52 protein-coding genes and 1 pseudogene (2 of these 53 only partly in view) are annotated in these 57,671 nt (G+C 63.2%); 35 read left to right on the top strand and 18 right to left on the bottom strand.

Annotation, left to right across the window (positions count from 1 at the left end; translation table 11 throughout):
- Positions 1-223, bottom strand: the 5' portion of a protein-coding gene (locus AB5K84_RS28885) for an ABC transporter permease (RefSeq protein WP_011086433.1). The gene continues 626 nt to the left of window position 1, outside the view; 223 of the gene's 849 nt are visible here — the first part of the coding sequence; the start codon lies at positions 221-223; its stop codon lies off the left edge, out of view.
- Between the two features lie 120 nt (positions 224-343).
- Positions 344-517, bottom strand: a pseudogene (locus AB5K84_RS28880) (NAD-dependent protein deacetylase); the annotation flags it as partial.
- A 536-nt stretch (positions 518-1,053) separates the two neighbouring features.
- Between AB5K84_RS28880 and AB5K84_RS28875 the strand changes: the two are divergent.
- Positions 1,054-2,358, top strand: a complete 1,305-nt coding sequence (locus AB5K84_RS28875; RefSeq protein WP_051000298.1) for an O-antigen ligase family protein — start codon at positions 1,054-1,056, stop codon at positions 2,356-2,358.
- 598 nt (positions 2,359-2,956) lie between these two features.
- Here the strand turns inward: AB5K84_RS28875 and AB5K84_RS28870 are convergent.
- From AB5K84_RS28870 to AB5K84_RS28825, 10 genes are all read right to left on the bottom strand, one after another.
- Positions 2,957-3,664: an SDR family oxidoreductase gene (locus tag AB5K84_RS28870; RefSeq protein WP_011086436.1), complete on the bottom strand. Its 708-nt coding sequence runs from the start codon at positions 3,662-3,664 to the stop codon at positions 2,957-2,959.
- Positions 3,661-4,491 carry a sugar phosphate isomerase/epimerase family protein gene (locus AB5K84_RS28865; protein WP_011086437.1) on the bottom strand — a complete coding sequence of 277 codons (831 nt, stop codon included), beginning with the start codon at positions 4,489-4,491 and terminating at the stop codon, positions 3,661-3,663. Before AB5K84_RS28865 ends, AB5K84_RS28870 begins: the two co-directional genes overlap by 4 nt.
- A 10-nt stretch (positions 4,492-4,501) precedes the next feature.
- Positions 4,502-5,116: an NIPSNAP family protein gene (locus AB5K84_RS28860; RefSeq protein ID WP_011086438.1), complete on the bottom strand. Its 615-nt coding sequence runs from the start codon at positions 5,114-5,116 to the stop codon at positions 4,502-4,504.
- A gap of 17 nt (positions 5,117-5,133) precedes the next feature.
- On the bottom strand, positions 5,134-6,861 hold the full coding sequence (locus AB5K84_RS28855) for an FAD-dependent oxidoreductase (protein WP_011086439.1): 1,728 nt from the start codon (positions 6,859-6,861) through the stop codon (positions 5,134-5,136).
- Between the two features lie 13 nt (positions 6,862-6,874).
- Positions 6,875-8,599, bottom strand: a complete 1,725-nt coding sequence (locus tag AB5K84_RS28850) for an FAD-dependent oxidoreductase (RefSeq protein WP_038966193.1) — start codon at positions 8,597-8,599, stop codon at positions 6,875-6,877.
- Positions 8,600-8,604: 5 nt separating this feature from the next.
- On the bottom strand, positions 8,605-9,414 hold the full coding sequence (locus AB5K84_RS28845; protein WP_011086441.1) for a shikimate dehydrogenase family protein: 810 nt from the start codon (positions 9,412-9,414) through the stop codon (positions 8,605-8,607).
- Positions 9,415-9,431: 17 nt separating this feature from the next.
- The gene (locus AB5K84_RS28840) at positions 9,432-11,105 is read right to left on the bottom strand and encodes an ATP-binding cassette domain-containing protein (RefSeq protein ID WP_441232701.1); all 1,674 of its coding nucleotides are present in this window, start codon (positions 11,103-11,105) and stop codon (positions 9,432-9,434) included.
- Positions 11,106-11,126: 21 nt separating this feature from the next.
- Positions 11,127-11,963, bottom strand: a complete 837-nt coding sequence (locus AB5K84_RS28835) for a branched-chain amino acid ABC transporter permease (protein ID WP_441232700.1) — start codon at positions 11,961-11,963, stop codon at positions 11,127-11,129.
- A complete protein-coding gene (locus AB5K84_RS28830; protein ID WP_028170747.1) occupies positions 11,960-12,829 on the bottom strand; it encodes a branched-chain amino acid ABC transporter permease in 870 nt (289 codons plus the stop codon). The genes AB5K84_RS28835 and AB5K84_RS28830 overlap by 4 nt, the downstream gene beginning before the upstream one ends.
- An 83-nt stretch (positions 12,830-12,912) precedes the next feature.
- Positions 12,913-14,175 (bottom strand): ABC transporter substrate-binding protein, encoded by a 1,263-nt coding sequence (locus AB5K84_RS28825; RefSeq protein WP_011086444.1) that lies wholly within the window; start codon positions 14,173-14,175, stop codon positions 12,913-12,915.
- A 192-nt stretch (positions 14,176-14,367) separates the two neighbouring features.
- Between AB5K84_RS28825 and AB5K84_RS28820 the strand changes: the two genes are divergently transcribed.
- Genes AB5K84_RS28820 through AB5K84_RS28805 form a run of 4 tightly spaced genes read left to right on the top strand, consistent with a single transcriptional unit; the run spans position 14,368 to position 18,034 of the window.
- Positions 14,368-15,423: a Gfo/Idh/MocA family protein gene (locus AB5K84_RS28820; RefSeq protein ID WP_063921442.1), complete on the top strand. Its 1,056-nt coding sequence runs from the start codon at positions 14,368-14,370 to the stop codon at positions 15,421-15,423.
- Positions 15,420-16,292, top strand: coding sequence for an IclR family transcriptional regulator (locus AB5K84_RS28815; protein WP_011086446.1), 873 nt, complete (start codon positions 15,420-15,422; stop codon positions 16,290-16,292). Before AB5K84_RS28820 ends, AB5K84_RS28815 begins: the two co-directional genes overlap by 4 nt.
- A gap of 21 nt (positions 16,293-16,313) precedes the next feature.
- Positions 16,314-17,207: an NAD-dependent epimerase/dehydratase family protein gene (locus AB5K84_RS28810; RefSeq protein ID WP_011086447.1), complete on the top strand. Its 894-nt coding sequence runs from the start codon at positions 16,314-16,316 to the stop codon at positions 17,205-17,207.
- On the top strand, positions 17,204-18,034 hold the full coding sequence (locus tag AB5K84_RS28805; protein ID WP_011086448.1) for a sugar phosphate isomerase/epimerase family protein: 831 nt from the start codon (positions 17,204-17,206) through the stop codon (positions 18,032-18,034). Before AB5K84_RS28810 ends, AB5K84_RS28805 begins: the two co-directional genes overlap by 4 nt.
- Before the next feature lie 15 nt (positions 18,035-18,049).
- On the opposite strand, the gene AB5K84_RS28800 is transcribed toward AB5K84_RS28805, so the two are convergent.
- Positions 18,050-18,937 (bottom strand): helix-turn-helix domain-containing protein, encoded by an 888-nt coding sequence (locus AB5K84_RS28800; RefSeq protein ID WP_038966201.1) that lies wholly within the window; start codon positions 18,935-18,937, stop codon positions 18,050-18,052.
- Positions 18,938-19,119: 182 nt separating this feature from the next.
- Here AB5K84_RS28800 and AB5K84_RS28795 point away from each other — a divergent pair, with 182 nt between their 5' ends.
- From AB5K84_RS28795 to AB5K84_RS28705, 19 genes are all read left to right on the top strand, one after another.
- Positions 19,120-20,823, top strand: coding sequence for an FAD-dependent oxidoreductase (locus AB5K84_RS28795; protein ID WP_011086450.1), 1,704 nt, complete (start codon positions 19,120-19,122; stop codon positions 20,821-20,823).
- 68 nt (positions 20,824-20,891) lie between these two features.
- Positions 20,892-22,124 (top strand): ABC transporter substrate-binding protein, encoded by a 1,233-nt coding sequence (locus tag AB5K84_RS28790; protein ID WP_011086451.1) that lies wholly within the window; start codon positions 20,892-20,894, stop codon positions 22,122-22,124.
- Positions 22,125-22,148: 24 nt separating this feature from the next.
- A complete protein-coding gene (locus AB5K84_RS28785) occupies positions 22,149-22,487 on the top strand; it encodes an NIPSNAP family protein (protein ID WP_011086452.1) in 339 nt (112 codons plus the stop codon).
- A 35-nt stretch (positions 22,488-22,522) separates the two neighbouring features.
- Positions 22,523-23,317 (top strand): SDR family NAD(P)-dependent oxidoreductase, encoded by a 795-nt coding sequence (locus AB5K84_RS28780; RefSeq protein WP_011086453.1) that lies wholly within the window; start codon positions 22,523-22,525, stop codon positions 23,315-23,317.
- A 32-nt stretch (positions 23,318-23,349) separates the two neighbouring features.
- Complete coding sequence (locus AB5K84_RS28775) at positions 23,350-24,093, top strand: SDR family NAD(P)-dependent oxidoreductase (protein WP_038966228.1); 744 nt, start codon at positions 23,350-23,352, stop codon at positions 24,091-24,093.
- A gap of 1,165 nt (positions 24,094-25,258) precedes the next feature.
- Entirely contained in the window at positions 25,259-26,311 is a 1,053-nt protein-coding gene (locus AB5K84_RS28770; protein ID WP_038966229.1) for an NAD(P)-dependent alcohol dehydrogenase, read from the top strand.
- 1,150 nt (positions 26,312-27,461) lie between these two features.
- Positions 27,462-29,132 carry an aromatic/alkene/methane monooxygenase hydroxylase/oxygenase subunit alpha gene (locus AB5K84_RS28765; protein WP_038966206.1) on the top strand — a complete coding sequence of 557 codons (1,671 nt, stop codon included), beginning with the start codon at positions 27,462-27,464 and terminating at the stop codon, positions 29,130-29,132.
- An 84-nt stretch (positions 29,133-29,216) separates the two neighbouring features.
- Positions 29,217-30,257, top strand: coding sequence for a 2Fe-2S iron-sulfur cluster-binding protein (locus tag AB5K84_RS28760; RefSeq protein ID WP_011086459.1), 1,041 nt, complete (start codon positions 29,217-29,219; stop codon positions 30,255-30,257).
- A 55-nt stretch (positions 30,258-30,312) separates the two neighbouring features.
- Positions 30,313-31,383, top strand: a complete 1,071-nt coding sequence (locus tag AB5K84_RS28755) for an aromatic/alkene monooxygenase hydroxylase subunit beta (RefSeq protein WP_038966207.1) — start codon at positions 30,313-30,315, stop codon at positions 31,381-31,383.
- A 6-nt stretch (positions 31,384-31,389) separates the two neighbouring features.
- Positions 31,390-31,761 (top strand): MmoB/DmpM family protein, encoded by a 372-nt coding sequence (locus AB5K84_RS28750; protein WP_011086461.1) that lies wholly within the window; start codon positions 31,390-31,392, stop codon positions 31,759-31,761.
- A gap of 135 nt (positions 31,762-31,896) precedes the next feature.
- Positions 31,897-32,919, top strand: coding sequence for an amidohydrolase family protein (locus AB5K84_RS28745; RefSeq protein ID WP_011086462.1), 1,023 nt, complete (start codon positions 31,897-31,899; stop codon positions 32,917-32,919).
- A 5-nt stretch (positions 32,920-32,924) separates the two neighbouring features.
- Positions 32,925-33,758: an iron-sulfur cluster assembly protein gene (locus AB5K84_RS28740; protein ID WP_011086463.1), complete on the top strand. Its 834-nt coding sequence runs from the start codon at positions 32,925-32,927 to the stop codon at positions 33,756-33,758.
- Between the two features lie 105 nt (positions 33,759-33,863).
- On the top strand, positions 33,864-35,495 hold the full coding sequence (locus AB5K84_RS28735; RefSeq protein WP_011086464.1) for a molecular chaperone GroEL: 1,632 nt from the start codon (positions 33,864-33,866) through the stop codon (positions 35,493-35,495).
- A 212-nt stretch (positions 35,496-35,707) separates the two neighbouring features.
- Complete coding sequence (locus tag AB5K84_RS28730; RefSeq protein ID WP_011086465.1) at positions 35,708-36,202, top strand: hypothetical protein; 495 nt, start codon at positions 35,708-35,710, stop codon at positions 36,200-36,202.
- A gap of 100 nt (positions 36,203-36,302) precedes the next feature.
- Positions 36,303-38,369, top strand: coding sequence for a sigma-54-dependent Fis family transcriptional regulator (locus tag AB5K84_RS28725; RefSeq protein ID WP_011086466.1), 2,067 nt, complete (start codon positions 36,303-36,305; stop codon positions 38,367-38,369).
- A 15-nt stretch (positions 38,370-38,384) separates the two neighbouring features.
- Positions 38,385-38,834: a hypothetical protein gene (locus AB5K84_RS28720; protein WP_011086467.1), complete on the top strand. Its 450-nt coding sequence runs from the start codon at positions 38,385-38,387 to the stop codon at positions 38,832-38,834.
- Positions 38,831-39,139 carry a hypothetical protein gene (locus tag AB5K84_RS28715; protein ID WP_063921443.1) on the top strand — a complete coding sequence of 103 codons (309 nt, stop codon included), beginning with the start codon at positions 38,831-38,833 and terminating at the stop codon, positions 39,137-39,139. Before AB5K84_RS28720 ends, AB5K84_RS28715 begins: the two co-directional genes overlap by 4 nt.
- 8 nt (positions 39,140-39,147) lie before the next feature.
- A complete protein-coding gene (locus tag AB5K84_RS28710; RefSeq protein ID WP_038966209.1) occupies positions 39,148-40,263 on the top strand; it encodes a WD40 repeat domain-containing protein in 1,116 nt (371 codons plus the stop codon).
- A 45-nt stretch (positions 40,264-40,308) separates the two neighbouring features.
- Positions 40,309-40,491, top strand: a complete 183-nt coding sequence (locus AB5K84_RS28705) for a hypothetical protein (RefSeq protein WP_028170767.1) — start codon at positions 40,309-40,311, stop codon at positions 40,489-40,491.
- Positions 40,492-40,500: 9 nt separating this feature from the next.
- Here the strand turns inward: AB5K84_RS28705 and AB5K84_RS28700 are convergent, their stop codons facing one another.
- The 4 genes from AB5K84_RS28700 to AB5K84_RS28685 all read right to left on the bottom strand — a co-directional run bounded on the left by AB5K84_RS28700 (position 40,501) and on the right by AB5K84_RS28685 (position 45,903).
- Positions 40,501-40,707: an exonuclease domain-containing protein gene (locus tag AB5K84_RS28700; protein ID WP_011086470.1), complete on the bottom strand. Its 207-nt coding sequence runs from the start codon at positions 40,705-40,707 to the stop codon at positions 40,501-40,503.
- 837 nt (positions 40,708-41,544) lie between these two features.
- Positions 41,545-42,072 carry a hypothetical protein gene (locus AB5K84_RS28695; RefSeq protein ID WP_011086471.1) on the bottom strand — a complete coding sequence of 176 codons (528 nt, stop codon included), beginning with the start codon at positions 42,070-42,072 and terminating at the stop codon, positions 41,545-41,547.
- Between the two features lie 14 nt (positions 42,073-42,086).
- Positions 42,087-43,415 carry a hypothetical protein gene (locus AB5K84_RS28690; RefSeq protein ID WP_038966210.1) on the bottom strand — a complete coding sequence of 443 codons (1,329 nt, stop codon included), beginning with the start codon at positions 43,413-43,415 and terminating at the stop codon, positions 42,087-42,089.
- Between the two features lie 67 nt (positions 43,416-43,482).
- Positions 43,483-45,903, bottom strand: coding sequence for a hypothetical protein (locus AB5K84_RS28685; RefSeq protein ID WP_011086473.1), 2,421 nt, complete (start codon positions 45,901-45,903; stop codon positions 43,483-43,485).
- Positions 45,904-46,412: 509 nt separating this feature from the next.
- On the opposite strand from AB5K84_RS28685, the gene AB5K84_RS28680 reads away from it, so the two are divergent.
- The 11 genes from AB5K84_RS28680 to AB5K84_RS28630 all read left to right on the top strand — a co-directional run bounded on the left by AB5K84_RS28680 (position 46,413) and on the right by AB5K84_RS28630 (position 56,337).
- On the top strand, positions 46,413-47,111 hold the full coding sequence (locus AB5K84_RS28680) for an RNA polymerase sigma factor (protein ID WP_011086475.1): 699 nt from the start codon (positions 46,413-46,415) through the stop codon (positions 47,109-47,111).
- A 141-nt stretch (positions 47,112-47,252) separates the two neighbouring features.
- Positions 47,253-48,077: a flagellin gene (locus AB5K84_RS28675; RefSeq protein ID WP_011086476.1), complete on the top strand. Its 825-nt coding sequence runs from the start codon at positions 47,253-47,255 to the stop codon at positions 48,075-48,077.
- Between the two features lie 73 nt (positions 48,078-48,150).
- The gene (gene fliD / locus AB5K84_RS28670; protein WP_038966212.1) at positions 48,151-49,839 is read left to right on the top strand and encodes a flagellar filament capping protein FliD; all 1,689 of its coding nucleotides are present in this window, start codon (positions 48,151-48,153) and stop codon (positions 49,837-49,839) included.
- A gap of 21 nt (positions 49,840-49,860) precedes the next feature.
- The gene (locus AB5K84_RS28665; RefSeq protein ID WP_038966213.1) at positions 49,861-50,280 is read left to right on the top strand and encodes a flagellar export chaperone FliS; all 420 of its coding nucleotides are present in this window, start codon (positions 49,861-49,863) and stop codon (positions 50,278-50,280) included.
- A gap of 175 nt (positions 50,281-50,455) precedes the next feature.
- On the top strand, positions 50,456-50,728 hold the full coding sequence (locus AB5K84_RS28660) for a hypothetical protein (RefSeq protein WP_028170776.1): 273 nt from the start codon (positions 50,456-50,458) through the stop codon (positions 50,726-50,728).
- Between the two features lie 214 nt (positions 50,729-50,942).
- Complete coding sequence (locus AB5K84_RS28655) at positions 50,943-51,611, top strand: flagellar hook assembly protein FlgD (RefSeq protein WP_028170777.1); 669 nt, start codon at positions 50,943-50,945, stop codon at positions 51,609-51,611.
- A gap of 19 nt (positions 51,612-51,630) precedes the next feature.
- Positions 51,631-52,896 carry a flagellar hook protein FlgE gene (gene flgE / locus AB5K84_RS28650; RefSeq protein ID WP_011086481.1) on the top strand — a complete coding sequence of 422 codons (1,266 nt, stop codon included), beginning with the start codon at positions 51,631-51,633 and terminating at the stop codon, positions 52,894-52,896.
- Between the two features lie 3 nt (positions 52,897-52,899).
- Positions 52,900-53,160 (top strand): hypothetical protein, encoded by a 261-nt coding sequence (locus AB5K84_RS28645; protein ID WP_038966214.1) that lies wholly within the window; start codon positions 52,900-52,902, stop codon positions 53,158-53,160.
- A 24-nt stretch (positions 53,161-53,184) separates the two neighbouring features.
- Positions 53,185-53,643 (top strand): hypothetical protein, encoded by a 459-nt coding sequence (locus AB5K84_RS28640; protein WP_038966231.1) that lies wholly within the window; start codon positions 53,185-53,187, stop codon positions 53,641-53,643.
- 21 nt (positions 53,644-53,664) lie between these two features.
- Positions 53,665-55,413 (top strand): flagellar hook-associated protein FlgK, encoded by a 1,749-nt coding sequence (gene flgK / locus AB5K84_RS28635; RefSeq protein WP_011086484.1) that lies wholly within the window; start codon positions 53,665-53,667, stop codon positions 55,411-55,413.
- 15 nt (positions 55,414-55,428) lie between these two features.
- Positions 55,429-56,337 (top strand): flagellin, encoded by a 909-nt coding sequence (locus tag AB5K84_RS28630; protein WP_011086485.1) that lies wholly within the window; start codon positions 55,429-55,431, stop codon positions 56,335-56,337.
- A gap of 253 nt (positions 56,338-56,590) precedes the next feature.
- On the opposite strand, the gene AB5K84_RS28625 is transcribed toward AB5K84_RS28630, so the two are convergent.
- Positions 56,591-57,671 carry the 3' portion of an ATP-binding protein gene (locus tag AB5K84_RS28625; protein ID WP_011086486.1) on the bottom strand. 239 nt of this gene lie beyond the right edge of the window, so only the last 1,081 of its 1,320 coding nucleotides appear in the window; its start codon lies off the right edge, out of view; it ends in the stop codon at positions 56,591-56,593.

The following is a 57,671-nucleotide window of genomic DNA, read 5'->3' as shown; positions in this document are numbered from 1 at the left end:
CCAGGGAGCCGATCAGGATGCCCATGCTGACCGTGAGCCAGAGCGGCCCCAAGATCGAACGCTGATAGCGTTGCCGGATGTCGTTCCAGCCGAGACGGCCCCACAGCCGCCAGAGTAACAGCCCGCATACGATATCAGCGCGCGCGGCGGCCAAGGCGGAGCGATCGGTGCTTCGCACGACCGAACCGCTTCGCAGTGCCCCCTGGATGGTGCCGCGGGCCATGCCCGATATCTCCAAAATGATGCGCGGCCGCGATTAAGCAGGTTCATGCGGCCAAATCAAAGCTTTCGAGAGGAACGGCAGTAGACCCCGGCTATGGCCGATGGCAAGGCCGTGGTGCCGGTGATCGGCAGCGGCCGCTACGGTAACCTGTCGGCTGAAGAACTCGACGTCGGGCTTGAGGATGCCGTCGCAGGACGAGCAGGACGGCACGTTGAATGACGAGAAGTCCGCGGCCTCGAGATCGGCATCGCCGTCGGGCGCGTCTAGGGCGTCAAGGTCGAGCCAATCGGCGTTCATGCACTCGCCTGAAATGCGGCGCGCTGCGTTTTCGCTGTCAATCGGCTTGCGAATTTTGCAAGCCGATTGACGGACGGGGCCACGTGGCACCCGATGTTTCTAAAGTCGAGGCCCGACGGTATCGGCCGCACTCAGCGCGGCACAAGGCACCGGGCGGAGCGGTCTGATTATCGTGATCTGACTGTCTGGCCTCATCGGGAAACAGTGCGCCTTGGTAACCAAGCTAGTGAGAGGGCACGTCCTGTTCCTGGCAAATAAACGATCCTCAATGGTCGGCAGTGAACGTTGGTGCATGGCCGGTGGCAGCCTTGGCATACGCTGGCCAGCTGCAGACTTGAGCTCGCCCCCTGTTGGCGATGGCTATGACCTTTCGATCAGATCGCGCGAGCGCTCCATCGTTGCCAGCAGCCCGACCCGCGTCGTATATGCCCATAAACCGATACAGTACATGCGAGATGGCGCGCGCTAGATCCTGAAGACAAATGGTGACTTCTGCGGCAAAGCACCTGAATACGCTCGACCCTGTGGGCCCAATGGATACACTTGAAACAACGTCGACAAACTCGCAGTCGAGCTGGTGGTCATATCCAGTCCGCACGCAATTTACCAATGATCTCCTCGGAACGGCAACTTTTACGATGCTGCCTTGGTCGACCACAGGCTTCCAGATCATCTTGCTCATCTGGCTGACCGGGATCTTGGGGGTCTCATTGCGAGAGGATGGCGTTGCGATCCTGCTGCACTTGCGTCGCCCTCACTGCATGTTTCCACTGCTGATATTCGTGCTTGCCCTCGCCGGCACCGCTTGGAGCGAAGCACCCTGGCTGACGGCGCTCTACACCATCAAATCGACCGCCAAGTTTATCGCCGTGCCTTTGATCGCCTACCATTTCGAGCGATCGCAACGGGCGACTTGGGCACTTGCTGCTTTCTTCATCTCCTGTTCTCTGTTGATGGCGCTTTCGTGGATGTCGTATGTCGAGCCGTCGATCAGACTTGAGGCGTCAAAGAATGCCGGCGTACCAGTCAAGAACTACATCGACCAAAGTCAGGAATTTGCGCTTTGCATGATCGCAGCGGCGCCGCTCGCGATGGAGTTATTCAAACAAGGGCGGATCGCCATATTCGGCGGGCTTGTGACCTTGATAGCCGCCTTCTTCACCAATATGATTTTTGTCGTCTCGGCTCGCACAGCGCTAATCTATATCCCTGCTATGTTGGGCGTTCTCGCACTTAAATTTCTAACCCGCCGACAATCGATGACGCTGCTGCTTGCCGCCCTTACGGCCGCCGCGGCCTTATGGACAACCCCATCGTTCTTGCGAACAAGAATCGCGGATGTTTCGCGTGAATATCAGCTTTATCTTGAGAATGTCCCGCGCTCGACAGGGCAGCGCCTCTACTACTGGCAGGAATCACTGACGTTCTTTGCGGCAGCGCCGATCATTGGGCACGGTACCGGATCCACGGAGATTTTGTTTAGCCAGAAGGCACAGGGAAAAATGGGCCTGGAGGCCGAAGTGACGCGCAATCCTCACAATCAAACGCTGAACATGGCGGTTCAGTGGGGCGTGCTGGGCATTGCCGTGCTATATGCAACCTGGATTTGTCACCTGCTCCTCTTTCGTGGGAGGGGCTTTGCAAGCTGGCTCGGGTTTCTTGTTGTTACACAGAATATCTTCAGCTCACTGCTCAATTCCCACTTGTTCGACTTTCAAGAGGGATGGATGTACGTCCTAGGCGTGGGCTTGGGTGCTGGCGTCCTCACTAAAGAGGGTCGGGATGGCGAGGTACACGTGATTGCCACGCACCCACGAACAGTAGCAGACGGCAGATGATGAGATCTCGCCTCGGATCGCGACTTTTCGCTCGATATCAAGTCACGTGCGCCGATGGGGCCCTCGGCATGCGAGATCTGCAGCTGCCGCGAAATGGCAGCGGGCGACGTATGCGGCCCTTCCTCGGACGGCGTCACGCGATTGTCAATGAGCGAAGCGACAGAGAATCAAGTCAATGTTCAAGTCTTTCAGTCGGTTAGAAGGCGGCGTGTGCACGACGTGTGCACCGGGAGATCAAGAAAAATCTAGTGATAGCGAGTTTGAGCAGTCGAGCTTCGACGCAAGCCAGCAGTGCAGGTGGCTTCGACCGAGAAGCGGATCTTGTTCGCCGGCATGGTGAGCAGGCCAGTGTTGGGTCGCTGGGTGGGGCAGGGGCTGCTGGTCAGGGCGTAATAATGAAAAATGCTGATGTCGGGGGGCGAGTCGCTCCCCGACTACCAGGGGCCACGATTTTGTGCACCAATCTATGATTTTACACGATTTCACACGTCGACAGACGCGGTTTGCCGCGCGTAATTATTTCACCGGCTTGCCAAGCTGTGACAGCTTGCCCCTCATCAAATGGCGATGAGTTCGAGAGGGAACTTCGGCAGGTGGCTCAGTACGTCGCTCGCCCACCAGACAGGTCGAAAACCGCGCCAGTCGAAAATGAGCATTCGTCGGAGGCGAGCCAGGTGACCAGCGCCGCTACCTCGTCCGGTCGTCCCGCACGTCCGAGCGGTATCTTTGCCAGCACGTTTCGATAGGCTTCGTCCGACATCTGCTTGACGAGATCGGTGGCGATCACGGCGGGTGCGATGGCGTTGACCCGGATATCGGTGCCGGCCAGCTCCTTGCCGAGAGATTTCGTCAGCGCGATCACGCCCGCCTTGGCAGCGGAATAGCCGGTCATGCCGGCATTGCCTTCCTTGCCGGCGATCGAGGCCAGGTTGACGATGCGTCCGGCGTTCTTCCGTCGCATCGGTGCGACGGCCGCCTTGCAGCAGAGGAACGTGCTGGTGAGGTTCACATCGAGCACGCGCCGCCATTCAGCAAGGCTGTACTGCTCGATGTTGACCGTAGGGCCCGTGATTCCCGCGGCATTGACGAGGATGTCGATGCGGCCGAAGCGCGCGAGGTGGCCCGTCATCACGTCATTGACGGCGGCCTCGTCGGTGAGATCGATCCGCTGGTCGGCGCCATCTGCGACGTCCCAGACGACGACTTTCGCGCCCGAGGCGGCAAGCCGCTCGCGAACGGCCTGGCCGATGCCGCCGCAGCCGCCGGAAATGACGGCGATGCGCCCGGAGAGATCGAGGCCGCTCATGTCGTCGCTCGTCTATCTGCGGCGCGCGCGACGATGCTGCGTGCCGCCGCCAGCGCGCGTCGTCCCCATTCCTCGGCGCCGAGCTTGGGCAGCCACTCATCGTTCGGAATCTCGAGGCTCAGCGGAAGGTCGTCCGGCAAGGCGCGGACGACCCCGGCGAGATCGATGCCGCCGTCGCCCGGGAGAAGCCGGGCGCACCGTGCCGTGTGGATCAGTTCGTCGTTGCTGGCGGGGATCCCTGCGGGCGCGTCACAGAGCTGGGCGTAGCTCAGCAATTCCCGCGGCAGGCCTACGATATCGTCAAGGGTGGTAGCCGAGCGCGCGGCATGCAGCGCGTCGACCAGCACGCGGCCGTTCGGCTCGCCGGCGTTGGTCACGATACGAAGGGCGGCCCTGGCGTTCTTCACCGCGGTCCACGGCATGAATTCGATATCCGCGGTGAGGTCGTAGGGTGCCGCGGCGCGACAGAATGCGGCGAATGACTCCGTCAGTCGGGCTTCGTCCGGATCGTCACCGGCGACGAGGATCGCGCGCGCCTTCAGCCTGCCCGCGGTTTCGAGGAAGGCTGCGAAGTGGTCCGCTTTGAAATCCGCGCCAAGCCGTGCGATTTCGACGTCGAACACCGGCACGCCGGTGTCCTCGATGCACCGGATGGTTTCGCGCAACAGGGCGGGATCCGTGGCGAGCGGCGAGAAGTCGCCGCCGGGGGCGGCGGGCGCGATGCGGACCCCTATCGCCTGGTAGCCGAGCTTTTCGGCCAGGACCAGCGCGTCCGGAGGCGCCATCGGCGCCGAGGTGAGATAGGCGAGCGAATAGATGTGCGTCATGGCGATCGCCTCACGCCAGCGGAGAGATGGCGGTCGGCAGCGCGATGATCGAGCGCATCTCGCCGGTCAGCCAATCCGGCCCGCCCTTCGGCGGCCACACGCCCCTGGCGACGGATTCCGCGCGCACAGCGGCGCGGGCATCGAGGCTCGCGAAGGGCCAGATATGGGTGAAGCGCGGCGGCCCGTCCAGCGCATACATCGCAATCGAGAGCGGCGACAGCTTGCCGCGCTCGGGCATCGCGGCTTCCCACGCGGCGATCGTGGGAGGAACGCCGCCATGCTTGAGGCGATAGGTGCGGATCTCGTAGACGCTTCCGTACTTGCCCGGCACGACCGGCGGCAGGAATGGAAACGGCACATAGGTGTCGAAGCTCATCTGCGCGATGGCCTCGCCGGCATTGAAGGGATTGGCGGTGCGGAGCGCGCGCTCGCGCTCGCCGCGGTATGCCTCGTGATCGCCAAACGAGCGCAGCACCAGGAGCTGGTTGAGCTCGCCGATCTCGTTTGCCCAGCAGCCGAGCAGCGTGCCCTTGGCCTCCGGCGCCCCGACATAATCGCCGATCCCGGCCACGGCCTTGGCGGCGGTACCGAGCTTCACCGTCAGCGTTGCGATCTCATAGAGCATATTTCTTCTCCTTGCGGTCAGGCGGCGGCCGACCGGTTGTTCTTGAGCGGAATTCCGCCAGCGTGGTGCGCGGCGATGTAGCCGAAGGTCATGGCTGGACCGAGCGTGATGCCGCCGGACGGATAGCGGCCGGCCATGATGCTCGACATGTCGTTTCCGACGGCGTAGAGGCCGTCGATGGGCCGCTCCTGCGCATCAAGCACGCGGGCATGTTCGTCGGTGTTGAGACCTGCGAAGGTGCCGAGGCTGCCGGCGACGATCTTCACCGCATAGAACGGGCCGGCATCGACCGGCGCGACGCAGGGGTTCGGCAGATGAGCCGTATCCCCCTGCACGCGATTATAGGGCGTGTCACCGCGTCCGAAGGCGGGATCCTCGCCGTGCGCGGCAAATCGGTTGTAGTGCCCGATCGTCGCCTTGAGCCCTTCGGCGGAGATGTCGCAGGCGCGCGCCAGCGCCTCGATGCTCGCGCCTCGTTTCAGGTAGCCGTTGCGAATCCATGGCGTGATTGGGAAGGGCGGCGGGCGGACGCGGCCAAGGCCGTAGCGCTTGAGGAATTTTGCGTCGCAGATCGCCCAGGCCTCGGCGGGCGCGCTCGCGGGCGTGGCGGCGAACAGCGCCTTCATCACGTCGTGATAGGAATTGGCCTCGTTGGCAAAGCGCGTGCCGTCGCTGCGCACCATGATCAGCCCCGGCTTGGCGCGCTCGATCAGATGCGGAAAGTGGCCAACCGAGCCGTCGCGATGCGGGACCAGTGAGACCGGCGCCCAGGCTCCCGGGTCGGAGAGATCCGTCCGCAGCTCTCCGCCGACACTCTCTCCGAGGCGGATGCCGTCGCCGGTGTTGCCGGCCGGCGCCGCCGACCAATGCTCGTGGCCGCTTGGAGCGTGGGCAAAGAGCGCTGCCTTCCGCGCCGTATCGTGCGGGAAGCCGCCGCAGGCGAGCACGACACCGCGGCGGGCGCGAATCTCAAGCGTCGCGCCGTCATGAACGACGCGCGCGCCCGTGATGCGGGCTCCTTCGCTCAGGAGCGATCGGGCCGGCGCCGCCGGCATGATGCGAACGCCAAGCGCGTCGGCGGATTTCAACAGCCGGGCCACAAGCGCGTTGCCGTTGACGAGATGCATGCCGCGGCCGAAGCGCAGCATGTCGACCAGATGCCGCGCGAGCCGGCGCGCGACATGCCGGAAGGAGGCCAGCGAGGAACGGGCGTTGAGAAAGTACCGGAGATCCGCGCCCGACGCGATGGCCATCCCGAACGGGGCGACTTCATCCAGCGGCGGCTTGAGATCGCGGAGGCGTGGACCGAGCTCACGGCCATCGATCGCCGCCGCGCAGAGCGAGCGGCCGCCCGTGACCGCGCCCGGGCTCTTGCCGTGAAAATCCGGGATCTGGTTGCCGTCGATGAAAGCAAGATGGGTCTCGCGCTGGAAGAACTCGACCATGCGCGGGCCTTGCTCGAGGAACATGTCGATGCGGGCTGCGTCGTAACCATCGGCGAGCTCATGCCGCAGATAGAGCCTGGGCTGCTCGGGGGCCTCGACGATGCCGGCCGCTTTCGCCAGCGGATTGCGCGGGATCCACATCCAGCCGCCGGACCACGCTGTGGTGCCGCCAAGTTGAGCCTCCTTCTCGACCACGATGACGTCGAGACCGAGCGAGGCGCCCGTAACCGCAGCAGCCAAGCCGCCTGCGCCCGAGCCGATCACGAGCAGATCGCAATCGAGATGTTCGTCGCTTCTCACGTCAGCCTCCGGTTCACGCGGCGCGACGCGCCTGGGTCACCCCAAGCGCATGTCGCGCCGCGCGATAGGCAAACGTGATGGCCGGACCGATGGTGATGCCCGGGCCCGGATAGGTGCCGCCCATGATCGAATTCGCCTCGTTGCCGCAGGCATAGAGTCCCGCGATCGCGCTGCCATCGGCGCGCATGACCTGTGCCCATTCGTTGACGACGAGACCGGTGGCCGCGCCGATGTCGCCGGGATAGAGACGCACGGCATAATAGGGCGCGGTCGAAATCGGACCGAGCGTCGGGTTGGGTTCGATCGACGCATCGCCGTTGACGCGGTGATAGGGCGTGGTGCCGCGCCCGAAGTCCGGATCGATGCCATCAGCGGCATAGCGGTTCATCGCCGCGATCGTGCCTTCGAGGTTGGTCGCGGGCACGCCGATCTTGCCGGCGAGTTCACTGATGGTCGCGCCCTCGGTCAGATAGCTGTCGGCGAGGTAGGGAGCGAGGTTGCGCGTGCCCATCCGTACCATGCCGAGGCCGTATTTCTTGAGGCCTGTGGCGTCGGTGATGATGAAGCAGGGAATGCAGGGCACCTGCTTGTCGTGCTCGAACATCGCGCGACCGAACAGGTGATAGGAGACGGATTCGTTGACGAAACGACGGCCGGTCTGATCAACGCAAACCGTGCCCGGCTTGCTGCGGTCCATGACGAAATGGGGGAAGCTCGCGGTGCTGCCGTCGGCGCGCCGTCGGATCGAGACCGGCGCCCAGAACGCATTGTCGAGATTGCCTTCGCCGAGGCGCGCGCCGAGCCGCAAGGCGATGTCCTGCATGGTGCCGGTGTGCCCGGGAGCGGAAGGGCTGTATGTCTCGCCCTTGGGCAGCAGCTCGCCGCGGCGTTGCGGATGCCGATTGAAGCCGCCGGCGGCGAGCACGACGCCGTGCGTGGCCGCTACGCGGCGGCTCGTTGTGCCGGACTTGAGCACCGCACCGGTCACAGTGCCGTTCTCGGTGACGAGATCCTGCACCTCGGTGCGGATCAGGATATCGACGCCGCGCGCATTGAGCGAGGCCAGGAAGCGGCCGATCAGCGCATTGCCCATCACCAGGCGGGACCCGCGTCGGCCCTTAAGCCGATCGCCGGCGTAATGAGCGAGGATCTTGATGGCATGGGCAAACGAGCGCGCGGACTTCTTGAGGGCGAGCAGGTGGCCGATATCGGTGCGGTCGACCATCATGCCGCCAAAAATCGTGAACTCCGGGATCGGCGGACGGATATTGCCGAGATCGGCGCCAAGGTCGCGGCCGTCGAACGGCACAGGTTCGAGAGCGCGGCCGCGCATCGTAGCGCCCTCGAACTGCTGTTCGTAATCTGGATGGGTCGCATAGGGGCGGAACTTGACGATGCTGTTGGCTTCGAGCGTTGCGACCGCGTCCGGCGCGCTGTCGAGAAAGGCCTCGCGCATCGACGGGGCAGAATGATTGCCGACCACGCCGTCGAGGAACGTGCGGACCTTCTCCCGGCTGTCATCGGGATTGACGCTCTTCGAATGGTGCGAGTTGGGGATCCAGGTGGTCGCCGCCGAAAGCGCGCTGGTGCCTCCGACATATTCGGTGCGCTCGACCAGCAGGACCTTGCGGCCCTCGATCGCTGCGAACAGCGCAGCCGCCATGCCGGCCGCACCCGAGCCGATCGCGATAAGATCGTAGCGGGCATCGTCGGAAATCGCTTCGATGTTCTTGAACATGGCCGTCACCTCGATCCGTCGTGCGCGAGCAGGAAGTCGACCATCGAGCTCTGCAGTGCGTTGTACATTTCAGTGCCCGTCGACGTCTTGCAGCCGAGGCGCCGCGCCGCCTCGACGAGCGGCGAGACCGCCGGGCTGGTGATGACGCAGCCGACGAACGTGCTGGCTTTGAGCTTCGATGCGTCGAGCGGAAGCGGGTCTCCGGCCTTCATGCCGAGCGGCGTTGCGTTGGCGACGAGTTCGAAGCCGGACGGATCGGCCGAGCCTGGCCCGATCCCAGCCTTGCCGAGTGTGGCCAGCTTCGCGATCAGCTGGTCCCGGCGGGCAGCTTCATTGTCGTGAATGGCCAGCGAGCGAACGCCGGCTTCGACCAGCGCCATGGCGATCGCCGATCCGGCGCCACCCGCGCCGACCAGCAGCGCGCACTTACCGGTCGGGTCGTAGCCGTTGGCGCGTACAGCTCCGACAAAGCCGAGCCCGTCGACGTGGTCGCCATGCCAGCCGCCTTCGCGGCGTCGGCGCATGATATTGACCGAGCCGAGTAGACGGGCGCGGTCGGTCGAGGTTGCGCAGAATTCGTAGCAGGCAAATTTGTGCGGGACCGTGACGATGATGCCGTCGAGATTGCGGACATCGGTCGCGGCCGCCAGGAACGTCTTGAGACGGGCGCCGTTGATCTGCACCGGCACCAGGATGCCGTCATAGCCGCGGTCGATGAAGGCCTGCGTGACGCCGGCCGGCGATTTCACCTGGGCGATGGGGTCGCCGACGATGATGTTGAGGCGCGTGGCGCCGGTCAGGTTGAGGTTGATCATTCTTCTTCTCTTCTTGGCTAGGCCGCCCCGCGGGCCTGCGCCGCTTCGGCCTGGACCACGCCGAGCAGGCGGGCCTGCAGGTCATGGTCGCGTTCGAGGATCGCTGCATCGCCGGCAAAGGCAATTTGGCCGTTCACCAGCACATAGGCGCGGTCGACGATCGGCAGCACGGTCTCGGCGTGATGCTCGACGATCACCATGGCGACCTTGCCGCGCAGCTTGACGAGGGCGTCCATGACTTCCTTGACGACGGCCGGCGCGAGGCCCTCGAACGGCTCGTCGAGCAGGATCAGCTTGCTCGGCACCACGAGGGCGCGCGCGATCGCGACCATCTGCCGCTCGCCGCCGGACAGACTCTCGGCCTTGGCGGCACGACGCTCGCGCAGGCGCGGGAACAGTTCGAACACCTCGTCCAGGGCGATACCGCCGGGACGCGTGGCGAGCTGCAGGTTCTCGACGACGGTGAGGTTGGGGAAGAGCCGGCGTCCTTCGGGAACGAGCGAGATGCCGAGGCGGTTGATTTCGTAGGGCTTGAGGCGCGCGAGTGGCTTGTCCTCGAACGCGATGCTGCCGTTACTTATGGCAAGCGTGCCGCTGAGACCGCGCAGCAACGTCGTCTTGCCGACGCCGTTGCGGCCGAGCAGGGCGACGGCTTCGCCGGCGTGAACCGCAAGATCAACCGCTTCAAGGACCGTGCTGCCGCCGTAGCCTGCCGACACGGCGTTGGCCGCAAGCAGTACCGGCGCTTTCGCATGGGCCATCCGCTCGACCGACGACGGCGGCGACTGCGTGCCGTCCTTGGCGGCCCCGAGATAGGCCGCGACCACGTCGGGATTGGCGGCTACGTCGGCCGGCTTGCCGTCGGCGATTATCCGGCCCTGGTGCAGGACCGAGATGCGGTCGGAGATCGCAAGGACGCGATCGATGTCGTGCTCGATCAGGAGGACGCCGTGGGTCTGCGCGAGCTTCCCGATGAGATCGGCCACGACGACGCGGTCGGCCTCGGCGAGCCCGGCCAGCGGCTCGTCGAGCAGCAGCAGCTTGGAATCGATCGCGAGCGTAATGCCGATCTCGAGGAGACGCTTGGCGCCGTGGGGTAGATTGATGCATGGTTCGGCCGCGACGTCGGCAAGGCCGACGGCATCGAGGATCGACCAGGTCTTGGCGTTGACCTCCTCCATCGCATAGGCATCGGCGAGCATCTTGGCCGATCCCGTGCGCTGAGCCTGCACGGCCACGCGGACATTCTCAAACACGGTCAGGTTCTGGAATATCGACAGGATCTGGAACGAGCGCCCGATGCCGAGCCGGGCCCGAACATGCATCGGCGTCCGGGTGACGTCGCTGCCGTCGAACAGAATGCGCCCGCCGCTAGGCTTCAGTGCGCCGGACAGCATGTTGAAGAACGTGGTCTTGCCGGCGCCGTTCGGCCCGATGATGCTGTGAAGCACGCCGCTGTGGACCTCGATGTCGATGCTTTTCGCCGTCACCAGGCTGCCAAAGTTCTTGCTCAAGCCGATAGTCTGCAGCAGCGGCTTGCCGCGGTCGACCTTGGCGGCGCTGCTTGCGAATGGAACGATGGCGGCAGGTCGGGGCGGGATGTCGAGACGCACGAGCGTCCAGCGCTGCCGGCCGAAGAGCCGCTGCCACAGGCCCTGCATTCCTTCCGGAGAGGTCAGCGCGAACAGCATCAGGATGGGTGCGAAAACCAGTCACCAGTTCTCCGTGATGGCTGACAGGCGGTCTTCCAGCAGAATGAAGGCGATGGCGCCCCATAGCGGCCCGAGCACGTGATGCACGCCGCCGAGCACGGTCATCAGCAGGGAGTCGCCGGCGTGCTGCCAGCTCAGATTGTTGGCATAGACGCCCTCGAGCATAAGGGTGAGCAGGCCGCCGCCGAAACCGACGAAGGTGCCGGTAAGGATCAGCGCGCCATGCCGGAAACGATGGACGTTGTAGCCGAGGCTGCTCGCCCGCTGCTCGTTGTCGCGCACCGCCTGGAGAACGCGGCCGAACGGGGAGTGGGCGATCCGCCACATCAGCCAGATGCAGATCACGGTGACAGCGACCACGAAGACGTGGAACGACCACGGTCCGGCAAAGCTCGTGCGATAGACGCCCTGCAGCCCGTTCTCGCCGCCGGTGACGCCGGTCCATTTGAAGGCGATCTCGAAGGCAATCTGCGAGAACGCGAGCGTCAACAGCGAGAAGTACAGTCCCCTGCGGCGCAGGATGATGGCGCCGACCACGAGCGCCAGCAGCGCGGAGAACACCGTCGCCAGCAGCAGCGAGACGAGATCGTTGCCGTAGCGGCCGAGGATGAAGAAGGCGGCCGCATAGCTCGCGCAGCCGAAGAACACCGAGGCGCCGAAGGGGACGAGCCCGGTGTAGCCGACGAGAAGATTCACGCCGGCGCCATAGAGCGTGTAGATCGCGATCTGCGTGATCAGCGAGATGGGCGCGCCGAGCAGCGCCCAGGCTGCGGTGAGCGCGGTGAGAACGAGCGCGGCGACAAACGCCGGATGGCGCAACAGAGCGAGACTTTTCACTCGAATCTCTCCCAGCGTTCGCCGAACAGTCCGCGCGGGCGGACGAGGAGAATGGCGGCCATCAGGATGTACATGGCTGCGCCCGACCATTCCGGCTGGAACTGGATGGTCATCGCCGTGGTGATGCCGACCAGGAGGCCGGCCACGACGGCACCCAGGAAGGAGCCGAGGCCGCCGATGGTGACGATCACGAAAGCCGGCATGATGGCGCCCGCCGCCATCGACGGCGTGATGGTCCAGAGCGGTGCCGCCAAGAGCCCGCCGAGGCCGGCGAGCAGGCAACCCATGCCGAACACGCCGCTAAAGACGATCGGCAGGTTGATGCCGAGTAGGCCGACCATCTCCGGATCACGCGACCCGGCGCGGATGATCCGGCCGTAAGGCGTGTAGGCGAGAAAGGCCCAGAACGCGACCAGCGTCAGCGCGGTCGTGAGCAGCACGAACATCCTGTATTTGGTGATCAGGATCGGGCCGTATTCGACGAAGCCGGCCAGGAATTTCGGCGCAGCGAAGGGCACGGGCGCGCCGCCGAAGATCAGCCGCAACACCGCCTCCGCCAGCAGTGCGAGCGCGAAGGTCAAGATCAGCCCGAGCAGCGGTTCCTTGCCATAGAGGTGCCGGATCAGGACCATCTCGACGACGACGCCGATCGCGCCGGTCAACAGCGGCGCGGCAAGCGCCCCCCACCAGCCGAACTCCTTGGCCAGGGCATAAGCGAGATAGGCGCCGACGGCGAAGAAGGCGCCATGCGCGAAATTGACGATGCCGAGCATGCCGAAGATGATCGACAGGCCGATCGCGATCAGAACGTAGAGAAAGCCGAGCACAAGGCCATTGACGGCCTGCGACAGGATCATGTCGAGCATGGCGTCATCCGTTTTCGGATTTGGGCCGCGCGATGGCGCAAGCGGATTTGCCCGCGTCATCGCGTTTCACCCGGGGTCAAACCTCAGAGCGTGTCCATCTTGCAGGCGCTGTCGCCCGCCGAACCGAAGGCCTTGGCGATGTCGTCCGGCGTCTTCGGCAATTCGGCCTTGACGTCGAAATAGTCCCACTTGTCTGATATCTTGGGCTGAATGCCGGCAACCAGGAGGCGGCTCGTCATCTGGTGATCGAAGTCGCGATAGCCGATATCCAGGTTGCCGCGGCGATACTTCCAGTTCTCCAGCGCCCGCACGATCGCGCCGGGCTCGGTCGACTTCGCCATCTCGATTGAATCGAGCAGGCTCTTCATGCCCAGCCAGCCCATCCAGGCCTTGTCCGCCGCTGGCCTGTGGTATTTCTTCTCATAGGCTGCGGCCATCGCCTGTTCTTCAGGCGAGTTGTTCGGATTCTTGTACCACCAGGTGATGGTGTAGAGCCCATCGGCGGCTTCGGGGCCGACGCCCCACAGGTCGGTGTTGCCGACAGAGATCTCGGCGAATGGAATCTTGCCCTTCATGCCGAGCTCGTTCCACTGCTTCAGGAAAGTAGTGAGGTCGCTGGCAGCAATGCCGCCGATCACGACGTCGGGCTTGGCGGCGCGAATCTTCAGGATGAAAGACGAATAGTCCGGTGTGCCGACCGGCACCTCGTCGGCGCCGACCACGGTGCCGCCATTGGCCGTGATGTAGTCGGTGAAGGCGCGCTTGATGTCTTGACCGAAAGCGTAGGACGCGGTCAGGAGGTACCACTTCTTGCCGATCGCAGCGCAGTAGGGGGCGAGAACGCGGGCATGAACATCGACCGGCGGCTGCAGGCGGAAGGTGTACTTGTTGCAGGACTTGCCAGTGAGGTCGCCGGTGGCGGCATTGGCCGCGACGTAAGGGATCTTGGCCTTCTTGGCGACCGATGAGATCGCGAGCGCGAAGGAGGAGAGCGCACCGCCGACCATGCCGACGACCTTCTGCTCGCCGACGAGGCGCTCCGCGCTCTGCTGAGCACCCTGCGGATTGGGCTCGTCGAGCCAGACGATCTCCGCGGGCCGCCCCAGGAGCGTGTTGTTGCGCTGTTCCAATGCGAGCATGCCGCCCTGGGCGAGATATTCCGCCTGATCGACGATCGAGCCCGTCTTGGCCCAGATCATTCCGATCTTGATCGGCTCGGCGGCTGCCGCGTTGCCGATATACGGCATACCGAGGCGCGATGCCGCGAGCGACGTTGCGCCCAAGAGCAGGCCGCGCCGGCCGATGCGCAGGCCGGTTGCCGCTCGTGTCTTCTTCAGGTCCGTCATTGTCTCACCTCCCCTTCTGACATTGCGCCGGTCATTGCCGGCGGGCCGTGCATGCGGCTCTTGGGGCTTGCCCTACCATGACTGGAATTGGATTCCAATATCAAAAATCGAAAAATGGAATCCAATTCCAATTCTGATCAGCTCGTGCTAGAAGCCTCGCCGGGCGCAACGCAAATCAAAAGAGGATGCGGAATGAGCAGGGTCGCCGTGGCGGTGATTGGGGCCGGCGCAATCGGACGGGCCCATTGCGAGACGATCCGCCGATCGGAGAGCTGCAGGCTCGCGGCGATCGCCGAACCTGCCGCAGCGGGAAAGACTTACGCGGAGAGCCTCGGCGTGCCCTGGTATGCGGATGCGCGCGATCTGCTGGGTATAATGAAGCCGGATGCGGCGATCATCGCCACGCCGAATGCGACCCATCGCGAGTTCGCGATCGCCTGCATCGAGCGCGGCATTGTGGCACTGGTCGAAAAGCCGATCGCGAGCACGCTCGCTGATGCGGCGGCGATCGCGGCTGCCTCGGAGCGCGCGGGCGTGGCCGTTCTGGTCGGGCACCATCGGCGGCACAATCCGATCACGCGGCGAGCCCGTTCCTTGATCGCCGAAGGCGCGCTCGGCCGCCTGACCAGCGCGACCGTGCTTGCGACCTTCTATAAGCCCGCCGATTATTTCGAGGTGGCATGGCGACGAGAGCCCGGCGGCGGGCCGGTGCTGATCAACCTCATTCACGAGATCGATCTGGTGCGCCACCTCTGCGGCGAGATCGCCTCCGTGCAGGCTGTCGTCTCCAACGCGGTGCGAGGCTTCGACGTCGAGGACAGTGCGGCGATCCTGCTCCGGCTCGCTGGTGGTGCGCTGGTGACGCTGAGCCTCAGCGACACCGCGGCAAGCCCCTGGAGCTGGGATCTCGCCAGCGGCGAGAGCCTGAACTATCCGCCGCAGCCGGCCGCGGTGCAGACGCATTTCCTCAGCGGCACCGAAGGCGCGCTGGCGCTGCCGACGCTCGACTATTGGCACTATTCGTCGGCGAAGAGCTGGTTTGCCCCGATCTCGCGCGACTCGGTTGGCGTCGAACGCGGCGATCCCTACCTTGCGCAGATCGATCATCTGGCGCGGGTGGTCCGTGGCAGCGAGGCGCCACTGATTACCGCCCGCGACGGCATGCTGACCCTGCGAGCCACGATGGCAGTTCACAAAGCGGCCAAAACCGGTCAGATAGTGCGGCCTGATCAGGAGATGGAATTGTGAATCAGGATGCTGCCTTGATGCTGAAGAACCCGGATCCCGTCGATGCGCCCAGCGGCCTTTTGGAGCGCACGCTCGGCGTGCTCGAGCTGCTCGCGACGAATGCCCGTGGCATGCAGTTATTCGAGATCGCCGACTCGCTGCACATTCCGCGCAGTGCCACGCACCGCGTGCTGACGAGCCTGATCGAGCATGGCTATGTCAAGCAGGAACGCGAGCAGGGCGCCTACCAGCTCACCGCCAAGATCGCCTCGCTTGCCTTCACCTTCCTCGCCGGCAGCGGCATCACCGATTTCGCCCAGCCGCTGCTGGATCACCTGGCGCGCGAGAGCGGCGAGCTGGTACGTCTCGCCATGATCGATGGTCGCGAGCTCGTATGGGTGGCTAAGGCGCAGGGCTCGCCCGCCGGCCTGCGCTACGATCCGGACATGGGCCAAGTGGGACGGCTGTCCTGCTCGGCGAGCGGTCACGCCTGGCTGTCGTGCCTGTCGGACGAGGACGCGCGCGCGCTGGTCGAGAAGCAGGGCTATGGGCTGCGCAAGGATTATGGCCCGCGCGCGCCCGAGAGTTGGCCGGCGCTGCTGAAATATCTGCGCCAGTCCCGCAAGCGCGGCGTCAGCATCTGCGTGCAGACCTATACGCCCTGGATGAGCGCGTCCGCGGCCCCCATCCGTCATCCCAAGTCCAAGGAGGTGACCGGGGCCGTGGTAATCGCCGGTCCCCATATCCGGCTGACCGAGGAGCGCATGCTCGAGTTGGCGCCGGCGCTGCTGCAGACGGCGCAGGAGCTGTCGATGGCGACGCTCGCCTCGCCCGGTCTCTACGGCCGTGCCGCGCGGCCGGGCGAAAGCTTCTTCGGCGCTGGCAGCTGATCGGCGCGGAGACCTGACATTATGCAGATTCTGATCACAGGCGGCGGCGGTTTCATCGGAGCGTGGCTGGCGCGACGGCTCGCGGGCGATGGTCATCGGCTGCGCGTGTTCGAGTCGGTCGAGCGCTCGGCGCAGTTCAACGGGATTGTCGGAGCTGCCGCCGCGTCCGTGGAGTGGCGCATCGGCGATATCGCGGATGGGCAGGCGGTGCGTGCCGCAGCCGAAGGCTGCGACGGAATTGTCCATCTCGCCGGCGTGCTGACGCCGGCCTGCAAGGCCGATCCCGTGCGCGGCGCGATGATCAACCTCGTCGGCACGTTGAACGTCTTCAACGCCGCGCAAGCGCTCGGTATCCGCCGCATCGTCTATACGAGCAGCGCCGGCGTCTACGGCCCTGACGACGAGACGACGCCGCGGCCCATTACCCATTACGGGGCATTCAAGCTCGCCTGCGAAGGCAGCGCGCGGGCCTATTGGGAGGACCATGGCATCGCCAGCATCGGCTTCCGGCCCTATATCGTCTATGGCTATGGCCGCGAAACCGGGTTGACTGCGGGCCCATCGCTGGCCTGCCGCGCGGCCGCGCGTGGCGAGACCTATATCATTCCCTATATCGGCACGGCCGGCCTCGTGTTCGTCGACGATGTCGTCGCGGCCTATTACGCCGCGCTTCGCCGCGAGCCTCATGGGGCGCACGTCTTCAACTTGCCGGGCGAGGTGGTTTCGAACGACGACGTCGTCGCGGCCGTGCGTGACGTCGTCCCCGATGCGAAGATTGGGATCGATGGTCCCGTGCTTCCATTCGCGGAGGACGTCGGCGAGGGCGACTTGCGGCGCGCGCTTCCCGGCTTGCCCTTGACCTCGTTGCGCGACGGCATTCGTCGCACCATCGAGCTTTACCGGGCGGCCCCATGACGCTTCCGGTGCTCGGCGCCCACACTTTCGGCTTCGCGTGGGACTGCGTCGCGGAGGACGCCATCGAGCGGCTCGCCGCTGCGGGCTATCGCACCATCCAGTTGATGGCGACGCCGCCGCACTTCGATCCCTGGGTACAGGACGCCGCGCGCACGCGGCGAATTCGCGCGCTGATCGAGCGGCATTGCCTGTCGCTCCTGGCGCTCGACCTCGCCAGCAGCGACATCAATCTCGCAAGCCCGTCGCAACACGTGGTCGATTTTGCGGTTTCGTCTTATGTGGCCACGATCGACCGCGCCGCCGAGCTCGGCGCGCGCTGGATCTGCGTCGGCTCCGGCCGCCGGCACGCGCTGCTTGCCAAGGCCAACGACCGATTGATGGTGAGTTTTCGCGACGCCTTCGCCCGCATTTACGACAAGGCGGAGCGCGCCGGCGTGCCGGTCATCCTCGAAAACCATCCGCAGGGGCTGCTCGCCAGCGCCGCGGACATCACTCGCTTTCTCGATGCCGAAGGCTATGCCGGGATGCCGGTGATCTACGATGTCGCCAATGCCGTTGCGATTGGCGAGGATCCGGTCGAGGGTCTTAGGGCGCTGTGGCCCCGTCTCGGCATCGTTCATCTATCGGACAGTCCGAAGGGGCAGTGGCGACACGATCCGATCGGCTCGGGCGAGATCGATTTTGCGGCCATCGCTGCGCTGCTGAGGCAGCGAGCCTATGAGGGCAGGATCGTGCTCGAGATCCTGTCGGACCAGCCGCTCAAGGACATCGACGAAGGCGCCGCGATACTCAAGCGGCAGGGCCTGGCCTTTTCTCTCGCCGGCTGATCGCGCAATGCCGCTTCAGCTGGCAGCCGCGCGGGTCTCGTCGGAGAACAGCCGCTCGCGGAAGCGGCCCGGCGACAGGCCGACATTGCGGGAGAAGAAGCGGTTGAAATAGGCCGGATCGGCGTAGCCGAGTGCTGCGCCGATCTCGTTCACGGTCATGTCGGAGTAGAGCAGGTTGCGCTTGGCCTCCGTGAGCAGCCGATCATTGATCAGCGCCAGCGAGGACTTGCCTGTCGTCATCCGGCAGCAGGCGTTGAGGCGCGCGGCCGTGACGCCGAGCTTGCGCGCGTAGACATCGAGCGAGGGGTGATCGCGATAGTGCTTCTCGACCAGCTCGCGAAAGTGCATCACGGTCTCCGCCTCCCGTGCGCTGGAGATCGGACGGACACGCTCCTGCTCGAGCAGCCGGCGAACCGTTACTGCGAGCAGTTGCAGATAGGCCTTGATGGCGGTGCGGCGGCTAGGTGCCGACCAGACGAATTCGTGCTCGAGCGAGGCGAACAGGCCGACGAGGTCGATGTCGCGGCCGATCTGTTGCGACAGGAAGCGGACCGGTACGCGAAAGCCGTCGATGAGGTTGGCATCGTCATCGAGCGCGGATTGCAGGAAGGGCAGCGCCACGGTGATGACATAGCCGTCGGTGCCGGGTCTGAAGCGGATGGCATGGATCGTTAGCGCCGGGATGATGACCAGCGCCGGCGGCGAGACCTCCCAGCTCACGCCCTCGACCTCGATGGCGCCGCCGCCCTTGCTGATCACCAGGACCTGGTGATGGTCGGGATGCGTGTGCGTCCGGATTGTCCAATTGTGCCTGCCGCTGCGCACCGGGATCGGCTCGATATGGAGGAACGACGGTTCGACCTTCGAAGCCGCTTCCTCGTACAAAAAATAGTGCGGAATCATGCTTGCGGTTCCCTCCGCGGCAGTGGCGGTTAGTTCCGGTCGCTGCACTGCACTTATGAAAAGTACAATACAAAAAGAGTTTCGTCCATTGGCGGCGCCCGCGGTCGCGCCTATCGAGAATACGAGCCGTCGTCAGACCCAAACAAAGCAACGGCGCGGCGAGACCACGGGAGGAAACGGCAATGTCAGGACAAGCGCGTGATTTGTCGTGCGACGTGCTGGTCGTGGGCTCGGGCGCCGGCGGATTGTCCGCCGCGATCACGGCCCGGAAGTGCGGGCTCGACGTGATCATCGTCGAGAAGGACGAGTACTTCGGCGGCACCACGGCTTTTTCCGGCGGCGTGCTGTGGATTCCCGGAAATCGCCATGCGCGCGATGCGGGCGTCACGGACAGCCGCGACGCGGCGCGCACCTATCTCAAGCACGAGACCGGCCATCATTTCGACGATGCGGCGATCGATGCCTTTCTCGATGTCGGCCCGCGCATGCTCGATTTCTTCGAGAAGGAGACCGAAGCGAAATTCGTGCTGTCGGCCTATCCCGACTATCATCCGGACGTCGAGGGCGGCACCAAGCTCGGCCGCTCGGTGACCGCGGCGCCCTACGACGCCAGCGGGCTCGGCACGGAGATCCGCCGGCTGCGGCCGCCGCTCGAGACCATCACCTTCATCGGCATGATGTTCAACTCGTCCAATGACGAGCTGAAGCATTTCTTCCGCGTCACGAGTTCGCTCGCTTCGGCAATCTACGTGGCCCGGCGGCTTGCCAGCCACCTCTGGGATCTCGCCCGCTATCGCCGCGGGGTCAAGATCACCAGCGGCAATGCGCTGGCGGCGCGGCTTGCGAGGACCGTCTTCGATCTCGGGATTCCGCTGCTCACGGCAACGCCCGCGCAACGGCTGATCAGCCGGAACGGCGCCATCGCGGGCGCGATCGTCGGCGATACGCAGGGCGAGTACGCGATCACGGCGCGCCGCGCAGTGGTGCTGGCGAGCGGCGGTTTTCCGCACGATCAGGCGCGCATTGCGCGCGCCTATCCGCATCTTGCCCGAGGTGGCGAACATTTGTCGCCGACACCTGCGGCCAACACCGGCGACGGCATCCGCATGGCAGAGGTGGCCGGCGGCAGCTGCGACATCCGCTTTCCGAGTGCGGCGGCGTGGATGCCGGTGTCGCGCGTGCCGCTCGGCAATCGCACCGGCGTGTTTCCGCATCTCGTGGACCGCTACAAGCCCGGTGTGATCGCGGTGAACAGGCAAGGGCGGCGCTTCACCAACGAGTCCGAGTCCTACCACGACGTCGGCGCCGCGATGATCGCCAATGGCGCCGGCGGTAGGGAGACCGCGGCCTGGCTGATCTGCGATCACGCCACGATCCGCAAGTACGGCCTCGGCTATGCCAAGCCTGCACCAGTGCCGCTCGGACCCTTCGTGCGCAACGGCTATCTGAGCCGCGGCGCGACGCTGCGCGAGCTGGCCGCTGCGACGGGCATCGAGGCCGACGGTCTGGAAGCAACGGTGCGCGAGTACAATGAAGGCGCGGTCCATGGCATTGACCGCGCGTTCAAGCGCGGCTCGACGGCCTTCAACCGCTATCTCGGCGACGCCGAGCACAAGCCAAACCCGAACGTGGCCCCGATCGGCACCGGGCCGTACTACGCGCTGAAGCTCATCATGGGCGATCTCGGCACATTCGACGGTCTGACTACCGACCTGGTCGGTCGCGTGGTGCGCCACGACGGTACGGCGATCGCCGGACTCTATGCCGTCGGCAATGATCGTGCCTCGATCATGGGCGGCAACTATCCTGGTGCCGGCATCACGCTCGGGCCGATCATGACCTTCGGTTACATCACCGGCCGTCATCTGGCTGGCCAGCAAGCCTGATCGACACCATCCAAACGGGATCAACAACGGTCCATGCCGGAAGGCAGGGCAGGTGAGGAAGAAACGACATGACCATGACACGCCGCAGTTTCGTCGGTGCCGGCCTCGCCACGGCGTTGGCGCCGCGCCTCGCCCGGGCGCAGTCCGACAACACGATCCGCATCGGCGTGATCACCGACATGTCCGGCATCTATCGCGACGTGTCGGGGCCCACGACAGTCGCCTGCGCACAGCAGGCGGCTGCCGAATTCATGGCGGCCAACCCTTCCATCAAGGTCGAGATCCTGGTCGCCGACCATCAGAACAAGGCCGACGTCGGCCTTGCGATCATCCGCAAATGGTTCGATCAGGATGGCGTCGACGTGATCGAGAATGTCGGCAACTCCTCGATCGCGCTCGGCGCCAAATACTTGATCGAGGACAAGAACAAGGTTGCCTTGATCACCACCGCCGGATCGTCGGACCTGACCGGCAAGAGCTGCAGCGCCAACCTCGTGCACTGGTCCTGGGATTCCTGGTGCCTCGCCCATTCGACGGCGACCTCGCTCGTGCGCACCGGCGGCTCGAAATGGTTTTTCCTCACCGCCGACTATGCGTTCGGCCATGCTGCCGAGGCGGACGCGGCGAAATTCGTTAAGGCGGCCGGCGGCACCGTGCTCGGCTCGGTCCGCTATCCCTTCGGGTCGACCTCGGACTTCTCGTCCTTCCTGCTGCAGGCTCAGTCGAGCGGCGCGAATGTGATCGCCTTTGCCAATTCCGGCAATGAGCTGATCAACTGTCTGAAGCAGGCCCAGGAGTTCGGTCTGGACCAGGGCGGCGCGCGCATGGCGGCGCTGGTCGGCTATGTTACCGACGTCATCGGCATGGGCCTGTCGACGGCCAAGGGCCTGTCGCTCACCGAGACCTTCTACTGGGATCTCAACGAGCGAACGCGCGCCTTCATGAACCGGGTGAAGCCGCGCCTGGCAGCAAACGTCTATCCCAACATGAGCCAGGCCGGCGACTACGCTTGCGTGCTGCACTACCTCAAGGCGGTGAAGGAGCTCGGCGCCGAGCAGGCCAAGCGCAACGGGCGCGAGGTCGTCGAGCTGATGAAGAAGATGCCGACCGACGACGACTGCTTCGGTCAGGGCATGATCCGCGCCGACGGGCGCAAGATCCATCCGGCCTATCTCTTCGAGGTGAAGAAGCCCGCGGAGAGCACGTCGACCGGCGACGTCTACAAGCTGGTCTCGACGCTGAGCGCAACCGAGGCGTTCCGGCCCCTCGACGAGGGTAGTTGCGCGCTCGTGCGCAGCTGAGAGAGCCAACCGGGAGATCCTCCGATGACCGAGCAAGCCATTGTCGACCTGCGTGTCTACACCATCCGCCTGCGGAAGATGGCGGAGTTCATCGAGGTGTTCGACCGGCTCGCGATACCGGTCCAGCTCAAATATCTGGGGCGTCCGCTTGGCATGTTCACGAGCGCGGTCGGGCCGCTCAACCAGATCGTTCATCTCTGGGGTTTCCCCGACATGGGAGAGTTCGAGCGCCGGCACGCCGAGCGCGACAAGGATCCCGACTGGCCGGCTTACTTGCAAGCCTCAGAGCATCTCATCGTCGCGCAGGAGAACCGGCTGATCCGCAGGATCGAGCTGCTGTCCTTGTCCGGCCTCGCCACCTGAGGCGCCAATCGCCTTTCCAACCTTGGAAGCCCCGCATGGCATGGATCAATCTTTCCGCGAAAGTTGCCGTCGTCACGGGCGGTGGTGCGGGCATCGGGCGCGGCATTGCGCTCGGCCTTTCGGCGGTTGGCGCGACCGTCGTCGTGCTCGACCGCGACGAGGCCGGCGCGGCTGTCGCGGCGGAGATTAGCGCAAGCGGTGGCCGCGCGGAGTTCCTAGCCTGCGATGTCACCCGCGATGACAGCGTCGCGCGCGCCGCCGGCGAGGTGGCGGCGAAAGTCGGCGAAGCCACAATCCTCGTCAACAATGCTGGCACGATGTTGCCGGGCGGGCTCGACACCACGAGCATGGCGGATTGGGACCGCATTCTGTCATTGAACCTGACCGGTTACCTGCGCTGCGCGCGGGCCTTCGGAGAGCCGATGCTGGCGCGCGGCGCAGGCGCCATCGTCCATGTCGCATCGATCTCGGCCTCATTTCCGCAGAGCTACAGCGGCGCCTACAGCGTGAGCAAGGCCGGCGTGGCCGTGCTGTCCCGCCAGCTCGCGGTCGAATGGGGACCGCGCGGCGTACGCAGCAACGTCGTCAGCCCGGGCATGATCCGCACGCCGATGACCGAGGCCATCTATCAGACCCAGGGCGTGTACGAGGCGCGGCGGGCGTTGGTGCCGGCACGGCGCATCGGCCGCCCCGAGGACATCGCCGATGCGGTAGTCTTCCTCGCGAGCGAGCGCGCGAGCTACATCACCGGTGAGGAGATCGTCGTGGACGGTGGCTTCACCCGGACGCTGATGGGCACGATTCCGCGCCCGGGCTTCGAGAAGAGCTGAGCTCGGCAAATCGGGTCGAACGGGAGGGTGTGGTGCTGCTCGAGGGAAAGGTTGCCGTCATCACCGGCGCCGGCTCCGGGATTGGAGCCGCGATTGCGCGACTGTTTGCCGTCGAGGGGGCGAAAGTCTTGCTCGGTGATCTCGCCGAAGGCGGAGCCGCGCTTGCGGCCGGGCTTGCCGCCGATGGTCACGCGGCGGGCTTCCAGCATGTCGACGTCACCGATGAGGCCTCAGTTGCCGAGCTGATGCAGGCAGCCGTCACGCTGTTCGGCCGGCTCGACATCCTCGTCGCCAATGCCGGCATTCCCGAGCGCAAGTCGCCAATCCACGAGCTCGATCTCGTCGACTGGCGCCGCGTGATCGACGTCGATCTCACCGGGGTGGCGATCTGCAACAAGTTCGCCGCAGGCATCATGCGTGCGACCGGTGGTGGCGCGATCGTCAACATGGCGTCGATCCTTGCTCACGTCGGTCAGGAGAACAGCAACGCCTATTCGGCCGCGAAAGCCGCGGTGGTCAATCTCACGCGCTCAGTTGCGTTGACCTATGCGCTCCAGGGTATTCGCGCGAACTGCGTTTCTCCGGGCTATGTCGATACGCCGTTGCTGGCCAAGTTGCCGGAGGCGACCCGCCAGGCGATGCTGGTGCGGCAGCCGATCGGGCGCTTGGCGCGGCCTGGGGAGATTGCTGAGGTTGTGGCCTTTCTTGCGAGCGACAAGGCCTCGATCATCACGGGCGCGTGTGTCAATGCCGACGGCGGCTACACGGCAATCTAATTGATCGCGTCGCGCCGGCGTGGCTATGGCTCAGAGCTGACAATTTTGGATCAGCTTGGATCAGGCTAGCCTGCGTTAGCTCAACTTGGCCGATGATGGATTGGACAGAGAGTTCAAGTTCTTCAATAAGTTAGAAGGCGGCGTGTGCACGATGTGTGCACGGAGAGATCAACAAAAATCTACCGACACCCAATTTGGGGAGCCAACAGCGCTCCAATTTCTGGGCTGGTGACGACTGGTTTGTCTGCGGCAGTCCCGCAGACTGTCGCGTTCAAGACGTCTGGGTAGGTTCAAATCCTGTCCCGGCAACCAACGATCGATACTAAGTCGCCAAGAAGCCCGGCCTCCGGAAGGAGGTCGGGCTTCGTTTTGCCCGCAGCAAAGCTCAAGATCGCGGCCAGATCGCCGTTGAGCACGATTCCTAGCTCGTTCCCGTCGGGCAGAAGCGTCACCCGCTCAACCAAGGAAGCCCATACGCCAGATACGAATAAGCAATAATGCCGGCTTGCTGCGAATTGTAGATCTGCGCGCGAGAATACTAGGACTCAGTTCTGACCTTGCGTGAGATGGACAAAGCTGAAGTCAAGATTTGCCCCGTCTTTGGCATACTGCCGCTCTGCTTTGGTCAGGTTCACGACATCTCCTTTCGAGAACAGATCCAGTAAGAAGATCGGGACGTCGAGCGCATACGGCTCCTTGCGATGACCGTAAGCTCCAGCTCGAAAGGTGAGGACGGAGACGCAAATAGATCAGGGCGAAATTGGCACACTCAGATGGTTGGGGATCTCGAGATCGAAGGCGCGCCGGTGGAAGTCGCCTCGTGGGCCACGCGGATCATCGAGTGGACCGGTTTGGCCATCCAGTTAACCTCCTTGCGCGGCAAGCAATGCGCAGCAAAGTCCAGCTGCTCTCCTTTTTGTCGTGCTTAGCTTGACCATCGATCCTCCCAATGGTGGAGGACTTTAGATAACGCTGATCCGTGCCTGGTAGTATCGGGCTGTTTCAGCACGGTGATCTATCATCTTCGCGCTGCGCCGCAGCAGGACTGTTGGCGCGTATCCAACAGTGGCTGTTGGCGCCGCGACACAAATCCGCTGGCACAAAAAATGCTGAGGCTGAAATCGCCGATGGCGCACCGAAGTTCGCCGGGGAGACGGAGGAAATGATGAGAGCCCAAGTATTGAGAGCCTACGACGAGAAACTTTCCAACGACCTTTGGGTCGGGGAAGAGAAGGTGCCTGATCCGAAGTTGACGAAATCAACCGACGTCATTGTCCGCATAGGTGGTGCGGGCGTATGCCGAACCGACCTTCACATCGTCGAAGGCGTGTGGAAGCCGCACATGGATCCGAGCGGTGACAAGCTGCTTCCCCTCATTATGGGGCACGAAAATGCAGGCTGGATCGAAGAAGTTGGCAAGGAAGTCGAGGGACTAAAGAAGGGCGATCCTGTCATCGTCCATCCGAAGATCAGCGGCGGGACGTGTCTCGCCTGTCGCCGAGGATTCGACATGCACGGTCCTGGAACGTTCCCAGGCCTCGATTGCAACGGCGGCTATGCAGAGTTCCTTTGCACCTCAGAACGCAACATCGTCCCGCTGCCACGGACTTTGGCGCCAAAGGATGTCGCGCCATACGCCGATGCAGGCCTCACCGCCTATCGCGCTGTCAAGAAGGCCACGCGTCACCTTTTGCCAGGCGAATCTTGCGTTGTTATCGGTGCGGGAGGATTGGGCCACATCGGAATCCAGTGCCTCAAAGCGATGTGTGCGGCCGACATTATTGTCGTCGACAAGTCCGAAGCATCGCTGAAACTAGCCGAAAAATCGGGCGCCGATCATCTCGTGAAAGCTGACGGCAACGAAGTGGAAGCCGTTCTGGGTCTGACCGGCGGAAACGGTGCGGAAGCGGTGATCGATTTCGTCGGCGAGAAGGGGACGACGTCGAAGGGCCTGGCGATGACTCGTCCGATGGGCAGCTACTACGTCGTCGGTTACGGCGAAGACATTCGGGTGCCGACAGTCGACATGGTGATAACCGAGAAAAACATTATCGGCAATCTGGTCGGCACGTGGGCCGAACTAACCGAGTTGATGGCCCTTGCGGACCGAGATCTGGTTGAACTTGCCACGACCGAGTATCGCCTTGCGGACGCCAACAAGGCCTTGCACGATCTCAATGCAGGCGAAATTCATGGGCGGGCCGTGTTAATCCCTTGAAGGATAGCTGCATCATCCATCGCGAGCATGCATTTCCTCGCGATGGATCGAGCAAGCGGCCGTCGTCATGCCCGTGTGGTGTCGTCTGACGCCGTCACCGGAGCCCAGCTGCGTGAGATCTTATGCTGGTCAGGCGCTGCAACAGTTCAATCAGATCGGTTTCACACAAGCTCATATCGCAGTGCAAACACCGCAAGGGTGGAGGAGTGGTCTGATCTCCGGAGTCTCATTGTACGCCATCGTCTCAATTTGCATCGTTGTCAATCTCATATCGACAAGATCGCTTAGGAACGCCGCATGAGGTTCGTCCTCGTCAATGGCAGAACACCGTGGCTGAAGACGTTCTGCATGTCTTGCTGCGAGCCCATTCACGCTCACTATCTGAGAGAATTCAGTACCGGTCTCCCTTTCTGCGATCACGATTGCTACGCCCAGTACACCGAGCGCTGGATCGAGAAGGTTCGGCAATCAAAACGGTCGGCCGGTTTCGAGGACTATCGCTAGTCCGAATGGACCGGGCAACGAACCAGTCTCGTATGCGCGGCCTTCAACGTGAAAGACGCCTGTCGCATCGAGCGGACCGCGTTCGATTCCGAAAGCGCTCGACGTATTGCCCGGGGCAATTTCTGGCACTGTTGCAGCGCAAACATTGCGCCGCGAAGTGGCGGTCTCCGCGTTGCGCCGATTCTCATTTTGCAACTCTTGTCGCAGTTTGCATTTCCGCAGGTCGCTAACTGGGAGCCGCGAAGTCTCCGTCAGCGCCGATCCTCACCTCCGGCAATCAGAAATCAATTTGGCGGGGCAAGAGAGCGCTGGCACGCCCATTGCAAAGCTGTTTGGCACAACAACGCTGACTGCTCCGTCCGGGGCGAGCCGCGAAAAGAACGAGGGAAGGGGATGTCAAGCTGAGGGCGAACCTTGCGCGGGGTCACTCAATTGCGATCGGAGGACGGCTGGGTCCGAAGATCGCTCCTGATCATCCCTGAGGTGTTCCACAGTCATCCTGAGACCCTTGCCGATATCAAACGTCCGGCCGCGCAAACGGTCGCGAGGTGGCCCGTAACGCACGGGTAAGCACTGCTCGGTCCGCGAAGGTCCAGGCAGGCGGAATATCGATGTGGTTTCTGACCCGATCAGGAGGAAAGACGAGATGTCTGGAACGCTAACACTCAACAAGATCACCGCCCAGCGCGGCATTTCCGTCGGTGAGGCTGCAAAGAAGATTGCAGATCTCGGATGGAATCCGTCCTACGTCCAGGAAGCGATGACTTTCCCCACCGACTACAAGATCACGAAGGCGCCCAAGGATCCGATGAAGCAGGTCCTTCGCTCCTATTTCCCGATGCAGGAGGAAAAGGACAACCGCGTCTACGGCGCCCTCGATGCCGCGCTTCGCGGCGACATGTTCCGCAACGTCGAGCCACGTTGGGTCGAGTGGATGAAGCTGTTCCTGGCGATCATCCCGTTCCCGGAAATCTCGGCGGCACGTTCCATGGCGATGGTCGGGCGCCTCGCACCCGGCGAAGATCTCCGTACTGGCTTCACCATGCAGATGGTCGACGAATTCCGTCACTCGACCATCCAGATGAACCTGAAGAAATGGTACATGGAGAACTACATCGACCCGGCCGGCTTCGACATCACGGAGGAGGCGTTCGGCAAGTGCTACGCCACCACGATCGGTCGCCAGTTCGGTGAAGGATTCATCACCGGTGACGCCATCACGTCGGCGAACGTCTACCTGACCGTCGTCGCCGAGACGGCGTTCACCAACACGCTGTTCGTCGCCATGCCGTCGGAGGCGGCGCGCAACGGCGACTATGCGCTGCCAACCGTGTTCCTCTCGGTTCAGTCGGACGAGAGCCGCCACATCGGCAACGGCCACTCGATGCTGATGTCGATGCTGAAGGAGCCGGAGAATCACCTGCTGCTCGAGCGCGACATGCGCTATGCTTTCTGGCAGAACCATGCCATCGTCGACGCGGCGATCGGGACGTTCATCGAATACGGCACCACGAACCGCGACAAGAACAAGGAGTCCTACGCGGAGATGTGGCACCGCTGGATCTTCGAGGACTATTACCGGACCTATATGCTGCCGCTCGAGAAGTACGGCATCAAGATCCATCATGACGACGTGCAGGCCGCCTGGAAGCGGCTGACCGAGAAGCACTACGTCCACAAGGTCGCCCAGTTCTTTGCCGTCGGCTGGTCGGCGAACTTCTGGCGTATCGAGGCGCAGACTGAAAAGGACTTCGAGTGGTTCGAGCACAAGTATCCGGGCTGGTATGCGCAGTTCGGCGAGTTCTGGAAATGGTACGAGAAGCTGTCGCATCGGGGTCAAACCAACATCCTGTTCAACAGCGACGTCGGCTACGTCTATCCGCATCGTTGCTGGTCGTGCCTCGTTCCGTGCCTCATCCGTGAGGACATTGTCACCGACGAGATCGACGGCAAGCTGCACACCTTCGCCCATGAGCTCGATCGGTGGACGGCCGTCGAAGCGTTCGCCGGCGAGTACCAGGGTCGTCCGACCCCGGCGATGGGGCGGTTCAGCGGCCGTCGCGAGTGGGAAAGCGTCTACCACAATGTGGATATTGCCGACGCCATCAAGGATCTCGGCTTCGTGCGCACGGACGGCAAGACCTTGGTCGCGCAGCCGCATTTGCGCTTCGACCAGAAGGAAATGTGGACGCTCGACGATGTCCGCGGCCACATCCTCAAGAGCCCGCTACAGACGCTGCGGGAGATGAGCCCGGCCGACCGCGAGAAGCATCTCGCCGAGTATCGCAAGGGATTCACTATCAATCCCTGCAACTAAGTGAGACGGAAGGGGCCGGCTGCGGCCGGCTCCTTCCCGATCGCTCCCCGGAAGATATGAAAGCGTTCGTTTGAGGAGGCCCCTATGGGCGCGCCCGCTAATGTCGTTCGCCTGCAACCGGTAGGCATAGAGTTCGAGGTCGAGGAGAACGAAACTGTTCTCGACGCTGCGTTTCGCCAAGGGATCGCGCTGCCGCATGGCTGCAAGGAGGGGCAGTGCTCTGCGTGCAAATGCGTCCTTACCGGAGGCGATGTCGAGTTGAAGAAATACTCGACGTTTGCCCTGAACGAGATGGAGCGAGGCCAGGATTACATCCTGCTCTGTCGGACCTTGGCATACTCGGATCTGGAGGTGGAGCTCCTCAACTATGACGAGGAAGTGCTGTCGAAATCGATTCCCGTCAAGGATTTCACGGGCACCGTTACGAGCGTCTCTGCGCTGACCCATGACATCCGCCGCCTCGAAATCACACTGGAGCAACCTCTGAAGTTCTGGGCGGGTCAATATGTCGACATCACGCTCCCGGGACCAGAGACGATTACGCGCTCGTTTTCCATGGCAAATTCGCCGGGCGAAAGCCAAAATCTCGCGTTCATCATCAAGAAGTACCCCAATGGGCGCTTCTCCTCACGACTCGACGGAGATCTCGCCGTCGGAACCGAAGTCGGAATCAAAGGACCCTACGGGACCTGCTTCCGACGAGAAAACAAAACAGGAGCCATGATCCTGGTCGGTGGCGGATCCGGAATGTCGCCGCTGTGGTCTATCCTGCATGATCACATCAGCTCCGGGGAAGTTCGTCCGGTGCGCTTCTTCTACGGAGCCAGGACGCAGAACGATCTCTTCTATCTCGACCATTTCGCGGAGCTCGCCGCCAAGCATCCGGAGTTCACCTTCGTCCCGGTTCTCTCCCATGCGGCCGACGACACGGCCTGGGGCGGAGCAAAGGGCTTCGTGCATGAGGCAGTCGGAGAGCACCTTCGCGGTGCGGACTATGGTGAAGACGTCGACGTCTATGCCTGCGGACCATCGCCAATGATCGAGGCGCTGACGCCAGTGTTGCAGATGAGCGATGTCGAGTCGGACCGCATCTTCTTCGACAAGTTCACGCCGGCGAACAACTAAGACGCCTCGACCGTCCAACGAGCTAGAGCCCAACAACAGGAGGAGGAAGACGACCATGACTGCCGTTCAAACCGTATCAGCCAAATCCGGTGCAGCAGGTTCTGCGGTGTTTCCGGATTCGGATAGCCGCAGATACCGCTATTTCGAGCCCCGCAGCAAGCGAGCCACGCACTACGAAGACGTGACGGTCGACGTGCAGCCGGATCCGGAACGATACCTGTTGCAGGACTGGATCATCTCTTTCCCCAACGGCAAGGGTGCATACACCAAGGACAACACGGGGGCCCTCAGCTCGAATTGGCATGCGTTCCGTGCTCCCGACCAGGAATGGGAGCGCACTCACTACCAGCGCCAGTCCAAGATCGAAGCCATGGTCCAGGCCGTGATCGCCAACGGTCGCAAGTCCGGGGCACCGAAGAGCTTCGACAAGGCCTGGATCAAGATCTTGCAGAACCATCTCGGTGCGTGGAAGCACGCCGAGTTCGGTCTCGGCACGTCGCTGATGCAGGCTCAGCGTTACGGCTACACCCAGATGATCAACAATGCGACGCTGACGAACTCGTCCTACAAGCTTCGCCTTTCACAGGATATTACGCTGTATCTCGCCGAGATCGGAATGGACGTTCCGGGCTTCGACGACACGGCCGGCAAGCGCGTCTGGTTGGAAGACAAGGGCTGGCAGGGAACGCGGGAAGCGATCGAGTCGATCATGGGCTCGGCCGACTATCTCGAGCAGTATTTCGCCACCAACATCGTGTTCGAGTCGCTGGTCGGCGAACTGTTTCGCAGCGGCTTCCTGATGCAGGTAGCCTCGTCTAACGGCGACTTCATCACGCCGCCGGTGATTTCGTCCGCGGAAGCGGACTATGAGCGCAATCTCGCGAACACGATCGACCTGATGCACCTTCTGGTGACCGACAATCAGCATGGCGCCCACAACAAGAAGCTGTTCCAGGGGTGGGTGAACAAGCATGTTGCGCTCGCCAACAAGGCGGCCGCCGGCCTGCAGCCGATCTGGTCGCAGCCGCATTCGAAGCCGGTGCAGTACGCCGATGCGCGTGCGCAGTCGGTCGAACGCATTAAGAAGATTCTCGGCGAGCTCGGCCTCACCCTTCCCAAGGAGTAAATTGCAATGTCCGTCGTTTCCAGATCTGCGACCAACCAGAATATCTTCCAGAAGATGGGGGACCTTCGTTTCGAGCAAACGATTTCCCATCAGTGCGGCGTCACCATGAATGACAGCGTCGAGGCGCGCGCCATCGCCGAGTTCATGGCGAAGAAGCCGAACGTGACAGTGACCTATCAGCCGGCCCTGATCCGCATCGACGGCGAGGGAAAGCTGACTTTCAAGATGGATGAAATCAGCGAAATTCTCGGGAAGGAAATGACGGCCGAGATCTTCGAAGTTAACACCTCGACCCACTACGGACGGATGGTGCGTATCGACGACAACACGGTGACGCTGTTCGGAAACATGGACGAGGTCTTCGAATACATCGAGTGAGTCTCCATCGCCTCCCTGACTGGGCGGGGCCGCATCCCCAGCGGCTATGGCCCCGCCGCTTCTCGAAGTGGTCTCGCCCGACCACCGCGCTTCGTTTGATCGACTAGAGCCAACCAGGAATTTCCGGAGAGCAACATGTTCATAACTCCCAGCGGCGAGGAAGTGTTCGTTATCGACGGCCATACCCATTTTTGGGACGGAAGTCCGGCGAATCAGCTCAACGTCCACGGCAAGCAGTTCATCGACTGCTTCTACGCCTACCACACCTCGCTCAGCCCGAAGGACAAGCTCTGGCCGAAGGAGCAGTTCGAGAAATACAGCGCCGACCAGATGTACCACGATCTGTTCGTCGACGGTCCTGACGACATGGCCGTCGTTCAGTCGACCTACCTCACAGAGTTCTACAAGAACGGGTTCAACACTATCGATCGCAACGCCGAGATGGCGAAGAAGTACAAGGACCGCTTCATCGTCAACGGCGCCTTCGATCCACGGGATGGCGAGAGGGCGCTCGAGTACATCCACTACATGAAGGAGACGTTCGGCATCAAGGGTGTCAAGCTCTATACCGCCGAGTGGAAGGGTGACTCGCGTGGGTGGAAGCTCACGGATCCCAACGCCTATCGCTGCCTCGAGCTCTGCCAGAAGCTCGGCATCACCAACATCCATGTCCATAAGGGGCCGACGATCATTCCGTTGGACAAGGATGCGTTCGATGTTCACGACGTCGACCATGCCGCGACGGACTTCCAGGGCTTGAATTTCATCATTGAGCATTGCGGTCTGCCGCGCCTCGATGATTTTTGCTGGATCGCGGTGCAGGAGACGAACGTCTACGGCGGCCTCGCGGTGGCGTTGCCGTTCATCCATGGACGGCCGCGCTATTTTGCCGAAGTGATCAGCGAACTGCTGTTCTGGGTCGGCGAGGACAAGCTGCTTTTCGGGAGCGACTACGCGATCTGGACGCCGCGCTGGCTGGTCGAGAAGTTCTGGAATTTCGAGCTGCCGGAAGATTTGAAGCAGGAGCACGGCGTCGACCTCACCCCGCAGGCAAAGAGGAAGATTCTGGGCCTCAACGCCGCACGTCTCTATGGAGTCGACGTCGAGGCGCAGAAGGCGAAGCTCGGGCAGAAAATCCACGCGACGGCAGCGGAGTAGAGCCAATGAACGCGCTCCATCAGCATGATCGCAGGACCAATGAGGTGTGGGAGCGCCTCGCGCTGGTCACGGATCCCGAGCTGGACGAACCGGTCACCGAGCTTGGATTCGTCGAGCGGGTCACGGTCGATCATGTTGATGGAGTCGACATCGTCTTTCGCCTGCCGACCTACTGGTGTTCGGCGAACTTCGCGTTCCTTATGGCCGACGATATGCGTCGGGCGGTGTCCTCGCTGGCTTGGGTTCGCGAAGCCCGCCCGCAGCTTCGGGACCATATGGTCGCCGAGGAGATCAACCGGGGCGTCCGCGAGGGTAGGTCGTTTGGCGAGGCGCTCAAGGATTTCGCAAGCGGCGGTTCACTTGACGATCTGCGGGAGAAATTCCGCCGCAAGGCGTTCGAGCGGCGCCAGGAGGTCATGATCCTGGCATTGCGCGGGCTGGGTTATGAGGATCCCGCGATTTGCCGCATGAGTCTGAGCGCGTTTGACGCGATCAACTTCGACTCGGAAGAAGTTGCGCGCCAGAAGCCGCGCTATCGCGAGCTTCTGGTTGAGCGGCGCCTCGCCGATCTCCCGGCCGATCCGGCCTTTGTTACCTACGATGGGGCCCCCATCAAGCGCCACGAAATGGCGTCGTATTTGCAGCGCTTGCGAGGCGTACGCATCAACATGGAGTTCAACAGCTCGTTATGCCGGGGCCTTCTTGCGGTGCGCTATCTCGAGCTGGACGCGGATCGCGCGGAGCAGACGCCAGCTCCGTGCGGAGGTTGCGGCAGTGGCTGCGCCGTGCGGTCTTCCGGATCGCCTGCAATGAACAAGCATTCCGCGGCGCTTGCGTGAGGTCGCGCTGATACGCGTGCGACCTGTGGGTGCCGACAAAACGGAGCGGACATCAAGTTCGCCCGGCCTGACGACCGAGAAACGATCACGTGGGAGTGAAACGCAATGCCAAAAGTCTTGCTGCATGACATAGAAGCTCGCCGCGCTCTTGCGCGTGGAGTCCAGAAGCTGGCCGCCGCGATCGAATCGACGCTCGGTCCCAAGGGCATGAACGCGATGGTCGACAGGCCGATCGGCACGCCCATCGTGTCGCGCGATGGCGTTACCATCGCCTCCGAGATCGAATTGCCGGATCGCTTCGAGAACATGGGCGCCCAGGTGGTACGCGAAGTCTCGATGCAGACCAACGAAGTCGCTGGCGACGGTACGACGACGGCGATGGTACTCGCGAACGGTCTCATTCAAGGCGGCGTCGCGGCCCTCGAGCGCGGCGCCAAGGCGGTCGATCTCTGCAAGGGGATCGACCGCGCCGTCGAAGTCGTCGTCGAGAGCCTGAAGAGCGCGGCAATTCCGGTCTCGGACCGCAGGACGCTACAGGCGGTGGCAACGATTGCGTCGACCGACTCTCATCTGGGCGATCTAATCGCCGAGGCGGTCGAGCGCGTCGGCAAGGATGGTATCATCAGTTCCGACTACGGGTTGACCACGAGTACGACGCTCGAGGTGGTCGAGGGCATGTCGTTCGACCGTGGCTACATTTCGCATCACATGGTAACGGACGTGGAGAAGATGGAGGTGGTGCTGGAACAGCCCTACATTCTCCTGACGGACCTGAAAATCAAAGCGCCGGGCGAGTTGGCGGCGGTGCGCGCGAGGGTCGCGGAGACCGGGAAGCCGCTTGTCATTGTCGCCGAAGAGATCGCCCCGGAAGTGGTTGTCACGCTGCTCGGCGAAGGCAACCGCGGCAAGGTTCTGGTGGTCAATCCGCCCGACTACGGCCACTGGCGCAAGGCCATGATGGATGACCTCGCCATCATCACCGGGGGGCGGGTCATCGCCCGCGAACTCGGGGGCATGCTGGAAGAGGCGAGCCTTGCCGACCTCGGCACTGCGCGGCAGGTTCGGGCCAGTGCGCGCGAAACGGTGATCATCCGGGGCGGCGGGGACGATGCGGCGATCGCCGCGCGCCGACAGCAGGTGGCCAAGCAGCACGATCTGGCGCCGCCGAACATCGAGCAGGACAAGCTCAAGGAACGCCTGGCTAAGCTCTCGGGTGGGACCGCCGTGATCTTTGCGGGCGGCGTCACGCCGGTCGAGCAGAAGCGTACGATCCAGTTGATCGACGATGCGCTCAGCGCGGCGCGTGCTGCGGCCGAGGAGGGCATCGTGCCGGGGGGCGGGACGGCATTGGCGCAGTGCGCGCCGGTGGTGGTGCGCGCCCTCGGCAACATCAACGGAGACCTGGGTGAAGGCATCAAGCTGGTGCGCGAGACCCTGTCGCGTCCTGCCGCTTTCATCGCCCGAAATGCCGGCCATGATGCGGCGAAGGTTGTGGCCGAGCTGCAAAGTTCGCGGGCCGGGGTCGGGTTCGACGCTGCAAACGGCGTGTTCATCGACATGGTATCTGCCGGCATCGTCGACCCGGTCAGGGTGACGTATACCGCGCTTCGAAATGCCGCTTCCGTGGCCACGCTGGTGCTGACGACCAACACGCTGGTTGCCGATGTGCCGGAGTATGTCGATCCGACGCAGGGTCCTGCGTTGGGCGGCGGGGCAGAAAAGCTTGGGCGGGCCTGAAGCAGATGAACGCGGTTCGCGTTCCGCCAGGGCGTCAATGGCCGACGTGGCGCGCCAAATACGGCGATGGCTTGACCGTCACGATCGAATGAATGGACGGTGACAACGATCTGGAAACAGCTACAATCTTGCGAGCTTCGGCATGAGCCCGAAGGAGGCAAATCATAAGCCTCCACGGTCATCCGACCAGCCGGGGCAGGAGGAACCGGGACATGGCCTACATCATCTCCAAGCGCGACGGTCCGCACCGCGAAGAGCTCAAGGCGAAGGACTTCCTTCAGAAGAACCGCACGAAGATCAATTCGCTCGCCAATCATCTGACGCTCGGGCGCTGGCAGGAGTTGCGCAATCCGACGCCTCCCTCTGAGCCTCAGCCGTCGGGCAAGCTTTGGTCCACGCCTCGGGCTCGCCCGAGGGAGATCGAGCCCTATGTTCGGATCAGCTATAACGGCCGCGTCGTGATTGCCGATCTCGCGTCAGGGCGGCAACTCCATTTTGTCGGTGAATTGCGCGGCGGCGGGCAATCGCGACACTTCGCTCTGGCGACGCGAGAGAATGGGATCTTCGAGCCGCTCGATGTCGAATTGCACAGGGTCCTGATAGACCTTGAGGGAGTGAGCGTACCCGATGAGGCGTCGGAAGCGCGCCTGGAGCAGATCATCTCAGGCCGTCTCGGTTTGGATGCGATCGCCAGAACGGTCGAATGATCTGCGTAAGCCGAGCCGGTGAGAGCACGATCTCATTGGCCCGGCTCATGTCGTTTCTGCTGATCAAGCTGCTGTTTGCCAATATAGGTTTGGTGCTCCAATGCTGACGGAAACCTTCATGGCTAAGCCGCCGTTTTCCCTGGAAGGCTACAAAATCCCGGAGGCCGCGGATGCGGAGCAGGGACGGCCGTATGATGAACGGGAGACCAACAAGGCGTGGGAAAACTTCCTGACATTCGGAGATGCAAAGCGCGAGAGCGCTCTGGTGCGAGGCATCATCGAAGAATCATGGCAGCGCAGCATCAAGTCGGGGGTCAACGCCCATTGCAGGGGCAGCAGCTTCGTGACTTCGCCGGACGATCTCTATGAGCTGCGTCTGAAGAACGATGATCTGCTAGGCTCCAGCGCCCAGACTTTCCGCCGCGTTGCGGAAGTACTTGGCGATGCGGCCACAATGCTGGTCATCACCGACAGGAATGGTGTCGTGCTTGATGTCGGGGGCGATCAGAGGACGATCGATGCCGGGCACGATATTCGCCTCGAAGTCGGCGCCGCCTGGGGAGAGACGGTGACCGGCACCAACGGCATTGGCACGGCGCTCGTCACAGGAAAGCCGGTTCATGTCCACGCCGCGGAGCATTTTTCCGAGGGCATCAAGGCCTGGACCTGCGTCGGTAGCCCCATTCGTAGCCCGATCGACGGCAGCATCATAGGCATCATCGATTTTTCCGGCCCCCAGGCGATCTTTCATCGTCACAATGTCGCGCTGGCGGTGATCGCGGCCAATCATATTGAGCTTGCGCTCTCGGAGAAGATTCGGCTCGAAAGAATACGCCTGCTCGAGGCAAGCATTTGTCGAATGCCAGGGATGGGCAGTGCCGACGGCGTGGTGATCCTGGATCGGTTTGGTCGGGTCGTCCATCACAACGATATGGCGTCGGCTCGCTGGCGGCGGATCACGCAGTCTCGTGAGTTGAGCATTGGGTCACAGATCCTTCCAAGTCGCGAAGGCCTGTTGGGCGAAGACTTGGCCGAGGGGTTGCCCGAGGAGCTGCGGGAGCAGCGGATCGAGCCACTGATCGTTGACGGGGTCGTGAAGGGCGCAATGCTCGTGCTTGCTTCGAAGCCGCGAACCCATCCTGCTGCATCCGAGATGTCGCCGACAGCCCGCACTGCCCTGATGTCGGCAAAGGAAGCGATCGTCGGATGCAGCGAGGCACTGCTGGACGTGGTGCAGAAAGTTGAGCGGGCGGCCCTCGGCCGGACCGCGATCCTGCTCGAGGGCGAGACGGGCGTCGGCAAGGAACTGTTCGCCCGCCTGGTTCATGCCGCCAGTCTGAAGACGGGCAAGGAGCCGTTCGTTGCCTTCAATTGCGGTGCGGTGTCGAAAGAGTTGCTCGGCGGCGAATTGTTCGGGCATGCGCCGGGCGCTTATACCGGCGCTACGCGCGAGGGAAGGCCCGGGCGGTTCGAATTTGCCAATGGCGGCGTGCTCAGCTTAGACGAGATCGGCGAGATGCCGATGGACCTGCAACCCTACCTGCTCCGTGTGCTGGAAGAGCGCGCGGTGTACAGACTGGGTGACAGCAAGGCGCGCCCGGTGGACGTTCGGCTGGTGGCGTCGACCAATCGGAATTTGAAGCAGGAAGTGGCCGAGGGACGTTTCCGCAAGGATCTGTACTTCCGGATCGGCGTCGTCAAGTTCACCATCCCGCCGCTCCGCGATCGGCTGGGCGATGTCGAGATCCTGATCGATCACTTCAACAGGCAATTCGCCACGATCTACAGCACCCAGCCGCTGCGGTTCGAGGCGGCCACTATGGAGTTGCTGCGCCGCTATTCCTGGCCGGGAAACGTTCGCGAGCTGCGTAATCTGATTGAGAACCTCGTGCTGATGACGATCACCGGTATCGTCACTCCCAGGGACCTGCCAGAGGATTTCGTGGAGGTGGCGCCGGCTCAACCTCCCTCAATCTCCGTGCAGTCGGAGAATAGCGCGACGGGATCGGAGAGTGACGAGATCGCGCGCTTTGACGAGATGGAACGTCGTGCCATCGAGAGAGCCGTCGCAAACGCCGGCGGCAATATTGCCGCTGCCGCGGAAAAGCTGGGGCTTTCGCGCGCTACGCTGTACCGCAAGTTGCACCAATACCGTTCCCGGACCTAGCGATCGGGGGCTGGCATGGCGGCTGTCTGGGATGAACAAAAGGGCGGGGAAGGTCCGGCCCCCGCGGCGACGCTGGCCTCGCAGATCCTTGCGCGCGCCGACCGCGACGTCACTTTCGTGATGCGCCTGGTTGGCGAAAGCCAAAGCTCGCTGGTGCGACATTTCATCATGTTCATCGAGACCGAGCTCGCAAAGCGCGGCATGAGCTACAGCGTACATCCGCTACTGCGCCCTTTCGTCGAAACGCATGCACGCGAGCTGTCGGATTTCGTATTGCAGGGTATCGGCTTGCGGCATCAGTTCGGCCTCCAGACCATCGAGACGATGGCGGGCGATCCTGCGCGGTTGCTGAGGGTCGATTTGTGGGACTCGCTGCAATCTCACGTTAATGACGCGCAGCAACACTTCGTATCCGATGCCCGGGGCCTCCAGCGGATCCTGGATCAAATCGAATCGAGCGCATGAGTGTCGATCCGGAAGTCCTTGTCGAAATGCTGAAGGAGCGGTTGTTCGTCGTTCAGCAGATATCGGCCGCTCAATCGTGGAACCTTCTGAACCGTCAGCTTGCTGGTGGAGCAGAATTCGAGATTCAGAGGATTGAGCAGGAGATTGCGGCGACAGGCGGTTCGCATGCGTTCGCCTACGCTATCGAGGAAGCGCACGAGCGCTTGAAAGAAGCAAAGGCCGGAATGGCAACATGCGACGCCAAATGCGCCGTGCTGGAACGACGCCTTGGAGAACTCGACAGGTGTATTGCGACCGGCAGGTGAGACGACCGATGGACACGATGGAAGCTGAGACCGCTAGGCTCTATGAACTGCTTGGTCGGCATTGGACCATGGGGGCGCTCGTTACGAACGCGACGTTCGACGCTGCGGGACAGGCAGTGGCGTTCGCGCTTGCAGACGGCTCTCTAGCCATCGCTCCGCTGGCCGATAGCGATCCGCCGAAAGATCGCTATCGTATGGCCTTGGACGGCGGCCGGTCGACGATCTCCCCGCGGCGGAATCCGGTCCCGCCGTTGACGAAAGTCGTCATCAGTGATGCTTCGCTTCATCTCGCCTCGATCGAGCCTTCGGGCTTCATCGCAAGCGATGGCAGCCAGTTATTGCATGTGTCGGCATCCGGTGTCACCCGACAAGCCGCGAAGCTCGGGGCACCGATTGATCTCGTCGCCCCGGTGCATGCCGGCGGCATTCTGGCTGCTTCCGGCGAGTCGGTCATATACTGCGATTCCAACGGCGAGGTCGGATGGCTTCAGAAGCGTGCGGGAGGCCGTTCATCCGCGATGGCCGTCTCGCCAGACGGTCGGAGCTTCGCGATAGGAGCTGACGGTTGCCTGCTCGTGCGTGCCTTCGGACCGCGGCCTGAGCCCACCGTCTCAATGGCCTTGGGCTCAATCTCGAGCTTGTCGTGGAGTCCCGACGGAAGCTGGTTGGCGATGTCCGTCGCAGAAGTTGGCATCGTGCTGTTGCGCCTTGCCGATGCGCGGACCGTCCGGATGTCCGGCTATCCTGCGGGCGTTACGTCTCTTTCGTGGAGTGCAGACTCGCGCGTTCTTGTTACGAGCGGGGCCTACCGCTTGATCGCATGGGACGTTTCCAGCCTCGACGACGGAAGCGAGCAGCCGACGAGCCTCAGCACCGGTCGTGGCGGATTCATCCTCGTCAAGGCGGTAGATATGCACCCCGGGCGTCCCCTGGTCGCGGCAGGGTACAGCGACGGCAGGGTCGTCGTCGCGAGGATCGGACATCCCGACGAATTGGTTGTCAAACCGCCCGGTGGGGGCGCCGTCCAAGCCCTTCGATGGTCCGCCGATGGCCAGCATCTTGCAGTCGGAACGTGCGGCGGAGAAGCGGCGATCGTGACGTTTCCGCCGCAAATCTTCAAGTAACAGCGAACCGGGGCGGAGAGCCTTGCGAGCACCAGGAGGAAATCCATGACAGTAGCACGATTGCTAAATGAAGCCGAAAGTAAGGATCAGTTCTTCAAAGAGCTGGCGGAACTATCGGAGCGCATGATCGCCGCGCACGGAAAAGAGTTCTCGATGGGCGCCTTGGTGCTGGCGGCGAGGTTCATCGTCGAAAATAGGGCGTTCGAGCGAAGCGCAGCAACACAGTGACGTGTCGTCTTACTGCATACGATCGCGGCAGCGGCGGGTGCGGTAGGCCATGGCGGAGCTATTTTCGTCAAACACGCCGAGCGGACGTGCCCCTCTAGTGCCCCGGCTTTTCCGGGGCACGTAGTCGAACTTGACCATTCCCAGCTCGATGACTTCGTCTTCATGTTGATCTAGGCCAGTCGTCTCGACATCAATCAGGATGCCAGTTTTGGTCACTTACTCGTCGGATGGAGTGAAAGCTTCCCGACGCACCAAGCGCCGAAGCACACGATGGTCGGAGGATTTGGCCAATGCCTCGGCCATGGCGGCCAGGGGCAGGTCCTCTAGCATTGGGGGTTTCGATCCTCGGGCTACAGCTGCCCTGCATCGCGGCTGGATCTATCACGGAGGCTCAGTTGGCGCTTACCCGGAGTTATTCTTAGAAAGCGTTCTATTACGTAAATAGCTGATTTTACCGGCGCGCCGGACACGAGTCGAACGTGTGACCTTTGCCTTCGGAGGCAATTGTCACTCTTCGCGGCCAGCGTTGGAATGGCGCGTTCAAGCAAGCACAAGAGCCGGGTGTCGCGTGCTCTCACAACCACCGATTCCCGGGCGGCGCAGTTTGCAGCCGAAGGTGCGGAGGTACGATTGTCGATATGGCGGGCTCGGGCCTTTTTGCTGGAGCTAGCTCAAACTTGCCCATGATGGATCGGAGCGAGAGTTCAATATTTTCAGTTGGTTAGAGGGCGGCATGTGCACGATGTGTGCACCGGGAGATCAAGAAAAATCTCTTCACAGCTAACGTGATCAGGCCTAGGGCACCTTCAAGAAGACTCTCGCTATATTGGCGACGACTTCCAGTAGTTGCTCGACAACCCCGTGACCGACCGGGCGACAATCCCGAACTCGACACAATAGGCGCGGATCAAGTTGATGACGGCAGTCTGCTGGCGGATGAAGAGACGGTCTGCGCCCCAGTTATAGGCGTGCCGCGAGTTGCGTAGATCTTTCCGTCATCACATCCACGATCAAGGCTTCTCCGATCAATCGGTTCAGCTCTTGGATCCCTACTTAGTTCATCTGTGCAAACGTAGGCTTGCTCTCTGTGCTGTCGATGATACCGCGAATTTCTGCGTCCCTCGCGATCAGGCTCGACATCCGCCAGAACAGATGCGCGAGCCGGGTGAAGATCAACCGCTCGCGCTCCGTGGGCGTGGCGTCGTCAGGGACGGTCACGGTCTCGAGCCCGACCACGCGGCGGCAGTCCGGCCAGATCGCGATCGATTGCGCGATCGCCGAAAAGCAGCGCGGGTCCTCGCTGTCATCGTGCGACGCCGGAAGACCGGGATACTGCACCGGCGCGACATGGAATTTGTAGGCGCCGTGGCCGAGCCGAAGCAGGAATTTCTGGGACACGGGAATGTCGTTAGCAAAGGAGACCAGGCGGGCGTTACGCAGGATGTCGGGTGCGATGGCGGCAAGATCCAGGGCGGAGAGCGCGGAGCAGAAGGCGAGATCCGGATTAAACTCGCGCAGCAGATTTGCGAGCGGGCGCTGCTGCTGGACGGTCTGGGTAAGCAGGATGATGGTCTTGAGCATGGTGCTGATGTCCGTCAGGGAAAGAGATGGCAGGCGGTCATGACCGCGTGATCGGCGGTGTGATATGCATGCGCGGCGAAGAAATCGCGCGGAATCGACTGGCCCGGCGCAATCTCAAGGATGCGATAGCGCGCCTGCTGTGCCGCCGCCTGGGCAGCACCGAGATCGTCCTTCAGGGCGCACAACGATAGCTCGAAACGCTTGTATCCGCCGCAATCGGCTGCAAAGGCGCCGGTTACGGCCTCCACCGTGGCGGCCACCGCGCGGGCGTCATTGGCCTCGATGTCGCGCAGGATCACGGCGACGCCGTTCTCGTTGGCGGCTTCCGACGTCATGACCATGAAGGCGTCGCGCGCGCCGGTTCGGCCCGCACGGCGCGCTGCGCGGACGAGGCCGGCGAAGCCCGGATCGGGGCCGAGGCTGGTCGTCGTGGTCTGCTCGCTGTGCAGGATGGTGGCGCGTGCGGCGGCGAGGTCGCCTTTCATGGCGTGGTAGGAGCGCGGCAGCCACACCGTGTCGAGCGGCCCTTCCGAGGAGGTGAGGCCCCAGGCCTGGTCGAGCAGATAGCCGTCCCAGATTGACGGATATGACGCCGCGAGATGGTGCCAACTCCGCAGCAACTGCCCGGCGCGCGCGGTGCGGCCGAGATAAAGCGTGCGCGCCGACATTTCCCAGCGGTTCCATTTGTGGAGCGCGACGTCGCAGCCGAGCGCCGACGGCAGCAAGGGCGCCTCGCACAGGGTTGCGCCGGCTTCGACGAACAGTAGCGGCTCGCTGTAGCGTTGCCACATCCGGGCCAGGAACTCGGCCTTCTCGAAACAGAGCACTTGTTCGCCGAGCTCGGCCGCGACCGGCTCGATATGCGAATCGAGCTCCAACTCGTCGAGCGATCGGCGCAGGCTGCGAATGTCGTCGGGATCGCTGCCGAATGGATAATAGGAGACGATGCGCGGCCGGATCGTGGCGCCATCGGCGCTCGCTGACAGCTTTGACCAGCCGATGCCGCCCCACCACAATTCGTGCGGGCCCTCGGCGCTCGGGCTGACCGTGCCAAACTCGGTGAGTTTCGACTTGAGGAAGTCGAAGCCGGGATTTTCGCCGAAGGGAATGGCGACGGCGCAGCCGGAATGCAGCGAGCGATAGAACAGCTCGGCCGCGGCACCGCTCGGCGGCTCCGTCAGGACGATGACCCCGCCGTGACGCAGCCCCTCATAATGGCCGCCGAGCGTCGGAGCGCCGTAGCGGTCCACCAGCCAGGCGAGGCGGTTCCGCTGGATCCGGCCGAGCCGGATGTTCGCCGACCGCAGGAGGTTGTCGAGCTTTGCGTGCGTGTCGTCGGTCAATTCCCGTGCCCCCTTGCGTCATGCCGGCCCGTACACTCCAACGGCCGAGGGGGTTAATCCGGGCGCACTAATCGCGATGGTCCGCGTGACCGAGTGGGGTGATGGCCACCGAATAGATCGCGATCTCGCGTGCCAGCGGGCCGACCGGGATCTGCAGGCGACCTTCGTCGTCCGTAGCGTGATAGGAGGCTCCGGTCAGCGTCAGGCCCGCATAGGTCAACCGTTCCGCCGGGACGCCCGCCACGTCCTGGCTCTCGGCGGCGTCGCGAACGCTGTCGCCGAGCTGCATGGTCACGCCGTGAAGCTGACCGTCGCGCGCGGCCTTCGCCAGCGGCAGCGCGATCATGGCGATGGCCATGGCGCGCGATACCGGAATGCGCAGGCGCAGTTCGCCAAGTCCGGTGCGGAACATGGTGACGGTTTCGACCGCGGCGTCACCATTCGCCCGGAACAGTCCCACCTGCAACGCGCCGCAAGGCGTCTCCTCGAAGACATCGGCGGGCAAGCGGTTCGCTCCGAACAAGGCGTAGAGATAGGCGTGCGACGGGGACAAGCCAGCAAAGCTGCCCGCAAGCCACATCGGCGGCGCGGCCGAGGTGCACGCGGCGGTTAGGCCTCGCGCGGTGAGTTGATCGCGGATGAAGCCCGTGTCGAGCATCGGCGCCAACGCGTGCGTCCCGAGGTTGATGTCGTGCTTGAGCTCGCCGAGCAACGCCAGTTCGTCGTCGTCCGGGAGCAGCAGGAGCCGCGCCAACGTCGCCGCGCTCCAGCGCGCTGCGATATCGGGCGCCGCATGGGGCTCGAGCCCGATGGCGGCAGCAATTTTGCCAGCGTTTGCCGCATAGGCGAGCGCGCCCGCCTGGATCTCCGAGGCCAGAGCAATCTGGACTCCCGGTCGCGGATTGATCTCGCGCAGCACCTGCGCGCCGTCGTAATCGCGCACCGAGCCGTCGGCAGAGCAGCAGATCTGCTCGAGTAGGGCCACGTTGCGGATCAGCATGCGCTTGACGTGCGGGGTGACCACGAGATCGGAGATGAAGCCTTTAGCGGTATCGCAGTCGGCAAGATCGTCAAGAGTGTCGTCAAGCGAGATCAAATAGGCGCCGTGCAGGCGGATCGCGATGCCCTCCTGGTCGAAGATGCGGCGCAGCGCCTTCTGGACGCTGCCGGAATAGCCGAGATCGGCCAGCACGAGATCGGTGCAGCGATCGAAATCCGGGATGACATGCCGGAGATAAGCAAGCAGCCGGGCGCGCTGGCCTGCGGCAAGCTTGGTGATCTCCCGCGCGTCCATCAGCTCGGGCAGGGCATCCGCCAGCGCAGCGCCGGTCGCGATCCCGTTGGGACATTGTGCGAAGAAGTCCGCGACTGCTGATGGCAGCACTTTCAGCATGTCGCGAAAGGTCGGCGCGTCGATCTTCAAGACTTTTCCGAGCAGGTCGAGCAGCGGCTGCATGGTGTCAGCCGAGGCGATCAGGCTGACGCGGCGGTTGATTTCGACATAGGCGGATGCGGCGTCACGACCGCTGTGCCAAATCCGGTGCGACAGAAAGCCGTCGCGCCCGAGGAAGCCGACGGCGACCCGCCGGCCGGGCTCCTCGAGCTCCGCGCAGCGATCAGCAACGAAGACGTCGAACGCCGTCATGATCGGGCCGAGGACCGTCAACCCCAAGTGATAGGCCGGCGGCCTCTCCGCGCTGCGCGCCGCCACCATGCGCCGCAGCGTACGCGCGCCATGGTCAAGCCGCGCAGGCTGCCCCGGGCACAGCAGCTCGAATATCGCGGTCTCGCGCTGGAATCTTGACGCGAGTTGCTGACCGGCCTGCGGATAATAGCGCGGGCGGATGCCGTGGCGCTTCGCGCCCTTGATGTCGGCGCGGTCATTGTCGCCGATATGAAAGGATGCTGCCGGATCAACGTTCTGCTCAGTGAGGTATGTTGCGAACAACGTTTCGCTCTTGCTGCTGCCGTGGTCGCAGGACGCATAGAGGAAGTCCCAGGACAATCCCGGACGGCAGGCGCGCAACAGGCGCGCGAGCTGGTCCGAGTTCCAATAGGTGTCGGAGATGAACCCGACCCGATGGCCCAAATGCTTCATGTCCAGATATTGCCGGAGCATGTCCGGGTTGACGCGGCAGAGCTCGAGCTCGGCCTCGAACTCGGCGTCGACGAGATCGCGCAGATGTGCGCGCTTCAGGCCGAACAGCCTGAACGGAAAGAAGGAATAGATGTCGTCGATGTGCACTTCGCTGGTCCCCCGCGTCTCCTTCGCGGTCCGGCGTGCACGTGATTCGGCCTGCATGCGATGCTGAACGAAACTGGCGGAAACATTCGGACAAGTTCTTGAAATGCCCGATAGCTCGTAAGTCCTTTCAAACACACCATCCGGCGTCGTGCAGGCGCGCATCAGAAACGTATCGAAAACATCGAACGACCAAGCAGAAACAATTTGCGCGCGACGCTGTGCGTCGACCGTTGCGACGTTCATCCCGAAATTCTCCGCCAATCGAAGCGATCAACGTGCGTGCGGACGAATTCAGGCGTGCGATGGCGAAAATAATCGATGTGCGATTCGAAATCGCGCATCTCGCGCCTGACAGAATAGAAAAATCCGCTAGGTTCGAATTGTGATTCGGCAAAAACTGCCGAGTGAAAAAGTTGTCTCGCGTTCGTTTCCACTCGGAAACAATCGATCATTCGCACGCGTGTCGCGTGATGGGTGCGATCAGTTCAGTGCCGCGTAATCACAGCGTTTTTGTGCAGCTCTGTTCGAGATGAATGATCCGCGATGATGCGAGACGATGTCGATGATTGCAGAACGAGTGCGCGCTTCGCCGCACGCCGTCGGCAATCTTTGCCGGCCGGCCGGCAAAAGCTTCCAACTAACATCTTGAAAAATAACGAAAATTATGCGCCTGGATTGTTTTCGCCTCGCGTTCAACGCCTGGAAGCCGTGTGGAAGATGCGCCGCCGGCATTGCGGGTTGGAGATTGCGGGATGAGTTTTGCGGTGGACGTTTTTGCTCGCGCCGAAGCCGAGATCGCGACGACGATCACGAGCGAAGCGAACGCACCGGTGATCGCGTCGGCTTCGATCGCGCCTGACGGCGAGCCGGTCGCGGCCGATGTCGTGTTCGACGAGGACAGCGAGCTTCTCGATCGGCTTGCCGCTGACGATGAGACCGCCTTCCGGATGCTTGTCGAGCGGCACATCGATCGTGCCTATGCGATCGCGCTGCGCATCGTCGGCAACGCGGCGGACGCCGAGGACGTGGTGCAGGACAGCATGCTGAAGATCTGGAGTCATCGCGGCCGCTGGCAGCATGGCCGCGCAAAGTTCTCGACCTGGCTCTATCGCGTCATCTCCAACCGCTGCATCGACCTCCGCCGCAAGCCGCGCACCGAGAATGTCGATACCGTGCCCGAGGTCGCCGACGGACGGCCGGATGCATCGCGCGTGATCGAGCGCAACGAGCTGAACGGCATGCTGGAAGAGGCGATGCAGCGGCTGCCGGAGCAGCAGCGGATCGCGGTGATCCTGTCGTATCATGAGGACATGAGCAACGGCGAGATCGCAGAGGTCATGGACTCTACCGTGGCCGCGGTGGAATCGCTCCTCAAGCGCGGACGTCAGCAACTGCGCCAGCTCCTGCGGCGGCACGAACGCGACATCCGCACCGCGTTTACCGACTGCTAACCATAAAATCCGGCTCTCGAAAGATTTCCCGCCTGATCGTTCGGCGCTCCTTCGTTTGAGCGGGTGGACGGGGCTGCGCCCGCGTCGTCGTAAGTCTTTCCACGATGCGGCACGTCATGCCCATCAGCACAGGAGCTTCCAATGCCCGCAATCAACACCAATACCGCCGCCAATGCCGCGGTCCGCTATCTCAACGTCAATTCCGCGCAGGAAACCAGCTCGCTCTCAAAACTGTCGAGCGGCTCGCGCATCACATCCGCCTCCGACGACGCCGCCGGTCTGGCGATCTCCACGCGCATCTCGTCCGACGTCACCACGCTGCAGCAGGCGGCAACCAACGCCTCGCAGGCGACGGCGATCCTGCAGACCGCGGACGGCGGCGCCTCCAACATCTCCGACATTCTCGCGCGCATGAAGTCGCTGGCCTCCGAATCCGCCTCGGGCACCACGACTGATTCCAGCCGCGCCTACATCAACTCGGAATTCTCGCAGCTCACCAGCGAAATCGATTCGATCGCCAGCGGCACCCGCTATTCCAGCCAGAGCCTGCTCGACGGCTCCAGCGTGTTTGCTTCCGGCGTCTCTGTCCTGGTCGGTTCGTCCGGCTCCGATACCATCACCATCACGCTGTCGAGCCTGACGGCTTCCTCGCTCAGCGTCACCTCGCTCGACGTCAGCACCCAGTCGGGCGCGACCTCGGCGCTGACCACGCTGGACACCGCCATCGACACCGTCTCGGCCGCGCGCGCCAGCATCGGCGCCCAGGAGTCGCGCTTCAATTTCAGCGCCGACTCGATCTCGACGCAGACCCAGAACCTGCAGAACGCCAACTCCGCGATCAAGGACGTCGACATCGCGGCCGAGCAGTCGAAGCTGTCGTCGGCCGAGGTAAAGACCCAGGCTGCTGTGTCGGCGCTGGCGGCCGCGAACCAGATGCCGCAGTACCTGCTCAAGCTGCTCGGCTAAGCGTTCGCGTTGATCATGATCTGACCGGGCCGGCAAGAGGCCGGCCCGGCACCTTCCAGGGATCGCCAGGCACGTGACCAGCGTCAGTTCGAGCACCAGCAGCACCAGCACGACCAGCTCGGGGGTCTCGATCACCACGAGCGGCACGACCAATTCGAGCAGCGTCGACTGGTCGGCGCTGATCCAGTCCGCCGTTGACGCCAAGACGGCGCAGGCGACGACGATCTCGACGTCGATCACCAGCAACCAAGCCAAGATCTCGGCCTATCAGACGCTGCAGAGCGACCTGAAGACGCTGTATTCCGGGCTGGCATCGCTCGCGACGTCGGTGGTCAATTCACTCGCCACCAACGCTTTCTCGACCCGTTCCGCAAGCATCAGCTCAACCGGCGACGCCAGCGCATCGTCGACGCTGTCCATGAGCATCAAGAGCGGGGCCGCCACTGGCGACCATACGCTGACCATCAGCCAGCTCGCGGTCGCGCACAAGGTGGTGGGCACCTCGCAGTCGAGCCAGACCGCCGAGCTCGGCTATTCCGGCACCTTCTCGCTCGGCCTCGCGGGCGGTTCGACATCCGATATCACGGTGACCAGCACGATGTCGCTGCAGGACGTCGTCGATGCCGTCAATGCCCAGACCTCGACGACCAATGTGCAGGCCTCGATCGTCCAGGTGTCGAGCGGCTCCTATGAGATGGTGCTGACGGGCACGGCGGACGCCGCCGACATCACCTATTCCAGCACGTCAGGCGACGATATCCTCAGCAAGCTGGGCGTAACCGACAGCTCAGGGGCCTTCACCGACGTGCTCCAGGCGGCGCAGTCGGCCGAATTCACCCTCGACGGCATCGCGATGACCCGCGACACCAACGACATTTCCGACGTGCTGACCGGGGTCACCTTCAACCTGCTCCAGGCCACGCCGGACGGGACGTCGCTGAACGTCAGCATCGAGACCGACACCAGCCAGATCCAGTCGGCGCTCGAGACCTTCGTCACCAACTACAATGCGTTTCGTGACGAGGTCATCGCCCAGCAGGCGACGGGCACTGACGGCACGGCATCCTCGAGTGCAGTGCTGTTCGGCGACGGCACCATGCGCAACATCATGGACGCGCTTCAGAACAGCCTGAACAGCACCGTCCGCGGACTGACGATGGCCGATCTCGGCCTGTCGTTCAACGAGAACAACGAGCTCGAGCTCGACACCTCGACACTGTCGGATGTCCTGAGCACCAATCTGAGCGGCGTGACAAAGCTGCTGTCGGCGCAGACCACGACGTCGTCTAGCCAGCTCAGCGTCGTCAACACCGGGACGTCGCCGCAATCCTTCACCCTGGATCTGACGGTGGATTCCGACGGCAATCTCACCTCGGCCTCGGTCGGCGGCGATTCCTCGCTATTCACGGTCAGCGGCACCTCGATCATCGGCGCGTCCGGATCGATCTATGCTGGCATGGCCTTCACCTATAGCGGCTCGACCTCGCAGTCGATCACGGTGACGTCGACGTCAGGTCTCGCCACGCAGCTCTATCAGCTCGCGAAGAACTATTCCTCGTCGAGCGGTGCGTTGCAAACCCTGATCACCAATCTGACGACACGCGACGACGATCTGCAGCAGAAGGTCGACGACATCAACAGCGCGGCGTCGACGCTGCAGTCCCAGCTCCAGACCCAATATGCGAAGTATCAGGCGGCGATCGAGAGCTCCAACAGCACGCTGACCTATCTGAAGGCGCTGCTGAACTCGTCGAGCAATTGATAGCGTGGAACCGAGTGAGTGATGATGCATAACCAGATGGCGTACTTGGCCAACCAGGCCTATCGGGGAGCGGCGACCACGGTGCCGCCGCTGAAGGCGGTGTCGATGCTGCTCGGCGGGGCCGCCACCTTCCTGCAGAAGGCACTCGTGGCCCAGGAGTCGCGGCGCTTCGAGGAAGGACATGAGCACCTGATGAAGGCGACCGCCATCCTGCGCGGGCTCAGCCACAATCTCGATTTCACCAATGGCCGGGACGTCGCCGAGCGGCTCTACCAGACCTACAACGCGCTCATCCTGGCGAGCCTGAGGGCCTATGGTCGGCCGGACGCCCGCGAGAGCTTTCGGCGGATCATCGCCGGCCTGGCCGAGATGCGCGAGGCGTGGGAATTCGTCGATGCGGCGAGCCGGGGCGGCAAGGCCGATTCGGCTCCGTCACGGTAGCGGCCGGGCGGTTTCATAGATCCCGTGAATAACCGGGGGCGAGGGGGTCCGGGCGGCTGTTTTCGCGGCCGTTCCGGCCGTGCTGGCGCGGCTTGGCGCGGATCACAGCGCGAATTCGGTTTCCGGCGCGCAAGCAATGCTTTATGACGGGCTTGGCGAGGCGGATATCCGGACGATGGACGTCACCGAGTTTGAGGATCTGATCGATCGGCTGGGCGAGGACGTCTCGCGCTGGCCCGACGATCGCCGCCTGTCCGCCGAACAGTTGCTGTCCCGGTCCGCTGAAGCGCAGGCCCTGCTCGCGCAGGCGCAGGCACTCCGCGCGGCGCTGGCCGCGCCGCCGGTGCGCGCGCCGGCGGGGCTCGCCGACCGCATCGTTGCCGCGGCGACCAAGCGCGGCACGGATGCCACCGAGGCGCTTACCGAGGGCGAGACGGCGAGGGGCTGATCGCTCGCGTCGTCGCATCGGCATCGAGATCGTCCCACAGTTCTTCATCTCTGCCTGACGTCTTCACACGGCAGATTTTGCCGAGTCGAACAGTGATCGCGCGTGTGCAAATCCGCGCCTGAATTCCCGTCCGGTCCCGTTTCATCTGCACAGAGATCAGCGCGCAACTGCTCCGTAATGCGAGCGCGCCGGTCGCCTAGAACCGGGGTGTGCGATGACCGTTTCCGCGACGAGTTCCGTCTCAACTGCAACGACGACGACATCATCGTCGTCGAGCTCGTCTTCCGCGTCGTCGTTGACGTCGAGCGACTTCCTGAGCCTGCTCGTCAGCGAGCTGCAAAACCAGGATCCGCTGAACGCGACTTCGACGACCGACTTCATCAATCAGCTCACCTCCTACGCGAATTTCACGTCGCAGCAGTCGATCAACAGCAATCTGACGTCGCTGGCGAGCTCATTCTCCAGCCTCGTGACGCTGAATTCGGTCAACTACATCGGCCACACCGTCGAGGCCAAGACCGATACGGCGTCGCTGAGCAATGGCTCCGCGACGTTCGGTTACTCGCTGTCCTCTGCAGCCTCGAACGTCTCGATCAGCGTCAAGGATTCCTCGGGCAACACGGTGTGGACCGGCACCGGCACCGGCAACTCCGGATCCAACAGCTTCACCTGGGACGGCAAGGACTCCAGCGGCAACCAGCTCTCGGACGGCGGCCAGTACACGATCTCGGTCAACGCGACCGATAGCGCCGGCAACTCCGTCCTCAACTACACGACCGTCACCGGCACGGTGACCGGCATCGACACCTCGACCTCGACGCCGTCGCTCACGGTCGGCGGCGTCTCCGTCAGCGCCGCCAACATCATCGGCGTCACGTCCTGATCTCATCCGGAGTTTTATCATGAGTCTCACCGGCGCACTTTCCTCGGCGATCTCGGCGCTCAGCGCGCAGAGCCAGTCGCTGTCGATGATCTCGGACAACATCGCCAACTCCGACACCACCGGTTACAAGACGACGTCGGCGATGTTCGACGCGCTCGTCACCGCGTCGAGCAACGCGACCTCCTACGCCTCGGGCGGCGTCACCGTCTCCGGCCGCGCCAACATCACCCAGCAGGGTCTGCTTGCAGCGACCTCGAACGCCACCGACGTCGCGATCCAGGGCAGCGGATTCTTCGCGGTGTCGAATTCCACGTCCGGCGGCACGATCTCCTATACCCGCAACGGTGCGTTCACCATCAACAATGCGGGCTATCTGGAGAACAACGGCAACTATCTCGAAGGCTGGCGCACGGACGCCGACGGCAACGTCGTCGGCAATGAATCGGCGAGCAACCTCACGGCCATCAACACGCAGGTCGCGTCCACCAGCGGCAGCGCCACCACCAAGACGACGGTCGCGGCCAATTTGCCGTCGGACGCCGCGACCGGGGACACCTACACCAGCTCGATGACGGTCTACGATTCGCTGGGGGCGGCGAACTCGATGCAGGTCACCTGGACGAAGACCGGCACCAACACCTGGAGCGCGAGCTTTGCCAATCCGACCTCCACGTCGGACACGACGACGGCGACGGGGACGGCCTCGGGCACGATCGCCATCACCTTCAACAGCGACGGCTCGCTCGCCAGCACCAGTCCGAGCCCGGCGACCGTCGTGGTGACCGGCTGGACCGATGGGGCCGCCGACAGCTCGATCACGCTCAATCTCGGCACCGTCGGCAAGACCGATGGATTGACGCAATACGCCTCGGGCGAAACCACGCCCTCCGTCAACGTCACCAGCATCGATTCCGACGGGCTGTCTTACGGCAAGCTCTCCAGTGTCTCGATCGGCAAGGACGGCGTGGTCGATGCCACCTACTCGAACGGCCAGACGATTGCGATCTACAAGATCGCGGTGGCGACCTTCGCCGATCCCAACGGTCTGTCGGCAAGGAGCGACGGCATCTATTCGGCAACCGTGACGTCGGGCAACGCCGCTCTCCAGGCCTCGGGCGAGAACGGCGCGGGCACGATCTACGGCAGCGAGCTGGAATCCTCGACCACAGACACCAGCAGCCAGTTCTCCAGCATGATCTCGGCGCAGCAGGCCTATTCCGCGGCCTCGCAGGTCATCTCGACCGTCAACAAGATGTACGACACGCTGATCTCGGCGATGAGGTAGGTGATGGGCAATGTCAGGGATCATGCCGTTGGTGAGCGGTTACTGCTGCGCCTCAAGCGACTGGTGACGCGCGCCGATGCCGCAGACCGCGCGAAGCCTGGCGGGCTGCTCGCGCTGGTCGACGATATCGAGAGCACGCGCCGCGCTCTGCTGCGCCAATGCGCGGATATCGAGGACGAGATGCGGCGCGCGGCAGCGCGAACCACGGCGATCGGTGCCTATCTCCGCGGCTCCCAGGCGGGCCGCGGCCGGCCGCAGAATTAGAAGAACGATGTGAAGGCAACGAACATGAAACAGGCAGAGCCTACCAGGACCAGTGCCGCCGGCGGCGATATCAGGATCAAGTCGCTGATTGCGCTGATCGACGTCCTGACCACCCTGGTTGCCGAGGAGAATGCGGAGCTCGCCAAGGGCTTGCCCGCCTCGCGCCTGAGGCAGGTGGACGAGAAGAACCGGCTGGCCGAGTTGTTCGAGCGGACGGTCGCCGAATGTGCCGGGGGCAGCACCAGCCTGCACGTTAGGGATATGATCCTGCGCGAGCAATTGATGGAGCGGATCCTGAAGCTGCGTGCCGCGATGGACGAGAACCTGGTGCGGTTGCGCGCGGCGATCGAGGCCAGCAACCGCCGGATCGAGGCGGTGATGCAGGCGATCCGCGAGCAGATTGCGGCGGTGTCGCCCTATGGCGCCTCGGGCCGCGTCGCCGCCGCGCGGACCGTCTCCAGCGGCACCAGCCGGCGCGCCTGACGCAACAAGGAGGCCGCCGCCGTGTCGCTCGATATCACACGACTGATCGCCTTCAGCGGGCTCTCGGCCACGCAGGTCCAGATCAGCGTGACGTCGTCGAACATCTCGAACGCCGACACGACCGGTTACACGACCAAGACCGCGAACCAGACGAGCAGCGTCACCAACGGCGTCGGCACCGGCGTCACGGTGACCGGCATCACCTCGACGGTGGACAAGCTGCTTCTGAAGTCGCTGATCGGCGCAACCTCTGAACTCGGCGCGGCCGACACCAGCAACACCTATCTGACCTCGCTGCAAAAACTCTACGGCTCGACCAGCACCTCGGACAGCTCGTCGACCGGTACATCACTTGCCAATACGCTGGCCGATCTGGAATCGGCGCTGTCGTCGCTCGCGAGCACGCCGAGCAGTGCGTCGCTGCAATCCAACGCGGTGAGTGCGCTCAACGATGTGGTGAGCCAGCTCCGGGAGACCTCCAGCGGCATCCAGAAACTCCGCTCCAATGCCGACAAGGACATCGCATCCTCGGTCGACGACGTGAATAAGGATCTGCAGCAGATCGCCAACGTCAACGCCGAGATCAAGCAAGTTGCAGCGTCCGGCCAGTCGACCGCGGATCTCGAAGACCAGCGCAATACCGCGCTGCAGGACGTCGCATCGAAGATGAACGTCAGCTACTTCACGGCGTCGAACGGCGATCTACAGGTTTACACCACCTCCGGCCAGGCGCTGGTCGACAGCAGCGCGCATACGATCAGCTACACGACGGCCGCCAACGTCTCGTCGTCGACGAGTTTCGGCGCGATCTCGGTCAACGGAGTCGACATCACCTCGCAGATTACGAGCGGCGACATCGGCGCGCTCGTCACCTTGCGCGACAAGACCTTGCCGGCCGCGCAATCCCAGCTTGACCAGCTGGCCCAGCAGTTCACTTCCGCGCTGAACAGCGTGTCCAACAGCGCTTCGTCGGTGCCACCGCCAACCAGCCTGACTGGGACCACGGCGGTTGCGAGCACGGACGCGCTCTCGGCGACCGGCACGGTCCACATCGCCGCCACCGACCAGAGCGGCAATCTCGTGTCCTATGCCGATCTCGACCTGTCGTCCTACGCAACGGTTGGCGATCTCGTGACCGCGATCAACGGTATTTCCGGCCTGTCGGCATCGGTCGATTCCAACGGTCATCTGACGATCTCAGCCACCGGTTCCGGCAACGGCGTCGCGATCAACGAGATGACGAGCTCCGTGGGCAGTTCGGGCGAGGGATTGTCTGATTATTTCGGCCTGAACGACATCGTCACAGGAACCAGCGCTGCCGACATTGCGGTCAAGAGCAGCTTTCTCTCAGGCAGCTCCGAGCTGCCGCTCGCCACGCTGGATTCGTCATCGACGTTGACGGTCGGCAGCCGGGTGCTGTCGTCGGGCTCGGCCACCGTGGTCAACAATCTCTACGACACGCTGACGGGCTCGCGGAGCTTTGCATCCGCGGGCGGCCTCGCCGAATCCACCGGCTCCTTCGCCGACTACGCCGCCACGATCGTCTCGGATGTCGCAAGCAAGGCGTCGCAGGCCTCCTCTGCCTATACGGCGAAGGAGACCGCGCAATCGACCTATGCGGATTCGCTTTCCTCGCAGTCGGGCGTGAACCTGGACGAGGAATCGGCGCGGCTGAGCACGCTGCAGAACAAATATTCCGCGGCCTCGGCGCTGATCCAGGCCATCAACACGATGTACTCGGCGCTGCTCAACGCCGTGCAGTCGGGCTGAGGCGGGAGGGTACCGATGGCAATGCGGGTGGCGACCTTCGCGCAGACCAACACCATGATTTCGGATGCGCTGCGCATTCAGTCGGTGATGGCCAACGAGCAGATCCAGGAATCGTCGGGCCAGATCTCGAGCGACTTCGGCGGCTACGGCTCGACTGCTCAGCACGTGGTCAATCTGCAGGTTTCGGTGACGCGGGCGCAATCCTATGTCGACGCCGCGACGCTCGCCGACAGCCGGGTGCAGGTGATGTATTCGGCGGTGGGATCGATGACCGACATGGTCACGCAGTTGCGCTCGCAGCTCAGCGCCGCCTCGACCGGCAGCTCGACCGAGGCGAATTCGGCGATCGCCACCGCGCAGCAATATCTGGAGCAGATGGGGTCGCTGCTGAACACGCAGTATGACGGCCAGTACGTCTTTGCCGGCGGCAAGACCGAGACGGCGCCGGTGGATATCACGAGTTTTGCCACCGGCACGGGCTCCGCCGCCACCGCGGACACCTCCTATTACTCCGGCGACGGCGAAATCGCGTCGGTCCGCGTCTCGGCCGACCAGGCCGTGTCCTATGGCGTCACCGCCGACAATTCGGCGTTCGAGGAGGTGATGCGTGTCCTGAAGTTCGTGGCCAACAGCACCTCGCTGTCGTCCTCCGACATCACCCAGGCGCTCGACCTCGCGAGCACGGCGCTGGACGACACGGTGGCGGTGCAGGCCAGACTCTCCGGTGCGGCCTCGCAGATCGAAACGGCGAGCACGCGGCAGAGCGACTACAAGAGCTTTGCCGAGACGCTGTCGAGCGACCTGACCGGCGTCGACGTTGCCGCGATCACCGCGCAGCTTTCGACCTATCAGTCCCAGCTCACCGCCTCCTATTCCGCGCTCGGAAAGATCCTGAGCATGAATCTCGCGAGCTATCTGAAATAGATGCGTCGCCGTGTGCCCGGTCCAGCGAGCGGGAGCGTGCCCGGCGGCTATTGGTCCCAAGCTAGCGACCAGCGATTCAAGATCATTCAGTAGTTGAAGAGGCGAACGATTTGGCGCCGGGGATAAAACTGTGCTGCTGTGGAGCGAAAAGTTGAACGTAACGAATTGCACATAATTAAAGAAAGCCGAAATCAGCCTCCTGCGCCAACTGAGTGAGCTGAGATCGCGAAAGTGGCGGCAGTATGACAGCTTGTTACTCGTCCGCAGACGCTTGGCATCGGCGTTCAGACAGCACAATAACCACCTTGAGGCCGTGAGGCTGGTTGTCCTGAAGCGACAGGGATCCGCCGTGTGCCTCGACGATACTGCTGGCAATCGACAGTCCGAGCCCGAAGCCGCTGGTCTCGTTCATCGTGCGGGCGTCGTCACCCCGTACGAACGGCTCGAGCATCGCGGCCTTCTTGTCGTCCGGGATTCCAGGACCATCGTCCGAGATCTCGATGGTCGTGACCGCGTTTGCGACGGACAGGGCGACGTTCACTTCGCTGCCAAAGCGAACGGCGTTTCCAATCAGATTGGCGAGCGCCCGCCTGATCTCATCCGGCTTGACCGTGAGCGTGAGCCGCGAGGGGCCGTGGTAATGGACCGCGTGACCGCAGTCCGCAAATTCCTCGCATACCATCTGAACGAGTGCCGCGATGTCCACCAGCGTGGGCCTGGCGCCGCTGCCGCCACGCAGCAGGATGAGAACGGATTCGAGCATCGCCTGCATCTGGTCGAGGTCGCGCAGCGTCTGTGTGCGCTGGGTGTCGTCCTCGATATATTCGGAGCGCAGCCGTAGCCGCGTGATGGGTGTGCGCAGATCGTGGCTGATCGCGGCGAGCATCCGGGTCCGGTCGTTCATTAGCGACGTGATCCGGTTCCGCATCAGGTTCAGTGCCTTCGCCGCCGACCTGATCTCCTCGGGCCCGCTCTCGGGGAGCGGTGCCGAGGACCGGCTCAGGCTGAAGCTCTCGGCTGCCCTGGCAAAGGCCGATAGGGGCGCGCTGAGCGCCCGGCCGGCCCATACCCCGAGCAGCGTAATGCTGATGACCAGGAACAACAGCGTGCTTGCCCAAAGGCCGGTGATAAATCCGGGAATGCTCGGCGTCCTCACTGTCGCATCGAGGACTTCGCCGTCCCCGAGATCGAAGAGGACGCTGTCCTGTTCGGGCGGACGTCGCTGAACGATCTGGACGCGGCCATCGAACGGTGAGGGGATGGCCGTCGTCGGAGTTGCGGACGCGCGAGGCCCGCCCTCCGTCAGTCGAAGTTGCAGGTCAGGAAGGCCGCGA

The sequence above is a fragment of the Bradyrhizobium sp. 1200_D9_N1_1 genome, from assembly GCF_052075915.1.
Taxonomy (GTDB): Bacteria; Pseudomonadota; Alphaproteobacteria; order Rhizobiales; family Xanthobacteraceae; genus Bradyrhizobium; species Bradyrhizobium diazoefficiens.
Note: the sequence above shows the minus strand (reverse complement) of the source record. Positions and strands in the feature narration are given on the sequence as shown.

Bases quoted from the DNA above. Each gene is read 5' to 3' on its own strand.
- AB5K84_RS28770 (WP_038966229.1), top strand. From the start codon at position 25,259: ATGAGAGCCCAAGTATTGAGAGCCTACGACGAGAAACTTTCCAACGAC.
- AB5K84_RS28695 (WP_011086471.1), bottom strand. From the start codon at position 42,072: ATGCTCAAGACCATCATCCTGCTTACCCAGACCGTCCAGCAGCAGCGC.
- AB5K84_RS28745 (WP_011086462.1), top strand. From the start codon at position 31,897: ATGTTCATAACTCCCAGCGGCGAGGAAGTGTTCGTTATCGACGGCCAT.
- AB5K84_RS28645 (WP_038966214.1), top strand. From the start codon at position 52,900: ATGGGCAATGTCAGGGATCATGCCGTTGGTGAGCGGTTACTGCTGCGC.
- AB5K84_RS28785 (WP_011086452.1), top strand. From the start codon at position 22,149: ATGACCGAGCAAGCCATTGTCGACCTGCGTGTCTACACCATCCGCCTG.
- AB5K84_RS28865 (WP_011086437.1), bottom strand. From the start codon at position 4,491: ATGACGCACATCTATTCGCTCGCCTATCTCACCTCGGCGCCGATGGCG.
- AB5K84_RS28850 (WP_038966193.1), bottom strand. From the start codon at position 8,599: ATGTTCAAGAACATCGAAGCGATTTCCGACGATGCCCGCTACGATCTT.
- AB5K84_RS28715 (WP_063921443.1), top strand. From the start codon at position 38,831: ATGAGTGTCGATCCGGAAGTCCTTGTCGAAATGCTGAAGGAGCGGTTG.
- AB5K84_RS28735 (WP_011086464.1), top strand. From the start codon at position 33,864: ATGCCAAAAGTCTTGCTGCATGACATAGAAGCTCGCCGCGCTCTTGCG.
- AB5K84_RS28810 (WP_011086447.1), top strand. From the start codon at position 16,314: ATGCAGATTCTGATCACAGGCGGCGGCGGTTTCATCGGAGCGTGGCTG.
- AB5K84_RS28675 (WP_011086476.1), top strand. From the start codon at position 47,253: ATGCCCGCAATCAACACCAATACCGCCGCCAATGCCGCGGTCCGCTAT.
- AB5K84_RS28760 (WP_011086459.1), top strand. From the start codon at position 29,217: ATGGGCGCGCCCGCTAATGTCGTTCGCCTGCAACCGGTAGGCATAGAG.
- AB5K84_RS28860 (WP_011086438.1), bottom strand. From the start codon at position 5,116: ATGCTCTATGAGATCGCAACGCTGACGGTGAAGCTCGGTACCGCCGCC.
- AB5K84_RS28795 (WP_011086450.1), top strand. From the start codon at position 19,120: ATGTCAGGACAAGCGCGTGATTTGTCGTGCGACGTGCTGGTCGTGGGC.
- AB5K84_RS28710 (WP_038966209.1), top strand. From the start codon at position 39,148: ATGGACACGATGGAAGCTGAGACCGCTAGGCTCTATGAACTGCTTGGT.
- AB5K84_RS28660 (WP_028170776.1), top strand. From the start codon at position 50,456: ATGGACGTCACCGAGTTTGAGGATCTGATCGATCGGCTGGGCGAGGAC.
- AB5K84_RS28800 (WP_038966201.1), bottom strand. From the start codon at position 18,937: ATGATTCCGCACTATTTTTTGTACGAGGAAGCGGCTTCGAAGGTCGAA.
- AB5K84_RS28820 (WP_063921442.1), top strand. From the start codon at position 14,368: ATGAGCAGGGTCGCCGTGGCGGTGATTGGGGCCGGCGCAATCGGACGG.
- AB5K84_RS28830 (WP_028170747.1), bottom strand. From the start codon at position 12,829: ATGCTCGACATGATCCTGTCGCAGGCCGTCAATGGCCTTGTGCTCGGC.
- AB5K84_RS28840 (WP_441232701.1), bottom strand. From the start codon at position 11,105: ATGCTGTTCGCGCTGACCTCTCCGGAAGGAATGCAGGGCCTGTGGCAG.
- AB5K84_RS28730 (WP_011086465.1), top strand. From the start codon at position 35,708: ATGGCCTACATCATCTCCAAGCGCGACGGTCCGCACCGCGAAGAGCTC.
- AB5K84_RS28825 (WP_011086444.1), bottom strand. From the start codon at position 14,175: ATGACGGACCTGAAGAAGACACGAGCGGCAACCGGCCTGCGCATCGGC.
- AB5K84_RS28720 (WP_011086467.1), top strand. From the start codon at position 38,385: ATGGCGGCTGTCTGGGATGAACAAAAGGGCGGGGAAGGTCCGGCCCCC.
- AB5K84_RS28630 (WP_011086485.1), top strand. From the start codon at position 55,429: ATGGCAATGCGGGTGGCGACCTTCGCGCAGACCAACACCATGATTTCG.
- AB5K84_RS28870 (WP_011086436.1), bottom strand. From the start codon at position 3,664: ATGAGCGGCCTCGATCTCTCCGGGCGCATCGCCGTCATTTCCGGCGGC.
- AB5K84_RS28750 (WP_011086461.1), top strand. From the start codon at position 31,390: ATGTCCGTCGTTTCCAGATCTGCGACCAACCAGAATATCTTCCAGAAG.
- AB5K84_RS28705 (WP_028170767.1), top strand. From the start codon at position 40,309: ATGACAGTAGCACGATTGCTAAATGAAGCCGAAAGTAAGGATCAGTTC.
- AB5K84_RS28845 (WP_011086441.1), bottom strand. From the start codon at position 9,414: ATGATCAACCTCAACCTGACCGGCGCCACGCGCCTCAACATCATCGTC.
- AB5K84_RS28805 (WP_011086448.1), top strand. From the start codon at position 17,204: ATGACGCTTCCGGTGCTCGGCGCCCACACTTTCGGCTTCGCGTGGGAC.
- flgE (WP_011086481.1), top strand. From the start codon at position 51,631: ATGAGTCTCACCGGCGCACTTTCCTCGGCGATCTCGGCGCTCAGCGCG.
- AB5K84_RS28640 (WP_038966231.1), top strand. From the start codon at position 53,185: ATGAAACAGGCAGAGCCTACCAGGACCAGTGCCGCCGGCGGCGATATC.
- AB5K84_RS28875 (WP_051000298.1), top strand. From the start codon at position 1,054: ATGGATACACTTGAAACAACGTCGACAAACTCGCAGTCGAGCTGGTGG.
- AB5K84_RS28790 (WP_011086451.1), top strand. From the start codon at position 20,892: ATGACCATGACACGCCGCAGTTTCGTCGGTGCCGGCCTCGCCACGGCG.
- AB5K84_RS28655 (WP_028170777.1), top strand. From the start codon at position 50,943: ATGACCGTTTCCGCGACGAGTTCCGTCTCAACTGCAACGACGACGACA.
- AB5K84_RS28740 (WP_011086463.1), top strand. From the start codon at position 32,925: ATGAACGCGCTCCATCAGCATGATCGCAGGACCAATGAGGTGTGGGAG.
- AB5K84_RS28780 (WP_011086453.1), top strand. From the start codon at position 22,523: ATGGCATGGATCAATCTTTCCGCGAAAGTTGCCGTCGTCACGGGCGGT.
- AB5K84_RS28755 (WP_038966207.1), top strand. From the start codon at position 30,313: ATGACTGCCGTTCAAACCGTATCAGCCAAATCCGGTGCAGCAGGTTCT.
- AB5K84_RS28680 (WP_011086475.1), top strand. From the start codon at position 46,413: ATGAGTTTTGCGGTGGACGTTTTTGCTCGCGCCGAAGCCGAGATCGCG.
- AB5K84_RS28725 (WP_011086466.1), top strand. From the start codon at position 36,303: ATGCTGACGGAAACCTTCATGGCTAAGCCGCCGTTTTCCCTGGAAGGC.
- AB5K84_RS28765 (WP_038966206.1), top strand. From the start codon at position 27,462: ATGTCTGGAACGCTAACACTCAACAAGATCACCGCCCAGCGCGGCATT.
- AB5K84_RS28665 (WP_038966213.1), top strand. From the start codon at position 49,861: ATGATGCATAACCAGATGGCGTACTTGGCCAACCAGGCCTATCGGGGA.
- AB5K84_RS28685 (WP_011086473.1), bottom strand. From the start codon at position 45,903: ATGAACGTCGCAACGGTCGACGCACAGCGTCGCGCGCAAATTGTTTCT.